This window comes from Amycolatopsis jejuensis, assembly GCF_000717335.1.
GTDB lineage: Bacteria > Actinomycetota > Actinomycetes > Mycobacteriales > Pseudonocardiaceae > Amycolatopsis > Amycolatopsis jejuensis.
Genome location: NZ_JNYZ01000007.1, coordinates 227,900 through 284,623 on the forward strand (window position 1 = coordinate 227,900; position 56,724 = coordinate 284,623).

The 56,724-nt window shown below is 69.5% G+C and carries 56 protein-coding genes and 1 pseudogene (2 of these 57 only partly in view); 25 read left to right on the top strand and 32 right to left on the bottom strand.

Features of this window, described 5'->3' with window-relative positions; all coding sequences use genetic code 11:
- On the bottom strand, positions 1-732 hold the 5' portion of the coding sequence (locus OO71_RS11110) for a thioesterase family protein (protein WP_033289600.1). The gene continues 57 nt to the left of window position 1, outside the view; 732 of the gene's 789 nt are visible here — the first part of the coding sequence; the start codon lies at positions 730-732; the stop codon falls past the left edge of the window.
- 194 nt (positions 733-926) lie between these two features.
- Here OO71_RS11110 and OO71_RS11115 point away from each other — a divergent pair, with 194 nt between their 5' ends.
- From OO71_RS11115 to OO71_RS11125, 3 genes are read left to right on the top strand one after another with little or no spacing between them, the layout of a single operon-like run.
- Positions 927-1,325, top strand: a complete 399-nt coding sequence (locus tag OO71_RS11115) for a YciI family protein (protein WP_033289601.1) — start codon at positions 927-929, stop codon at positions 1,323-1,325.
- Positions 1,325-2,566 (top strand): RNA polymerase sigma factor, encoded by a 1,242-nt coding sequence (locus tag OO71_RS11120; protein WP_033289602.1) that lies wholly within the window; start codon positions 1,325-1,327, stop codon positions 2,564-2,566. The genes OO71_RS11115 and OO71_RS11120 overlap by 1 nt, the downstream gene beginning before the upstream one ends.
- Positions 2,567-2,601: 35 nt before the next feature.
- The gene (locus tag OO71_RS11125) at positions 2,602-2,994 is read left to right on the top strand and encodes an Imm1 family immunity protein (RefSeq protein ID WP_033289603.1); all 393 of its coding nucleotides are present in this window, start codon (positions 2,602-2,604) and stop codon (positions 2,992-2,994) included.
- Positions 2,995-3,221: 227 nt separating this feature from the next.
- On the opposite strand, the gene OO71_RS11130 is transcribed toward OO71_RS11125, so the two are convergent.
- Positions 3,222-4,058 carry an NAD(P)H-binding protein gene (locus tag OO71_RS11130; RefSeq protein WP_033289604.1) on the bottom strand — a complete coding sequence of 279 codons (837 nt, stop codon included), beginning with the start codon at positions 4,056-4,058 and terminating at the stop codon, positions 3,222-3,224.
- Between the two features lie 162 nt (positions 4,059-4,220).
- On the opposite strand from OO71_RS11130, the gene OO71_RS11135 reads away from it, so the two are divergent.
- The 3 genes from OO71_RS11135 (at position 4,221) to OO71_RS11145 (ending at position 8,273) form a co-directional block, all read left to right on the top strand.
- Positions 4,221-5,411, top strand: coding sequence for a hypothetical protein (locus OO71_RS11135; protein WP_033289605.1), 1,191 nt, complete (start codon positions 4,221-4,223; stop codon positions 5,409-5,411).
- A gap of 83 nt (positions 5,412-5,494) precedes the next feature.
- Positions 5,495-6,253: a S1 family peptidase gene (locus OO71_RS11140; RefSeq protein ID WP_033289606.1), complete on the top strand. Its 759-nt coding sequence runs from the start codon at positions 5,495-5,497 to the stop codon at positions 6,251-6,253.
- 907 nt (positions 6,254-7,160) lie between these two features.
- Positions 7,161-8,273: an MFS transporter gene (locus OO71_RS11145; protein ID WP_033289607.1), complete on the top strand. Its 1,113-nt coding sequence runs from the start codon at positions 7,161-7,163 to the stop codon at positions 8,271-8,273.
- Here the strand turns inward: OO71_RS11145 and eno are convergent.
- On the bottom strand, positions 8,257-9,546 hold the full coding sequence (eno, locus tag OO71_RS11150) for a phosphopyruvate hydratase (RefSeq protein WP_033289608.1): 1,290 nt from the start codon (positions 9,544-9,546) through the stop codon (positions 8,257-8,259). The two genes, OO71_RS11145 and eno, sit on opposite strands and share 17 nt — an antisense overlap.
- Before the next feature lie 438 nt (positions 9,547-9,984).
- Complete coding sequence (locus OO71_RS11155; RefSeq protein ID WP_033289609.1) at positions 9,985-11,079, bottom strand: CaiB/BaiF CoA transferase family protein; 1,095 nt, start codon at positions 11,077-11,079, stop codon at positions 9,985-9,987.
- Between the two features lie 201 nt (positions 11,080-11,280).
- On the opposite strand from OO71_RS11155, the gene OO71_RS11160 reads away from it, so the two are divergent.
- Positions 11,281-11,484 carry an antitoxin gene (locus OO71_RS11160; protein WP_033289610.1) on the top strand — a complete coding sequence of 68 codons (204 nt, stop codon included), beginning with the start codon at positions 11,281-11,283 and terminating at the stop codon, positions 11,482-11,484.
- A gap of 78 nt (positions 11,485-11,562) precedes the next feature.
- Here the strand turns inward: OO71_RS11160 and OO71_RS11165 are convergent, their stop codons facing one another.
- The gene (locus tag OO71_RS11165; protein WP_033289611.1) at positions 11,563-12,198 is read right to left on the bottom strand and encodes a class I SAM-dependent DNA methyltransferase; all 636 of its coding nucleotides are present in this window, start codon (positions 12,196-12,198) and stop codon (positions 11,563-11,565) included.
- Between the two features lie 273 nt (positions 12,199-12,471).
- Here OO71_RS11165 and OO71_RS11170 point away from each other — a divergent pair, with 273 nt between their 5' ends.
- Positions 12,472-15,846 carry a S8 family peptidase gene (locus OO71_RS11170; RefSeq protein WP_033289612.1) on the top strand — a complete coding sequence of 1,125 codons (3,375 nt, stop codon included), beginning with the start codon at positions 12,472-12,474 and terminating at the stop codon, positions 15,844-15,846.
- Positions 15,847-15,898: 52 nt separating this feature from the next.
- On the opposite strand, the gene OO71_RS11175 is transcribed toward OO71_RS11170, so the two are convergent.
- A complete protein-coding gene (locus OO71_RS11175; RefSeq protein WP_033289613.1) occupies positions 15,899-16,948 on the bottom strand; it encodes a TetR/AcrR family transcriptional regulator in 1,050 nt (349 codons plus the stop codon).
- An 85-nt stretch (positions 16,949-17,033) separates the two neighbouring features.
- Between OO71_RS11175 and OO71_RS11180 the strand changes: the two genes are divergently transcribed.
- From OO71_RS11180 to OO71_RS11195, 4 genes are all read left to right on the top strand, one after another.
- Positions 17,034-18,161 (top strand): cytochrome P450, encoded by a 1,128-nt coding sequence (locus tag OO71_RS11180; RefSeq protein WP_033289614.1) that lies wholly within the window; start codon positions 17,034-17,036, stop codon positions 18,159-18,161.
- 85 nt (positions 18,162-18,246) lie between these two features.
- Entirely contained in the window at positions 18,247-18,837 is a 591-nt protein-coding gene (locus OO71_RS11185) for an HdeD family acid-resistance protein (RefSeq protein WP_033289615.1), read from the top strand.
- A gap of 42 nt (positions 18,838-18,879) precedes the next feature.
- Entirely contained in the window at positions 18,880-19,425 is a 546-nt protein-coding gene (locus OO71_RS11190) for a DUF6069 family protein (protein ID WP_033289616.1), read from the top strand.
- A 62-nt stretch (positions 19,426-19,487) separates the two neighbouring features.
- A complete protein-coding gene (locus OO71_RS11195; protein WP_051791428.1) occupies positions 19,488-20,723 on the top strand; it encodes a pentapeptide repeat-containing protein in 1,236 nt (411 codons plus the stop codon).
- A 3-nt stretch (positions 20,724-20,726) separates the two neighbouring features.
- On the opposite strand, the gene OO71_RS11200 is transcribed toward OO71_RS11195, so the two are convergent.
- The 11 genes from OO71_RS11200 to OO71_RS11250 form a co-directional block, all read right to left on the bottom strand.
- Complete coding sequence (locus OO71_RS11200) at positions 20,727-21,509, bottom strand: hypothetical protein (protein ID WP_033289617.1); 783 nt, start codon at positions 21,507-21,509, stop codon at positions 20,727-20,729.
- Entirely contained in the window at positions 21,506-21,685 is a 180-nt protein-coding gene (locus OO71_RS11205) for a hypothetical protein (RefSeq protein WP_033289618.1), read from the bottom strand. The genes OO71_RS11200 and OO71_RS11205 overlap by 4 nt, the downstream gene beginning before the upstream one ends.
- A gap of 16 nt (positions 21,686-21,701) precedes the next feature.
- Entirely contained in the window at positions 21,702-23,150 is a 1,449-nt protein-coding gene (locus tag OO71_RS11210; protein WP_033289619.1) for a hydrogenase large subunit, read from the bottom strand.
- Entirely contained in the window at positions 23,147-24,616 is a 1,470-nt protein-coding gene (locus tag OO71_RS11215) for a proton-conducting transporter transmembrane domain-containing protein (RefSeq protein WP_033289620.1), read from the bottom strand. The genes OO71_RS11210 and OO71_RS11215 overlap by 4 nt, the downstream gene beginning before the upstream one ends.
- Positions 24,616-25,242, bottom strand: coding sequence for a hypothetical protein (locus OO71_RS11220; RefSeq protein WP_033289621.1), 627 nt, complete (start codon positions 25,240-25,242; stop codon positions 24,616-24,618). Before OO71_RS11220 ends, OO71_RS11215 begins: the two co-directional genes overlap by 1 nt.
- Positions 25,239-26,183, bottom strand: coding sequence for a respiratory chain complex I subunit 1 family protein (locus tag OO71_RS11225; protein WP_033289622.1), 945 nt, complete (start codon positions 26,181-26,183; stop codon positions 25,239-25,241). The genes OO71_RS11220 and OO71_RS11225 overlap by 4 nt, the downstream gene beginning before the upstream one ends.
- Positions 26,180-28,168 carry a proton-conducting transporter transmembrane domain-containing protein gene (locus tag OO71_RS11230; RefSeq protein WP_245633633.1) on the bottom strand — a complete coding sequence of 663 codons (1,989 nt, stop codon included), beginning with the start codon at positions 28,166-28,168 and terminating at the stop codon, positions 26,180-26,182. The genes OO71_RS11225 and OO71_RS11230 overlap by 4 nt, the downstream gene beginning before the upstream one ends.
- Positions 28,165-28,644 carry an NADH-quinone oxidoreductase subunit B family protein gene (locus OO71_RS11235; RefSeq protein WP_211260488.1) on the bottom strand — a complete coding sequence of 160 codons (480 nt, stop codon included), beginning with the start codon at positions 28,642-28,644 and terminating at the stop codon, positions 28,165-28,167. Before OO71_RS11235 ends, OO71_RS11230 begins: the two co-directional genes overlap by 4 nt.
- Before the next feature lie 21 nt (positions 28,645-28,665).
- A complete protein-coding gene (locus tag OO71_RS11240) occupies positions 28,666-29,022 on the bottom strand; it encodes an ArsR/SmtB family transcription factor (RefSeq protein ID WP_033289623.1) in 357 nt (118 codons plus the stop codon).
- Between the two features lie 845 nt (positions 29,023-29,867).
- Positions 29,868-31,088 carry a helix-turn-helix domain-containing protein gene (locus OO71_RS11245; protein ID WP_033289624.1) on the bottom strand — a complete coding sequence of 407 codons (1,221 nt, stop codon included), beginning with the start codon at positions 31,086-31,088 and terminating at the stop codon, positions 29,868-29,870.
- 28 nt (positions 31,089-31,116) lie between these two features.
- Complete coding sequence (locus OO71_RS11250) at positions 31,117-31,557, bottom strand: NUDIX domain-containing protein (protein WP_425388664.1); 441 nt, start codon at positions 31,555-31,557, stop codon at positions 31,117-31,119.
- A 518-nt stretch (positions 31,558-32,075) separates the two neighbouring features.
- Between OO71_RS11250 and OO71_RS11255 the strand changes: the two genes are divergently transcribed.
- The 5 genes from OO71_RS11255 (at position 32,076) to OO71_RS11265 (ending at position 36,660) form a co-directional block, all read left to right on the top strand.
- Positions 32,076-32,267: a hypothetical protein gene (locus OO71_RS11255; protein WP_033289626.1), complete on the top strand. Its 192-nt coding sequence runs from the start codon at positions 32,076-32,078 to the stop codon at positions 32,265-32,267.
- A 488-nt stretch (positions 32,268-32,755) separates the two neighbouring features.
- The gene (locus OO71_RS11260; protein WP_033289627.1) at positions 32,756-33,019 is read left to right on the top strand and encodes a helix-turn-helix transcriptional regulator; all 264 of its coding nucleotides are present in this window, start codon (positions 32,756-32,758) and stop codon (positions 33,017-33,019) included.
- A 1,195-nt stretch (positions 33,020-34,214) separates the two neighbouring features.
- Entirely contained in the window at positions 34,215-35,726 is a 1,512-nt protein-coding gene (locus OO71_RS48700) for an RNA-directed DNA polymerase (protein WP_084144858.1), read from the top strand.
- Positions 35,717-36,217 (top strand): SLATT domain-containing protein, encoded by a 501-nt coding sequence (locus OO71_RS50030; protein WP_156096252.1) that lies wholly within the window; start codon positions 35,717-35,719, stop codon positions 36,215-36,217. The genes OO71_RS48700 and OO71_RS50030 overlap by 10 nt, the downstream gene beginning before the upstream one ends.
- A gap of 215 nt (positions 36,218-36,432) precedes the next feature.
- Complete coding sequence (locus tag OO71_RS11265; protein ID WP_051791429.1) at positions 36,433-36,660, top strand: tyrosine-type recombinase/integrase; 228 nt, start codon at positions 36,433-36,435, stop codon at positions 36,658-36,660.
- A 44-nt stretch (positions 36,661-36,704) separates the two neighbouring features.
- Here the strand turns inward: OO71_RS11265 and OO71_RS11270 are convergent, their stop codons facing one another.
- Together OO71_RS11270 and OO71_RS11275 are read right to left on the bottom strand one after the other, a co-directional pair.
- Complete coding sequence (locus tag OO71_RS11270; RefSeq protein ID WP_033289628.1) at positions 36,705-37,859, bottom strand: acyl-CoA dehydrogenase family protein; 1,155 nt, start codon at positions 37,857-37,859, stop codon at positions 36,705-36,707.
- A gap of 30 nt (positions 37,860-37,889) precedes the next feature.
- The gene (locus OO71_RS11275; RefSeq protein WP_084144859.1) at positions 37,890-38,744 is read right to left on the bottom strand and encodes a 3-hydroxybutyryl-CoA dehydrogenase; all 855 of its coding nucleotides are present in this window, start codon (positions 38,742-38,744) and stop codon (positions 37,890-37,892) included.
- Positions 38,745-38,859: 115 nt separating this feature from the next.
- On the opposite strand from OO71_RS11275, the gene OO71_RS11280 reads away from it, so the two are divergent.
- Entirely contained in the window at positions 38,860-39,528 is a 669-nt protein-coding gene (locus OO71_RS11280) for a TetR/AcrR family transcriptional regulator (RefSeq protein ID WP_033289630.1), read from the top strand.
- Positions 39,529-39,530: 2 nt separating this feature from the next.
- On the opposite strand, the gene OO71_RS11285 is transcribed toward OO71_RS11280, so the two are convergent.
- On the bottom strand, positions 39,531-40,337 hold the full coding sequence (locus tag OO71_RS11285; protein WP_033289631.1) for a DUF1295 domain-containing protein: 807 nt from the start codon (positions 40,335-40,337) through the stop codon (positions 39,531-39,533).
- A 220-nt stretch (positions 40,338-40,557) separates the two neighbouring features.
- Here OO71_RS11285 and OO71_RS11290 point away from each other — a divergent pair, with 220 nt between their 5' ends.
- A complete protein-coding gene (locus OO71_RS11290) occupies positions 40,558-41,064 on the top strand; it encodes an EXPERA domain-containing protein (RefSeq protein ID WP_033289632.1) in 507 nt (168 codons plus the stop codon).
- On the opposite strand, the gene OO71_RS11295 is transcribed toward OO71_RS11290, so the two are convergent.
- Positions 41,048-41,599 (bottom strand): D-alanyl-D-alanine carboxypeptidase family protein, encoded by a 552-nt coding sequence (locus tag OO71_RS11295; protein ID WP_033289633.1) that lies wholly within the window; start codon positions 41,597-41,599, stop codon positions 41,048-41,050. The two genes, OO71_RS11290 and OO71_RS11295, sit on opposite strands and share 17 nt — an antisense overlap.
- Positions 41,600-41,778: 179 nt before the next feature.
- Between OO71_RS11295 and OO71_RS11300 the strand changes: the two genes are divergently transcribed.
- Genes OO71_RS11300 through OO71_RS11310 form a run of 3 tightly spaced genes read left to right on the top strand, consistent with a single transcriptional unit; the run spans position 41,779 to position 44,362 of the window.
- Positions 41,779-42,471, top strand: a complete 693-nt coding sequence (locus tag OO71_RS11300; protein WP_051791447.1) for a response regulator transcription factor — start codon at positions 41,779-41,781, stop codon at positions 42,469-42,471.
- An 11-nt stretch (positions 42,472-42,482) separates the two neighbouring features.
- A complete protein-coding gene (locus OO71_RS11305; protein WP_425388665.1) occupies positions 42,483-43,877 on the top strand; it encodes an ATP-binding protein in 1,395 nt (464 codons plus the stop codon).
- Positions 43,874-44,362, top strand: a complete 489-nt coding sequence (locus OO71_RS11310) for a hypothetical protein (RefSeq protein WP_033289707.1) — start codon at positions 43,874-43,876, stop codon at positions 44,360-44,362. Before OO71_RS11305 ends, OO71_RS11310 begins: the two co-directional genes overlap by 4 nt.
- 7 nt (positions 44,363-44,369) lie before the next feature.
- On the opposite strand, the gene OO71_RS11315 is transcribed toward OO71_RS11310, so the two are convergent.
- Positions 44,370-45,542, bottom strand: a complete 1,173-nt coding sequence (locus OO71_RS11315) for an MFS transporter (RefSeq protein WP_051791431.1) — start codon at positions 45,540-45,542, stop codon at positions 44,370-44,372.
- A gap of 47 nt (positions 45,543-45,589) precedes the next feature.
- Here OO71_RS11315 and OO71_RS11320 point away from each other — a divergent pair, with 47 nt between their 5' ends.
- Positions 45,590-46,207: a TetR/AcrR family transcriptional regulator gene (locus tag OO71_RS11320; protein WP_245633634.1), complete on the top strand. Its 618-nt coding sequence runs from the start codon at positions 45,590-45,592 to the stop codon at positions 46,205-46,207.
- On the opposite strand, the gene OO71_RS46360 is transcribed toward OO71_RS11320, so the two are convergent.
- The 6 genes and pseudogenes from OO71_RS46360 to OO71_RS11345 all read right to left on the bottom strand — a co-directional run bounded on the left by OO71_RS46360 (position 46,208) and on the right by OO71_RS11345 (position 50,414).
- Complete coding sequence (locus OO71_RS46360) at positions 46,208-46,933, bottom strand: Gfo/Idh/MocA family protein (RefSeq protein WP_245633635.1); 726 nt, start codon at positions 46,931-46,933, stop codon at positions 46,208-46,210.
- 115 nt (positions 46,934-47,048) lie between these two features.
- Positions 47,049-47,309 (bottom strand): annotated as a pseudogene (locus OO71_RS52135) (Gfo/Idh/MocA family oxidoreductase); the annotation flags it as partial.
- Positions 47,306-48,037 carry a sugar phosphate isomerase/epimerase family protein gene (locus OO71_RS11330; RefSeq protein WP_033289636.1) on the bottom strand — a complete coding sequence of 244 codons (732 nt, stop codon included), beginning with the start codon at positions 48,035-48,037 and terminating at the stop codon, positions 47,306-47,308. The pseudogene OO71_RS52135 and the gene OO71_RS11330, both read right to left, overlap by 4 nt.
- A gap of 106 nt (positions 48,038-48,143) precedes the next feature.
- Positions 48,144-48,686 (bottom strand): GNAT family N-acetyltransferase, encoded by a 543-nt coding sequence (locus tag OO71_RS11335; RefSeq protein WP_245633636.1) that lies wholly within the window; start codon positions 48,684-48,686, stop codon positions 48,144-48,146.
- A gap of 22 nt (positions 48,687-48,708) precedes the next feature.
- Positions 48,709-49,428, bottom strand: a complete 720-nt coding sequence (locus OO71_RS11340) for a sulfite exporter TauE/SafE family protein (protein WP_033289638.1) — start codon at positions 49,426-49,428, stop codon at positions 48,709-48,711.
- A complete protein-coding gene (locus tag OO71_RS11345; protein ID WP_245633637.1) occupies positions 49,425-50,414 on the bottom strand; it encodes a GntR family transcriptional regulator in 990 nt (329 codons plus the stop codon). Before OO71_RS11345 ends, OO71_RS11340 begins: the two co-directional genes overlap by 4 nt.
- A gap of 226 nt (positions 50,415-50,640) precedes the next feature.
- On the opposite strand from OO71_RS11345, the gene OO71_RS11350 reads away from it, so the two are divergent.
- Positions 50,641-51,570 (top strand): LLM class flavin-dependent oxidoreductase, encoded by a 930-nt coding sequence (locus OO71_RS11350; RefSeq protein WP_033289639.1) that lies wholly within the window; start codon positions 50,641-50,643, stop codon positions 51,568-51,570.
- 3 nt (positions 51,571-51,573) lie between these two features.
- On the opposite strand, the gene OO71_RS11355 is transcribed toward OO71_RS11350, so the two are convergent.
- Positions 51,574-52,338, bottom strand: coding sequence for an SGNH/GDSL hydrolase family protein (locus OO71_RS11355; RefSeq protein WP_033289640.1), 765 nt, complete (start codon positions 52,336-52,338; stop codon positions 51,574-51,576).
- Between the two features lie 114 nt (positions 52,339-52,452).
- Between OO71_RS11355 and OO71_RS11360 the strand changes: the two genes are divergently transcribed.
- Complete coding sequence (locus tag OO71_RS11360; protein ID WP_169776522.1) at positions 52,453-53,727, top strand: glycosyltransferase; 1,275 nt, start codon at positions 52,453-52,455, stop codon at positions 53,725-53,727.
- Here the strand turns inward: OO71_RS11360 and glgC are convergent.
- The 3 genes in view from glgC to OO71_RS11375 are tightly spaced (at most 49 nt apart) and all read right to left on the bottom strand, a layout consistent with a single transcriptional unit that may run on beyond the window.
- Positions 53,724-54,941, bottom strand: a complete 1,218-nt coding sequence (gene glgC, locus OO71_RS11365; protein WP_033289641.1) for a glucose-1-phosphate adenylyltransferase — start codon at positions 54,939-54,941, stop codon at positions 53,724-53,726. The genes OO71_RS11360 and glgC overlap by 4 nt on opposite strands.
- Positions 54,938-56,095 (bottom strand): glycogen synthase, encoded by a 1,158-nt coding sequence (gene glgA / locus OO71_RS11370; protein ID WP_033289642.1) that lies wholly within the window; start codon positions 56,093-56,095, stop codon positions 54,938-54,940. The genes glgC and glgA overlap by 4 nt, the downstream gene beginning before the upstream one ends.
- A gap of 49 nt (positions 56,096-56,144) precedes the next feature.
- Positions 56,145-56,724: the 3' portion of a putative protein N(5)-glutamine methyltransferase gene (locus tag OO71_RS11375; RefSeq protein ID WP_033289643.1), read on the bottom strand. 170 nt of this gene lie beyond the right edge of the window; only the last 580 of its 750 coding nucleotides appear in the window; the start codon falls outside the window, past its right edge; its stop codon occupies positions 56,145-56,147.

Genomic DNA, 56,724 nt, shown 5'->3' on the forward strand with positions numbered 1-56,724 from the left:
GTCCCAGACGTGGCACGACTCGTCGACGCGCCCGTCGCCGATCAGGTGCGCACGGTGCAGCACGCGGACCGGGCCGGGGGCCGGGCGGGCGCGGACGTAGCCGGTGAGCTCGAAGGTCGGCACCCAGCCGGTCGGGACGACGTCGAGGGTCGCCGGCGGTACCGCGTCGAGGGCGAACAGCAGGCTCACCGGGTCGAACGGCTCGTCGCCGGGGAGGGCGAGCCGGGCCCGCAGCTCGCCGCGGCCGGTGGGGCCTTCGGCGAGCGGGCGGTCGAAGCGGAGGTCGATCTCGTCCTGGATCGCGATCGGGACGTCCGCCGCCAGCGCACGGGGACTCGGCTCGTCCGGGAACGGGCCGAACTCCGGCTTGGGCAAGCCGTCCTGCCAGTACGGTTCGGCGTTGCCGAGGGTGCCCAGCGTCAGCAGGGTCTCGACTTGCGGCACCCCGTCCTGGAGCAAACGACCACGCAGCTGGCTCGCGCTGCGGCCGGTGCGCAGCAGGTCGATCTCGATTTCGGCGGGTCCCGGCTCCGGCGAGCGGAGGTAATGCGCGCTCGCGGCGAGGACGTCCGGATGCTCGGCGACCACGATTGCCGCGCGCGCGATCGTCGCCAGCAGGTAACCGCCGTTCGGGCGGCCGCCGATGGTCCACGCCGCGCTGAGGTCGGCGTCGAAACCGGTCGCCGACCGCTGTTTGACCGCGGACACTGCGGCAAAGGTCGTCGTGCTCACGGGCCCTCCCAGGTAAGTCTCTTCCCGCAACTTAACCGGTAGCGGGTCCGTCCGTCGCGGGCACTGAGAGCAATGCCACCGCCGCGGAAGTTTTCCGGGCAGGATGGGCGCCGGGATGTCGAGGACGGCGCGCGGGCTCCGTTCCCTTGATGAGCCCCCGGAGAGCGGCGGGCCGGAAGCGAAGGAGACCGATCATGCCGAAGTTCATGCTGCTGCAGACGTACGCCCCCGGCGAAGGCTGCGACGTGCCGCTGCCCGAGTGGGCACCCGAGGACATCCGCGCGCACATCGAGTTCCAGCGCGTCCTCAACGCCGAGCTGACCGAGGCCGGGGAGCTCGTGGAGGCGGAGGGGCTGGCCGGGCCGGAGGTGGCGAAGACCGTCGTCGCGGACGGGACCGGGGGCGCGGTCGTCACCGACGGGCCGTTCCCCGAGGGCAAGGAACTGCTGGCCGGGTACCGGGTGGTGGACGTCGAGTCCGAGGCGCGGGCGCTGGAGATCGCGACCCGGATCTCGGCCGCACCGGGCCTCGGCGGCGTGCCGCTGCGGGTGCCGATCGAGGTGCGCCAGGTGATGAGCGCACCGTCGGTGTGATGCCGGGCAACCGGGTCGAGGACCTGGTGCGCACGCTCGCGCCCCAGGTCCTCGCGGTGCTCGCGCGCCGGTCCGGCGATTTCGGCGCAGCCGAGGATGCGGTGCAGGAAGCGCTGATCGCCGCGGTGCAGCATTGGCCTTCCTCTGGTGTGCCGGAAAATCCGCGCGGCTGGCTCCTGCAGACGGCGAGCCGGCGGCTGATCGACCTCTTCCGCAGTGACCAGGCACGTCGCCGCCGGGAGGACACGGTCGCCGCCGAACCGCCTGCCGCCGAGGTCCCCGACCGCGACGACACCCTCACGCTGTTGTTCCTGTGCGGTCACCCGTCGCTGACCCCGGCGTCGGCGATCGCGTTGACCCTGCGGGCGGTCGGCGGGTTGACGACCGCGGAGATCGCAAGCGCGTTCCTGGTGCCGGAAACCACGATGGCGCAACGGATCAGCCGCGCGAAGGCGAAGATCAAGAAGTCCGGTGAGCCGTTCCGGATGCCCGCCGCGGAGGAACGCGCGGCGCGGCTGGGGTCCGTGCTGCACGTGCTGTACCTGGTGTTCAACGAGGGGTACACCAGCAGCGCGGGCGGCAGCCTCCACCGGACGGAGCTGTCCACCGAGGCGATCCGGCTGGCGCGGCTGCTGTACACCACGCTGCCGGACGACGGCGAGGTCGCCGGGCTGCTCGCGCTGATGCTGCTCACCGATGCCCGCCGCCCGGCCCGCACCGGCCCGGACGGTGACCTGGTACCGCTCGCCGACCAGGACCGCGCGCGATGGGACCGTTCGCTCATCCGGGAAGGCGTCGCACTGGTCACCGAGGCGCTGTCCCACGGTGGCGCCGGGGAGTACCGCCTGCAGGCCGCAATCGCCGCGACGCACGACATCGCGCTCCGTGCTGACGACACCGACTGGCCGCGCGTGCTTGCGCTGTACGGGCGGCTCGAAGCGCTGACCGGTAACCCCATGGTCACGCTCAACCGCGCAATCGCGACCGCGATGGTGCACGGACCGTCCGCGGGGTTGGAGGTCCTGGCCCCGCTCGACGACCGCCTTCCCGGCCACCACCGCCTCGCCGCCGCGCGCGCTCACCTGCTGGAACTGTCCGGGTCGCGGGCCGAGGCCATCAGGCATTACGACACCGCCGCCGCCCGCACGGCGAACACGGCGGAACAGCGCTACCTGACCCTGCGCGCAGCCCGCCTCCGGATGGGGGATTCCACGCTTCGCTCGCCAAACGGCACCGAGTAGTATCAAGAAACTTTCACGCACGAGCGGAGCGCAGCATGGCGAGCAACGAGGACGCCCGTCGCCGCACCGGGTACGACGTCACCCAGGTGCCCGCCGACGACGTGCTCGCCGCCCTCCGCGAAGCCACCCCGCTTTCGCCGGATTCGGGGCTGGTGTGGTGGCTTTACGCCGGTCTGGCCCCTGGAACGCCGTACCTGGTGGCCGGCCTGCGGGGCTCGTCCGGCACCTTGGTGTGGCACGAAAACGGCGAAACGCACCTCCCCGCCGACGGGGCAGGCGAGGGCACCGCGAGCTACTTCAGCCTGCAGGGCGCGCACTTCCCGCAACCGGCCGGGAGCGAGGTGCCGGCCGAGGTGGTGCTGCACGCGGTACGGGAACTGTGCGAATCACGGGTACGGCCTGCCGGGGTGGCGTGGAAGCTGGCCTGAGGCCGGGTGTCCACATCGGACAGGTCGCTGCGATCGCCGTTTGCCTGGCGAGTCGTTCACCCGTCTCACGCGGCGATTGCCGTGGGTAACCCGGGCGGGTCAAGTCGCGGCGACGCCCACTGCGAACGCCTTCCGCAACCCGGCCGGGCCACCACCCGTGCTCTCACGTCGCGGCGACGCCCCACTGCGAACGCCGTCGGCTACCGGCCGGGCCATCACCCGAGCTCTCACATCGCGGCGAAGTCGTCCCGATGCGCGCGGGCCCAGGCGTGGAACGGGGTCGCCGGGCGGCCGGTGATGCGTTCCACCGCGTTGGTCACCGGGGCGATCCGGCCGACCGCGGCTTCCTCCACGTCCATCAGATGCTCCAGCACCGCCTCCGGCATCCACTCCGGACGGTGCGCCAACGCCTCGCCCCGCGTCTGCCGCACCAGTTCGATCGGGCGACCCAGCTCGGCCGAAAGGGTCTCCGCGACGGCACGCAGAGTGATCGACCCAGGTCCCGTCACGGCCAGCTCCCGGCCCGGGTAGCTACGTTCCGTGAGCAGCGCCGCAGCGACGGCGGCCACGTCTTCCTCGGCGGTCGGCGTGCACTGGGACTCCGGTGAGAACACTCGCACCGGTTCGCCCGACCGGATCGCCGCACCCCAGTCCCGCCGGGTGTTTCCCGCCAGCCAGCCCGGGTACAGCACAGTGAACGGCAACCCGGACTCCCGTACCGCCGTTTCCGCAGGCAGATGCGCCCGCCGGAGCGGGTTATCTGCGGGTCCCTCGAAGACGTCCGGCGACGACAGCAGCACGACGTAGGACACCCCCGCTTTCGCCGCGGCAGCAAGGAAATCCACCGCGCCGACAGCCCGTGTCGGGTAGAGGAAGACGGCGTCCACCCCGGCCAGGGCATCGTCGAAACCGTCGGCTGCGGTCAGGTCGAGTGAGATCGCGTCCGGCAGATCCAGCGTCGCGGCATCGCGCGCCGACCCGCGGACGGGATACCCGGCCGCCTGCACCGCACGGACGACCTCGCTCCCGATGTTCCCGCGCGCACCCGTGACGAGGATGGTCATCCCGCAGCTCCATTTGCCTGCAAATTAACTTTGTATACAAAGCTATATCGGGTCACTCATGGTGTCAACCGGATACACGACCGGGCGAGATCGTTGTATGGATCGTGTACCGACCCGGCCCAGACTCCGGCCGACAGTCCGACGGGTGAAGGGAGATCGGTCGTGGTCGGGAATGTGACGGTCCGACGCGTCGTCGCCGCACTGCTCGCCGCGGGGGCGCTCACGGCAGGCAGCACCACGGTCGCGGCAGCGAGCACCGGCGGCTGGCAGGCTGATCTGTCCGCAGTGGACGGTGACGATGTCAACGTGATCGCGTCGGGCGGCGCAGTCACTTTGGGAGACGGCCCGCGCAGCACCGGGTACCTCATCTCCGCCGAACGGCAGCTGACCACACCGATCGACCGCGTCACCGCCCGAACGACCGCGGATCTGCCGCAGGGCACCGGCGTCGAGGTGGACGTGCGCGGGCGGACCGGCGCCGACGACTGGTCAGAGTGGACTTCCGCAGGCACCCCCATGGCCCACGCGGTGACCGTCGTGCAAACCAGAATCACATTGTCCGGCAACGCAATCGATGGGAAGCCGACCGTCCGCAGGGTCGAGCTGAACGGCAGCCTCACCAAGCAGCCCCGTGCACTGGCCGCGAAAACCCCGCTCACGTATCCGGTTTACGCCACCCGCGAAGGTCTCACCGGCCACGCTACCGCAAACGGCCACGTCATCACGAGCAACGACCATTTCGTCGCCCTGCCGTCCGGAAAAGCGTTGTCGCCCAAGGGAACCGGAAGCTACAGTGTGCGGGTGTGCCGGACCGACGACAGCCGCTGCGAGTACGCGCCGGTGTGGGACGTCGGCCCGTGGAACACCAAGGACGACTACTGGAACCCGCCGTCGGTGCGCGCCGAGTTCAAGGATCTGCCACAGGGGCAACCGGAAGCGTACGCGGCGTACCACAACGGGTACAACGGCGGCCGCGACGATCTCGGGTACCGGGTCGGCAACCCGGCAGGCATCGATCTCGCCGACGGCGTCTTCACTTCGGGCCTCGGTCTCAGCGACAACAGTACCGTGAAAGTGACCTTCCTGTGGACTGGATCCGCCGCGGCCACCGGCCTCGTGCGCACCGCCGGCGACCCCATGAACGTGCGGGCGAGCGCGAGCACATCGGCCGCGGTGAAGGGGCTTGCGGCGAACTATGCGAGGGTGAACATCGAATGCTACGTCAACGGGGACAGCGTCACCGGGACGTACGGCACCAGCAGGATCTGGGACCGGATCGGCCCGGGGCACTACCTTTCCGACACCTACGTGCAGACCGGCTCCGACAGCCCGGTCGCCCCGCCTTGCGCGTGATCGCCCCGGTTTCCACCCGGTTCAGTGACGCTTCCCCGGACGGCGGACAGTTAGAGTGACAGCCGTAGCAGAGGGGGTCCGCCATGTCACGCCGATTCGCACCGATTGCCGCCACCGTGCTGGCGGCCACTGTGCTGAGCATGCCCGCTGCGGAAGCCGCGCCGTCGATCGTCGGCGGGGAAAAGGGTTCGCTGGCCGACCATCCGTACGCGGTGTACTTAGTGGACAGTCACGGAACCCAGTTCTGCGGCGGCGTGATCGTGAGCCGCACCGCAGTCGCGACGGCCGCGCACTGCACGATCGACGTCCCGCCCGACGAAACCAGCGTCGTCGCCGGACGCGAGGACAAACGCAGCAACGACGGGGTGGTCCTCGCCGTGACCGACGTCTGGCGGCACCCGGATTACCGCAAGCCGCAACAAGGTTCGGACCTCGCGGTACTCACCGTCCGCGGCCAGCTCCCCTACCGCCCGGCCGCCCTCGCCCGCGACGCGAGCCGCTACCCCGCCGGTACGAAGGCGACGGTACTGGGCTGGGGCCGCATCGCCGACGGCGGCGACCGCTCCGACTACCTCCGCCAGGCCACCGTCCCCCTCACGGACGACGCAACCTGCCGCACCGGCTACCCCGAGTACAACCCGGCAAGCATGCTGTGCGCAGGCTACCCGTCCGGCGGCACCGACGCCTGCAAGGGCGACTCGGGCGGCCCGCTGGTGACCGGCGCAACCCTGGTGGGCATCGTGTCCTACGGCGACGGCTGCGGAAGGCCGGGCAAGCCAGGCGTGTACACGAGGGTGACGTCGTTCGCGGACGACATCGCCGCACACTCCGGTCTCGGTTAATCCGGGTGCGCCGGGGAGGGCGGTCCGGGTAGGGTCGCGGACGTGAAGTCCCCGGAGGCCAAGAGAAGGTAGCCGCCCAGCTTTCTTGCTGGGCGGCGGAGTGGTGAGTGCCCGGTCTTTGCTTGCCGGTGCACGGCTTTCGGGTCGACGGCCGCTGGGGGCTCATTTCGCTTCCGGCACGGAGCAGCTCGGGTCGACTGCGGTTCGAAGGGCTGACGCCACTTCCACTCGGAGTGACCTGGTCGGCCGCAAGCCGCTACGGCCAGCACCGTTTTGGCAGCGTGACGGCCCAGGCTGGCCGCGGTTGAAGATGGCTCAGTCCGGGCCCGGCTCGGATACGAACCAGCCGACCACCGCCGGAAGCGGCTGCCCCCTTGCCAGGTAAGGAAATGGCCCGCTCGACAGCCGTCAACGGCGGCCGGTCCCGGTGGTCCTGTCGATCCTGCTGGAACCGAGCGGGGCTGATGGCGTTGCGCAAGCCGGGGCCGAACGCGGCCAGTCGTCATTGCGCAAGCTGATGCCGAACGCGTCCCAGTTGGCGTTGCGCGAGCCGGGGCCGAGCGTGTCCAGTTGGCCTGGCGCGAGCCGGGACCGAGCGTGTCCAGTTGGCCTGGCGCAAGCCGGGACCGAACGCGCCCAGCCGCCATTGCGCAGGCCGGGGCCGAGCGCGGCCGGTCGGCCGTGGGCAAGCCGGGATCCAAACCCTGCCAGCCCGTGGACAGGCCCGACCGACCGTCCACAGGCAGGCCAGGCCAACGCGTCCGAAAACTCCCGGCACGGTCACGCCCCAGAGCCAACGCGAGCCAACGTCAGCCGACGCGCGCCGGGAAGCCACGCACCCACCCCCGCCTCCGATCCCCCACCTTCACCGGCGCTCATGCGCCACTGAAATTCGGAGTGAATTCCCTTGCCTCCTCTCATTTTCGTGCTCGCCGGGGCGGTGTTCGCGCAGGGTACGTCCGAGTTCGTGCTCTCCGGGCTCCTCCCGCAGATTGCCGCCGGGACCGGGGTTTCCCTCGGGAGCGCCGGGTTGCTGACGTCCCTTTTCGCGGCCGGGATGGTCGTCGGGGCGCCGGTGCTGGCGATGGTGGCCGGGGCGTTGCCTCGGCGGGGTGCGCTGCTCGGGTTTCTCGGGCTGTTCTGCGCGGCGCACGTCGCGGGTGCGCTCACCGCCGGGTTTCCCCTCCTGCTCGGCACCCGGACCCTCGCTGCCTTCGCCAACGCCGGGTTTCTCGCCGTCGCGCTCGCCAGTTTGCCGTCGCTGGTGCCTGCGGAGGCCGTCGGCAGGGCGACGTCCGTTCTCCTCTCCGGGGTCACCCTCGCGTGCATCGTCGGCGTTCCCGCCGGGACCCTGCTCGGGCAGCATGCCGGCTGGCGCGCGGCGTTCTGGGCGATCGCGGCGGTCACCGCAGCGGCCATACTCGCCCTCGCCACCCAGCCGGAGTTCACCAAGCCGGACACCATCAACCCGGACGCCGGCCCGGTGTACCGCGAATGGCGCGTCCTGGCCCAGCGGCGCCTGGCGGCCGTCGTCGCGGCCGGAATCCTCGTCAATGGGGGGACGTTCGCCGCGTTCACCTACCTCGGCACCATGGCGTCGGCGCTGACCGGGCCCGGTCCGTGGATTCCGGTGACGCTCGCCGCGTTTGGGGCCGGATCGTTCGCCGGGGTGACCCTCGGCGCACGGATCCCGGACACGGGCATTGCCATTCTCATCATTGTGTGGGTGGCCGCGTTCTTCGCCGTACCAAGCATTCCCGGGCTGCTGGTGTCCGCAATCGTCACCGGGGCAATGGCATTCGGCGTCGGGTCCACGCTCATCGCCGCGATCGTCACGACCGCCACCCGTCACGCACCACGCATCGCGGGCGCCATTGCGACCACTGCGTTCAACCTCGGCGCGGTGCTCGGCCCCGCGGTCGCCGGACTGATGGTGACCGACGCCGCGCACGCCCGGTCCGCGTTCTGGGTGAGCGCGGCGTTCACCGCCATCGCAGCGCTGCTCAGGCCGAAGCGCTGACGCGCAGCGTTTCCCTTCCCGCGTAACGGGCTTCCGTGCCGAGTTCCTCCTCGATGCGGATCAGCTGGTTGTACTTCGCCGTGCGGTCGGACCTGGAGAGCGACCCGGTCTTGATCTGACCGCACCCGGTCGCCACGGCGAGGTCGGCGATGGTGGTGTCCTCGGTCTCCCCCGACCGGTGCGACATCACCGCCGAATACCCGGCCTTGTGCGCGGTGTCGACGGCGGCGAGCGTCTCGGTCAGGGTGCCGATCTGGTTGACCTTGATCAGGATCGAGTTCGCGATCCCGCGCTGGATGCCGTCACGCAGGATTTCGACGTTGGTGCAGAACAAATCGTCGCCGACGAGCTGCACGCGGTCGCCGATGCCGTCGGTGAGCAGTTTCCAGCCGGTGAAATCGTCCTGCGCCAAGCCGTCCTCGATGGACACGATCGGGAATCGCTCGGTGAGCTCGGCCAGGTACGCGACATGCTCCTCGACGCTGCGCTTCCGGCCTTCGCCGGTGTAGCCGTAGACGCCGTCGCGGTAGAACTCCGACGCCGCCGGGTCCAGCAGCAGCGCGATGTCCTCGCCCGGCGTGTACCCGGTCTGCTCGATCGCGCGGACCACGAACTCGAGCGCCTCGTCCGCCGACCCCAGCTGCGGCGCAAACCCGCCTTCGTCGCCGACATTCGTGTTGTGACCCGCCTCGTGCAACGATTTCCGCAGCGTGTGGAACACCTCGGACCCCATCCGCACGGCCTCGGCGAACGTCGAGGCGCCAACCGGGCCGATCATGAACTCCTGGAAGTCGATCGGGTTGTCCGCGTGCGCACCGCCGTTGATGATGTTCATCATCGGCATCGGCAGCAGATGCGCGTACACCCCGCCGACATACCGGTACAGCGGCAGCGTGTTCGCCGCCGCAGCCGCCTTCGCCACGGCCAGCGAGACCCCGAGCGTCGCGTTCGCGCCGAGCCGGGCCTTGTTCGCGGTGCCGTCGAGGGCGATCAGCGCACGGTCGACGTCCGCCTGCGCCTCGGCCGCCATCCCGGTGACGGCTTCGGCGATCTCGCCGTTCACCGCGTCGACCGCCTGGCGAACACCCTTGCCGTGGAACCGTTTCGCGTCCCCGTCGCGCAGTTCGACGGCCTCGCGCGTGCCGGTGGACGCCCCCGACGGCACCGCCGCCCGGCCCAGCGACCCGTCCGCCAGCACCACGTCCACCTCGACCGTCGGGTTCCCCCGGCTGTCGAGCACCTCACGACCCCGGACCCGGACAATGCCTGTCATAACGCTCCTCGGAGTTGAACCGCCCGTCCCCGACGGAGGCTAGCAGAAATCTTCTGAATCGATCAGGGATGGCCAGGAGAATCCATAAAGGACAGTCCGGACCCGGTTCCTGGCGAAGGGTACGAACCGCGCCAAGACCACCGGCAGCACGGGCAGGCCGCGTTCACCGGCAGGACGGGAGAACAGCGGGTTCACCAGCAAGGCACGCCGGGTTCACTGGCAAGACGGGCGAACAGCGGGCTCACCGGCAGGACAGGTAGACAAGCCGCGTTCACCGGCACACCGGATGAGGAGCGGGCTCACCGGCAAGGCGGGTAGACAAGCCGCGTTCACCGGCACACCGGATGAACAGCAGGTTCACCAGCAAGGCACGCCGTGTTCACCGGCAAGACGAGCGAACAGCAGGTTCACCGCCGCTGTTCCGGCCAGCAGCGGAAATCAGGCTTCCCAGTCAGCCAGCACCGCGTCGGTGTCGGCGCCGGGTGCAGGCGGCGGCGACGGCAGATCCGTGGTGCTGCGGGAAAACCTCGGTGCCGGAGCGGGCTGGGTGATCCCGTCCAGTGAGAGCAGGCCCGAGCGCGCGGCGATGTGCGGGTGCGCGGCGGCCTCGTCGGGCGCGAGCACCGGCGTGACGCACGCGTCGACGTCGGCGAACTGCGCGGCCCATTCGTCGCGGGTGCGGGTGAGGAACACGCGGGTGAACGTCGCTCGCAAAGCAGGCCAGCCGTCGCGGTCGTGCTGGGGCGGGAGGTCGTCCGCGGACAGGCCGAGGCCCTCGATCATGGCCGCGTAGAACTGCGGTTCGAGCGCGCCGACGGCGACGTAACGGCCGTCCGCGCAGACGTACGTGTCGTAGAACGGCGCGCCGCCGTCGAGCAGGTTCGTGCCACGCTCGTCGGACCACGAACCCGTGCCGCGCAATGCCCACATCATCTGCGCCAGTACGCCCGCGCCGTCGACCATTGCCGCGTCGACGACCTGGCCGCGGCCGGTGCGTTCCCGTTCCCACAGCGCCGAAAGCACGCCGGTGAGCAGGAACATCGACCCGCCGCCGAAGTCGCCGACCAGGTTGAGCGGCGGCACCGGGCGTTCGCCCGCGCGGCCGATCGCGTGCAGCACGCCGGCGAGGCCGATGTAGTTGATGTCGTGCCCGGCGCGCTGGGCGAGCGGACCGGACTGGCCCCAGCCGGTCATCCGGCCGTAGACCAGCCGGGGGTTGCGTGCGTGACAGTCGTCCGGGCCGACGCCCAGCCGCTCGGTGACACCCGGGCGCAGGCCCTCGACCAGCACGTCCGCCTTCGCCGCCAGCCGCAGCACGAGCTCGCGGCCGTCGGGGGTCTTGAGGTCCGCCGCGACCGACCGGCGGCCGCGCAGCATCGGGTCCGGACGCCCTCCGCTGAGGTTGAGCGAGCCGGACGGCCGTTCCACCCGGACGACGTCCGCGCCCAGGTCGGCGAGCACCAGGCAGGCGTGCGGCCCGGGGCCGATTCCCGCCAGTTCGACGACTTTCAGCCCGCTCAACGGTCCCGCCACGTGCCCTCCTCCGGCTCCGGTGCCGCGCCGACATTACCTTCCGGCCCAGTCCGGACCCGGCGGTGTGGGGTAACCCACCCGTGGCCCGATCCGCGGACAATCCTCACCCGAACCGGGGATCGGTGTCTCACCGGCGCGCCTCCCGGGTACCCGGCTGGTATCCATGGCGCGAAGGTCACGAAAAGATCAAGGAGGATACCGATGAGCTTTTTCGACCAGGCCAAGGACAAGATCCAGGAATTCGCGGGCAAGAACCCGGACAAGGTCGGCGAGGGCATCGACAAGGCCGCCGATTTCGCCGACGAGAAAACCGGCGGCAAGCACAGCGACCAGATCCAGTCGGGCGCGGACAAGCTGAAGGAGCGCTTCGGCGGCGACCAGCCCGGCGAGCAGCCGCCGCAGTAAGGCTCCCCCGTCCGGACGGGCGGCATTTCCGCGCATTTCCCGGCGTATTTCCCGGGACCGCGGAGGTGCCGCCCGTCGTCATTTCCCGGGTTTACGCGCCATGATCAGCAAATGCTCCTCCGGCTGCGCGCCGGGCTGGTCCGGCGCGAACGTCTCCGCCCGCGTGTCCGTCACCTCCAGGCCGGACGCGCGCACGAGGCCGGCCAGCGCATCCGCCGGGAAACTCGTCACGCGCACCTGATGGCCGAGGAAGTCGACCGGGACATCCTCGAGGTCGGCCGGGACGGTGACCAGCGCAAATCGCCCGCCGGACACCAGCCAGCGCGCGGCCGACGCCAGCACCTGCCCGGTCTCCGCCCGCGTCATCTGCAGGAACGGGAAGAACGCGCACACCGCGTTCCACGTCGCCGGTGCCGACTCCCATTCCCGCACGTCGGCGTGTACGAACTCGGCTCCGGGCACCTGCTCCCGCGCGATCCGCACCATTTCCGCGGACACGTCGATCCCGGTGACGCGGTGCCCGGCCGCGGCGAGATCGGCCGCGACGGGACGGCCGGTCCCGCTGCCGACGTCGAGTACCCGCGCCTGCGGCGGCAGCACCGCCAGCAGGTCCCGCACCGCCGCCGCGACCATCGGCGGGCGGCCGAACGCCTCCTCGTACCCGGCGCCGATCGCGTCGAACAGCTCCGCCGCGGTGGTCACGTGCTCGGACATCCCGGTCTCCCCTCGCCGTCGAAGGGACCACGGTAGCCCGGCCCCGCATTCTGCGCATTCAGTCCACTTCGGACAGACAGGATTCCGGCAAAGAGGACCGAATACCCTCGCGTCGGACAATGCAGTCCCGTTTGCCGGGATTCTTCCCCACCATTGTCGCTTGTGGAACGCATCGCCGTTCGCCAGAGTTCTTTCGCCGGGAAAATCGGGCGCGCCCGATTTCGTCGGGGCCGGTGCCTTTCGAACCCTTCGAGCAGGAAGCAGGAGCTGCACATGCGGCGTTCCTCCAGATCCGTTCGTACCCTCGTGATGGCGGCGACCGGCGGTCTGGTGCTGGCCGGGGTCACCGCGCCCGCGCAGGCCGCCACCACCGCCGCCGACACCACCCCGCAGTCGGTGATCGTGGTCCTCGCCGACCAGTTGCCCGGCGCGCCGCCCACGAAAACGGACACCCGCCGCGCCAAAGCAACGCAGGAACAGGAATCAGTGCTGGCCAAGCTCACCGGCGCGGCCCCGGCGAAGGTCAAGCATTTCGCGCTGGGCAACGCTTTCTCCGCCACCGTCACGTCCGCGCAAGCCGCCCAGCTCGCGCAGGATCCGGCCGTGGCGCAGGTGCTGCCGGACAGCAAGGTCACCCTGCCCGACCCGAAACCGGCCGCTCCGGCCGCCGCGCCGAAAGCGGGTGGACAAGCCCAGTCGAGCGCGCCCAACGCGACCTGCCCGGCCGACCCGGCCAAGCCGCTGCTGGAACCCGAAGCACTCACGTCGATCCACGCGTACGGCGAGAAGAGCGCGCACGACCTCGCCGACGGATCCGGCGTCAAGGTCGCCTTCCTGGCCGACAACATGGACCCGAACTACGCCGACTTCATCCGGCCCGACGGAAGCCACGTTTTCTCCGACTACCAGGACTTTTCCGGCGACGGCCCGAACACGACGGACGCCGGGGCCGAGGCATTCGGCGACGCTTCGTCGATCGCCGCGCAGGGCGTCGTGGTCCATGACCTGTCGAAGTTCGTGAACGAGAAACATCCGCTTCCACCCGGCTGCAACATCGTCGTGAAGGGCGTTTCGCCGGGCGCGAGCCTGGTTGGGCTGAACGTTTTCGGTTCCACCGCCACGAATTCCGCCGTACTGCAGGCCATCGACTACGCGGTGACGGTGGACCACGTCGACGTGCTCAACGAGTCGCTCGGCCTCAACCAGTACCCGGATGCCAGCTCCCGCAACCTGTTCCAGGTCTTCAACGACCAGGCCGTGGCCGCCGGGGTCACGGTGACGACGTCCAGCGGCGACGCGGGTACCACGTCCACCATCGGCAGCCCGGCCACCGACCCGCTGGTGATCTCCACCGGCGCGACCACGGACAACCGGCTGTATGCGCAAACCACGTACGCCGCTTTCCCGTTTTCGAACGGCAAATGGGTGAGCGACAACATTTCGGCACTGTCCTCTTCGGGCATCACGCAGAATGGCCGCACGATCGATCTCGTCGCGCCCGGAGAGGGAAACTGGGCCGATTGTTCCCCGGCTTACTCCGAATGCCGCAATTTCCGGACCGTGCCGCAACCGACGGACCTGGAATCGTTCGGCGGTACCAGTGAATCGGCTCCGCTCACCGCGGGGGTCGCCGCATTGGTGATCCAGAGCTACCGCACCACGCACCACGGCGCGTCGCCGACGCCCGCGCAGGTCAAGCAGTTCATCACCGGCACCACGCGCGACCTGGGCCTTCCGGCCGACGAGCAGGGTTCCGGCCTCCTCGACGCGCGAGCCGCGGTGGAAGCGGCGCTGACCGCACCCGGGTCCACCGGTGCTCCGTCGGGAGTGTCATCGAACATCGCGCTGTCAGCGGACCAGCTGACCCTGGAAGGCGCACCGGGCAGCACGCAGCACGCGTCGGTGAACGTGACGAACGTGGGCACGAAACCGCTCACCGTCAGCACCGGCACGCGCACGTTCACCCCGATCGGCACGCAGACGCAGACCACCCCGTTCGACTCCAAGACGCTGCCGAATTTCGTTTACTACAACGGCACGAACTGGGCGTACAAGAAGGTCACGTTCTCCGTTCCGGCCGGTGCGCAGCGGCTGCTGACGCGGATGGCGTGGCAGGGCAGCCCGAAGACGGTCAACGGCCAATCGGTGACCCCGGTGGTCCGGCTGACTTTGCTGGCCCCGGACGGCACTTTCGTCGCCAACAGCCGCCCGCAGGGTGGACCCGCGACGGCGAATTACGCGAACGTGGACGTCACCCGCCCGGCCGCGGGGACGTGGACCGCGGTGCTGTACTCGGCGTCCGGGCCCACTGGGTACACCGGGGACATCCAGCTGGCGACCACCGCGCAGCGGGCGGTCCCGTACGGCCAGGTGTCGCCGCAGATCCTGCAGCTCAAGCCGGGTCAGACGAAACCGGTGCACCTCGCGCTGCAGACGCCGTCCGTCGGCGGAGACGCGGACTACTCGGTCACCTTCGGCAGCTCCGACGGCCACCAGACCGCCGTGTCCGCGGTGCTGCGTGCACTGATCCCGTCGAACAACGGCACTTTCGCCGGCACGATCACCGGCGGCAACGCCCGTGCGGTGTCACCGGCGCAGACGTTCGCGTACGAGTTCGACGTGCCCCGCGGCAAGCACGACCTGGACGTCGCGGTGAAACTCCAGGACCCCGGCACTCTGCTGGACGGCGTGCTGGTCGACCCGAACGGCGAGCTCGCCGACCTGAACAGCAACGCCTTCCTCACCTCGCCCACGACGCTCGGGCAGGGCACTGGACTGCAGCTCACCGACGCGAATCCGTTACCCGGCCGCTGGCATCTCGTGCTCGTGGTGCAGAACCCGGTCACCGGCAAGCAGATCGAGCAGCCGTTCACCGGAACCGTTGGCTTTGACCAGGTTTCGGTGTCCGCACCTCCGCTGCCCGGGCAGCTTGCCGCCGGGAAGCCGGTGACGGTACCGGTGACCGTGCGCAACACGGGCGTCGAGCCCATCGCCATCGGCATCGACGCGCGGACCAACACGCAGCAAACGCTGCAGCCGCAACCGATCCAGGGGTCGACGGAGGTCGATCTGCCGGAGCTGAACGTGAACGCGCCGGTGTACTCGATCCCGCCGGACACCAGCCGGTTCACGGTCGCGACGTCGTCGACGGTGCCCGCGCAGGTGGAGATCCAGGGCTCGGCCGCGGGGATCGACGTGCTCGGCGACCTGAAAGCGGCGCAGGGCGGTAGCACGGTTTCGGTGGCGAGTATCGGCGAGAAATCCGGGTACGTCACGAAGGGCGTGTGGTTCGCGGACGTGCAGGAGATCGGGCCGTTCGGTCCGGCTGGCGCGCCGGCCGGACACGCGAGCTACACGGCGTCGATCCGGACCGCGGGCTTCGACGGCGCGGTGACGTCGTCGACCGGTGACCCGTACGGCCAGTCGGTGGACCCGAACGGCACCGGCGGCACGCCGCAGCTGCTGAAACCGGGCGAGACGGCGACGATCACGGTCACGATCACGCCGTCGGGCAAGCCCGGCGACCCGGTGAGCGGGCACCTGAACGTGGTGACCGTGCCGACGCTGCCGACCGGCGTGACCGGCCTGCCGCAGGTCGGGACCGGCGAAGTGCTGGCGGCCCTGCCGTACCACTACCGGATCGGCTGACCCCGTTCCGTGAAGGGAACCATCACGGAACCAGATTCCCGGATGGTTCCCTTCACGGACTTGGCACCATCGCGGCGGCGTGGCAGGCGCCGAAGCCTTCCGCGCGGGAAACGATCCGTCCATTGTGGACCCGGACCGCGGTCTCCGTGGCATCGCTCACCGCGGAAACCCCTGCTGCGGCGGCCAGTGCGCCGGGCTCGTCCACGATCACCCGCAGCCGCGGCCAGGCCTGTTCCGGGCACGACCGCAGCAGCAACCCCCGCAGGTCCGCGAAAACCAGATTCGTGAGCGGTACCAGCTCACCCGGCTGCCCAGTCACCACAACGAGTGTGACCTCCTCGGCCGCCCGCAGCGCTTCTTCCACCGCGGACAGGCGGTGCAAGCCGATCACCGCGACCACGCCGTCGCCGTCGATGCGCGCCGGACGCGCCCGTAACACGTCGAAAACCTCCGGCGGCGCCCACGTTTCCGCGACCGCGCGCGCCTGCGGCACGATCGGCGGCTCGGGCCAGATGTCCGCGAGCCCCAGGCCAGGCAGCGCCTCGCAGGCGCGCACGACGTTGAACGGCTCCCCGAATCCCGGCGCCGCCGCGGCCAACTGGCTCGCGCCGTGCAGCATGGTCAGCGCCGCCTCCGCCACTCGCACCAGCCGGCCCGACGACGGCGAAAGCCGTTCCAGTACGAGGCCGAGCACAATCGCGTCGAACCGCAGCAGCTGCGCGTACGGGCGGTGGGTGAGCTCATCGGCGAGGATTTCGGGTAGGAGGTCGACGCCGAGACGCGCGTCCGGGTCGGTGGCGAGCGGCAGCCGGGCGACCCAGGCGCGGGCGAAAGCGCCGAGGACTTCGGACGGCGTGAGGCCCGGGTCGGGGTCCGGCGGCTGGGCGGCGAAGCGTTCCGCCTCGGCCGCGAGCACCGCGAAGTACAGCGCCCGCTTGCCGGGGAAGTTGGAGTAGACGGCGCCGCGGGTGAGCTCGGCCCGTTCGGCGATCACGTCGATCTTGGCCCCGCGGAACCCCCGCTCGGTGAACTCCGCGCGGGCGGCCGTGAGCACCTTCGCACGGTTGCGCTCCTGCGTTTGTGCCCTGGTCAGCCGCGCCATCGCCGTTCCTCCCGGTGTGCTCCTCGCCAAGATACCGTCATCATGCATATGATGAGATCATCTGAACTGAACATCTGGAGGTTTCGTGCCTGTTCCCGAGCTCGATCTGACCGACCCGGCCGTCACGAGCGACCCGTTCACCGCCTACGGCGCGGCCCGCGAGCAGGGTCCGCTGGCGAAGCTGGTGGGTCCCGGCTTCCCGCCGATGTGGGTGGTGACGCGGCACGCCGAGGCCCGCGCGATGCTCACCGACCCGCGGTTCGCCCTCGGCGAGGGCACCTACCAGCGGCCGGACGTCCCCGAGCACTGCCTCCCGTACTTGCGGACCATGCAGGAGATGGAGGGTCCCGACCACGCCCGGCTGCGCCGTCTGACCACCCCGGCCTTCGCGGCCCGGCGGGCGCTGGACTTCCGGCCGCAGATGGAGCGGATCGTCGCGCAGTACCTGGATCGGCTCGACGGTCCCTTCGACCTGCTCGCCGAGTTCGCCCAGCCGCTGCCGATGGAGGTGATCTGCGAGCTGGTAGGCGTGCCGGAGGCCGAGCGGCCACGGTGGCACGAGTTCGGCGCCGCGGTCGTCCGCGTGTCCGGCGAGGGGTTCGCGACCGCGGTCCCGGGCATCATCGACGGTGCACGATCCCTGGTGGGACAACCGGATAGTGCGATGCTGGCGCATCTGACGAGCGCGGGGCTGAGCGAGACCGAGACCGTCGCGCTCGTGTGGCAGCTCGTGCTGGCCGGGCAGACGCCGGCGAACACCATCGCCAACGCGGTCGAGGCGCTGCTGGCGCATCCGGACCAGCTCGCGGTGCTGCGCGAGGAACCGCAGTGGTGGCCGGGGGCGGTCGAGGAACTGATGCGGTGGTGTGGTTCGCAGCTGCTGACGATTCCGCGGCGGGCGATCGAAGACCTGGAGCTGCACGGCGTGCAGATCGGCCGAGGCGAGCCGGTGACCGCGTCGATTGCCGCCGCGAACCGGGACCCCCGCGTGTTCGCCGATCCGGACCGGTTCGACGTCCGCCGTGCTTCCGGTGCGCACCTCGGATTCGCGCACGGACCGCATTTCTGCCTCGGCGCGTCGTTCGCGCGGGTGCAGGTGGAGGTCGCGCTGACCGCGTTGCTGGACCGGTTCCCGGGCCTGCGGGTGGTGGAGGCGCAGCGGGTCCCGGACCCCGGCACGTGGCGGTTCGCGGCGCTCCCGGTGACGTGGTAACGCCCCCGATCGGGTGAGGTCCCGGCGGGACGGCCGCGGTCCCGCTACCGTTTCCCCAGGTCAGCACCAGACTTGGGAGGCAGCCATGGCCACGACCCCCACCCCGCCCGTCTTCGGCCTCGCCGTGCTCGATCCGCGGCGGGCGTGGCCGCTGGTCCTCACCCGCGGCGTGCTCGCGGTGCTCTTCGGCGTGCTGGCGCTGGTCTGGCCGGGGATCACCGTGCTGGCACTGGCTTTCCTGTTCGGGATTTACGTGCTGGTGGACGCAATCGGCGGCCTCGTGCAGGCGTTCCGGCCGGGCGATGCCACGCACCGGATCGCGTACGCGCTGCTGGGGCTGCTCGGTCTCGCCGCGGGAGTGCTGACGCTCGTGTGGCCGGCCTTGACCGTGCTGGTGCTGGCGACGTTCGTCGGGGCGTGGGCGGTGGTCACGGGGATCATGGAAATCGTCGCCGCGATCCGGCTGCGCAAGCAAATCACCGGCGAAGGGTTCCTGATCGCGGCCGGTGCGGTGTCGGTGATCGCCGGGGTGCTGGTGCTGATCCACCCGATCGCGGGCGCGTACGGGGTCGCGCTGCTGATCGGCATCTACGCGGTGCTGTACGGCATCATGCTGGCGGTGCTGGCGTTCCGGCTTCGCAGGGTGACAATCGATCCGGCGGATGCCCCGCAGTAGCGGGACAATCGGGGAAGACCACCCGGCGACGGAGGGATCGTGATGGCGCAGCAGTACCCCGGCGGCTACGGCGGATTCGAGGAGGACACCCGGCCCGGCATCGACGCAGCCCGGCTGTGGGCAGGCGGAGTGGCGACAGCGGTGATCGCGGCACTGGTGGCAGTGGTGGGCCTGCTGATCGCGCGCGGCATCTTCGAAGTACCGGTACTGGCCCCGAAAGGCGACGGCATCTGGGGCAAGGCGAGCACGCCGACGTATGCCATCGCAGCCGCCGTGGTCGCACTGCTGGCCACGGGGCTGATGCACCTGCTGAGCGTCGCGACCCCGGCGCCGGGCCAGTTCTTCGGCTGGATCATGGTGCTGGTGACGGCCATCGCGGTGGTCCTGCCGCTCACGCTGACGGTGGATTTGAGCGCGAAAATCGCGACGGCCGCGATCAACCTGGTGATCGGCCTGGTGATCGCGATCGTGGTCAGCAGCATGGCGGCGAACGCCCGGACGGTCCACCGGAAGAAGCGCAGCCGCCGGGAACCCCCTCCGCCGACCCGGCAGTGGCCGGAACCACCGACCACGTATTACGACCGCTGAACCGGATCGGTATTCCCCCGATCGGCCCTTCCCTCCGCGCAGGAACGGATGATCATGGAGGCATGGGCGGCCCCTCCGCGACACCCGACGACGAGACTGGCCGGATCCTCTCCGGCCGCACGATCCTGATCTGCACCGTGACGATGGCCGCCGTCGCGGCGGCCGCGTGCTGGTTCCTCTTCACCCGGTACGGCAACGGAACCGAAGCCGACCGGGTCCGGCTGGACGGGATCCGGACGGTGGGCACGATCGTGGTCGGCACCGGCGGGGCGCTGGCCCTCCTGCTGGCCGCCCGCCGGCAGCAAACGGCGGAACGAGATCTCGCCACGAAGCGGGCGGACCTGCGCCTGCGCGAGCAGGCGAACACCGACGCCCGCCACGACGCGACCGAACGGCGGATCAACGAGCTCTACCTGAAGGCCGTCGAGCAGCTCGGTGCGGATCCGGCCCCGGTGCGGCTGGCCGGGCTGTACGCGCTCGACCGCCTCGCCCAGGACAACTCCCGCCTGCGCCCGACGATCACCAATGTGCTCAGCGCCTACCTGCGGATGCCGTATGACCTGGCCACCTCTGGCGTCGGCCCGGAACCCCGGCAGGAACGGGAAGTCCGGCTCACCGCGCAACGCCTGCTGGTCCAGCACCTCACGCCCGGCGCGAGACCGGAACAATTCTGGGAGGACGTGGAGCTCGACCTGTCCGGCGCGGTCCTCTTCGATTTCTCGCTCAATGGCAGCACCCTCCACAACGCCAGTTTCACCGGAGCGCACTTCGTCGGTGAAGCATGGTTTCACGAAGCCACCTTCACCGGCGCAACCCGCTTCGACGAAACGACGTTCGACAGTGCCGCCTGGTTCGTCGGAGCCACTTTCACCGGCAGCACTCAGTTCGAAAACGCCGTCTTCTGCGACGACGCGCGGTTCGAAGACGCGGAATTCGTCGGAACCACGCTTTTTCGCCAAGCCAAGTTCTGTCAGAACGCGTACTTCATCCGAACGCTCCTGCAAGGCCTCGTCCGCTTCAGCGCGGCAGAGTTCGACCGGGACGCGAGGTTCGTCGACGCAAGGCTCATGACCGACGCAACGTCCGAGGACGAATCAGCCGCGCACCGCGATTACACCGACCGGGTTCGTTTCGACGGCGAAGCATGGTTCGACCGGGTGCACCTCTCCAGCTACACGACCTTTGCCGGAGCCGAATTCGACAGCGCCGTCACTTTCACCGGTACCACCCTCGACGGCGCCCCTTACCGGCCGCCCCAGCTCCAGTCCGATCACCTGGGTCTTGACGACGCCTCGTGAACCTCACCGTTTCCGGGGCGGCCGTAACGCTTCCACGATCGCGTCCAGCACCCGCGTCCCCACGTCCGGGTCCGACAGTTCCGGCAGCAGCCGGTCCACCGGGGTCAGGGTGGTCAGCGCGTGGGCGCACGCTCGGTGCACGTCCAGCTGGTACAGCGGGTCGTTCACCGGCCGTGCCACCAAACCCCGGCGCAGCGCCGCGAACAAACCCGGCAGTGGGAGCAGCGGCGCATGCCGATCGGACGGCATCGTCAATGCAGCACCCTCGAAAGCGCCGACCAGGTCGACCACCACCGTCGCGCTTTCCGCCACCGTCCCGAGCGGGTACCCGGGCGCGTCGCCGCTTCGCCAGGCCACTACGTCGCCCACGCCGGACGCCACCAGCAGCGGCACCAGGAGCGGCATCGTGTCCGAGCCGGCCACCACGATTTTCGCGTCGAACGGCGCGACCTCCAGCCGCCGCGACCGGACCAGCGCGGCGGCCGTCAGGATGATTCCGGTGGTTTCCTCCTCGGTGATCACCGGAATTCCGCCGCCCAGCGCCAGATCACGTTGTGCAGCACGGGCTTTCCCCGGTTCCGCGCCGGTCAGGTACACCGCGGCGACCTCCCCCGGCAACGACCGCAGCGCCACCGACAGCTCGCCCGCATTCCGCGACCGCACCGCGAAGGCCGACGTGGGTACCCCGGTGTGCTCGCGGAGCGCGGCAGCGTCAGCCCGCAGCTGTGTGAGCAACGACGGGTCGTCCCCGACCACGGCCAACTCCGGCCGCATCGCGGCGGTCATCGGCCGGACTCGCCGGGGTCTTCCGGGCCGGTGACGTCGATTCCGTGGTGCCGGGCGATTTCCAGCAGTTCGGCGAGTCGCGCCCGGTGCCCGTCCGCCTCGTCGCCGATGGCCGACTCGATCGCCTTGCGCTCCGCCGCGATCCCCCGCGTCAGCTCCCGCACGAATTCGCTCATGTCGCCTCCGGTGTGATCACAGGTCGTTGCCCGCGTAGGAGAGGTTGAAACTCTTGTTGGTGAGCGGGAAATCGGGGACGATCGTGTCCACGAGCGCGACCGGCAGCGCAGGCCAGTTGAAAAAGCTCGGGTCCACCACCTTCACCCGGCTCAGCACGCCGCCGGACAGCTCGACGCGATGCACGATCGTCCCGCGCCAGCCCTCCACCACGCCGATCCCAGACCGCGGCCCCTCGGCGACCGGCGGCGGCGTCACGTCCGGCTTCGCGACCAGTTGTTCCACCAGCGCCGCCGAATGCCCGATTTCCTCCACCCGCACCACGAACCGGGACAGCACATCGCCGTCGGTCCGGCTGTGCTGCACCGGTTTGCCCAGGTCGAGGAAGGGATGGTCGTACCTGGCGTCCCGGCCGAGCCCGCTGGCGCGCGCGACGTACCCGAGCGTGCCGAGGTCCGCCGCCTGCTGCGCGGACAAGACCGCCGTACCCGCAAACCGGTCGCGCACCACGGAATGCTCCAGCGCCAGCGAGGCGATTTCCTCGGCCTCGGCCGCCAGCGACCGCACGCGCGCGACGTCCGGCATCCGCCTCAGCCGCGCACCACCGAGCTGTACCGCGCCGCGGAGCAACCGGTGACCAGTGACTTCTTCGTTGTGCCGCAACAACTTCTCGCGTACCGTCTGGGCGTGCGCATTCAGCACGGAGTGGCCGACGTCGTTGCACAGCGCGCCGAGGTCGGCCACATGGTTGTGAATCCGTTCCAGCTCAAGCAGAATCACCCGTACCCGCGCTGCACCCGCGGACATTTCCCAGCCGAGCGCGTCCTCCACGGCCAGACAGTAGGCCAGCGCGTGCCCGACCGCGGTGTCACCGCTGATCCGCTCGGCCAGCTCGATCCCGTCGCCGGGCGCCCGGCCGGGGAACAGCGTCTCCAGTCCTTTGTGGACGAACCAGAGCCGCGCCTTGAGATTGAGGATCGTCTCGCCCACCACGGAAAACCGGAAGTGCCCCGGCTCGATCATCCCGGCGTGCACCGGGCCCACCGGGATCTCGTACACGCCGTCGCCCTCGACCGCGCGGAACGGGTACGGGCCGTCGACGGCACCGAACTCCGGCGGCGCACCGGCTCCGGCACGCATCGGGTACCAGCCGCGGGGCCAGTGGAAATGCCGGACCAGCCGGCGCGGTTGCGGATGGTTTTCCGGCACGATGCCGAACAGGTCCCGCATCTCGCGTTCGAACCGGCCGGCCGGGAACGACAGCCGGGCGAGGCTCGGCACCCGCGGAGCGGACTTCGGCAGCTGCACGTGCAGTTCGGTCCGACGGTCCGGCGCAGGGGCGAGGAAGACGTACACCGCGCGCAGGTGGTCGCCATCGTCGTGCCCGGAAACGAGGGCGACGCGGAATCCCTGGTCCAGCAAGGCTTTCGCGGCCGCAGGAAGCTCTTCGGGGGCAAGCAGGTTCACGAGCCGCCTCCGATCGACGCCGCCGCGTGCAGCAGCGCGGTCAGCGGGCCCGTCCCGAACCCGAGCGCGGCCGCCGCAACCAGCGGAACGACCAGCGCGACCCGGGTCGTCCGGGGTACCGCGACCGGCGCGAGTGCCGCGCCCGGACCGCCGGGTGGCTCGCCGAGCAGCATCCGCGTGGTGTGCCCGGCCAGCGCCGCCGCCACGACCAGCACGAGCACCAGCACGATCGCCGTGACCCAGCCCAGTCCCCCGGCGAATCCGGCCCGCGCGAGACCCAGTTCGCTCGCGAAGAGGCTGAACGGCGGCAGCCCGGCCAGCGCCAGCACCCCGGCGCCGAGACAGCCGGCCAGCACCGGACCGCGGGCGGCCAGGCCGCGGACGCGGTCGATCCGGCTCGTGCCGGTGCCCTGCAGAACCCGGCCCGCGCAGAGGAACAGCACCGCTTTGACGAGCCCGTGCCCGAGCACGTGCACCAGCAGCGCGGCGGTCGCGACGGGTCCGCCCACCGCCGCGCCGAACGACACCAGCCCGAGGTGCTCGATGCTGGAATACGCCAGCATCCGCTTGTAATCGCGCTGGGCGAGCAGGAGCGTCGCGGCTACCAGCAGGGACGCGAGTGCCATCACCACCAGCAGCCCGCGCGCGAACCCGGCACCGAGGGCGGCGTCGGAGATCACCTTCACCCGCAGCACAGCGTAGAACGCAACGGCGAGCAGCACGCCGGACATCAGCGCCGACACGGGCGCGGGGGCTTGCGAGTGGGCGTCCGGGAGCCAGGCGTGCAGCGGCGCGAGCCCCGCTTTCGCCCCGAAACCGAGTACCAGCAAGGTAACCGCGATCCGGGTGACGCCGTCGTCGAGACCGGTGGCGTGCGCGGCCAGTTCGGTGAACCCGAGCCCGCCGCCGGCATGTCCGGACGCATAGCCGAGCAGCAGCGTCCCGAGCAGCGCCAGCGCAAGCCCGGCGGAACAGATCACGACGTACTTCCAGGCCGCCTCGACCGCCGTCCGGGTGCGGCTCTGGCCGACGAGGAACGCCGTCACGACGGTGGTCGCCTCGATCGAGACCCACAGCAGGCCCAGGTCGGCGGCGAGCACGGCGAGGGTCATCGCGGTGAGGAAGAGGTGTACGAGCAGGCCGTGCCGCGCCGCCGTCCGCGGGGTCGCGCGACCGGCCGCGCGCTCCGCCGCGAAATGCCCCGGACTCGCCAGCGTCGCCGGTACCGCGACCGCACCGATCACCACCAGCAGGAACGCGGACAGCGCATCCGCCCGCAGCAGCCCGCCCAGCGCGGTCACCGGGCCCGACTGCACCACCGCGGCGGCCAGCGCGATGGCCGCGGCGAGCCCGGCCACGGCACTTCCCGCGCCCGCCCACAGGATGCCGCGCCGCCACGCGGGGATGAGGAACCCCAGCGCCGTCACCGCCGGCACCGCGAGGACCACCAAGACCAGAACCGCCATCAGTCGCGCAACTCCCGCAGCTCGCCGAGGTCCGTACTGCCGAACAGCTGCCGCATCCGGCCGGACAGGATCTGCAGCACCAGTACGGCCAGCAGCACGTCCAGCGACACCCCGATCTCCACGAGCAGCCCTGGATCCGCGCCGAGCAGCAGGCCGGTCGCGGTGATCCCGTTGTCCAGCACCAGGAATCCGACCAGCTGGGACACCGCCCGGCGGCGCGTCACCAGCACGAAGAACCCGATCAGCACCACCGTGAGGCCCACCGCGACGGCCGCCGACGCAGGCGACGGATCGAGCGCCGCCAGCGGCCGCGACACCGCGTACGCCACCAAGGCCAGCAACGCGGCGGAAAGCAGGGAAGCCGTCACGTTCACGACGGGACGCGTCTCGCGCCGATCAGGACCTTGCTGCGCGGTCATCCGCCGGACCAGCCACGGCAGTACTCCGGCACGGAGGATCAGCAGCCCGACCGCGGTCACCGCCAGCCCGAGCACCGCCGCCATCGCGGCGAGCGCGACTCCCTGCGCCACCAGCACCCGTACGAGCACCGGAAGCTCGCGCCGCCACAGCACGAGTACCGCGGTGAACAGGAACAGCCCGCAGATCAGGTACAGCAGCTGGGTCACGACGCACCTCCGGGCAGGACGTAGGACGCCGCGACGGCCAGCAGCGCCAGCAGGAACGATCCGGCCAGCAGCTCCGGTACCCGGAACAGCCGCAGCTTCGCGAGGAACACCTCGGCCCCGGCCAGCAGCACGCCCAGCAGGCCGATCTTGACCACCAGCGCCGCCACCCCGACGAGCACTGCGGGCAGGGTGGTGGTCGTCGCGATTCCCCAAGGTACGAAGAGATTTGCCAGCAGTCCGAGGAAGACGGTGAGCCGCATCGAGGACGCCAGCTCGACCAGCGCGAGGTCGGGACCGGCGTACTCCAGCACCATCGCCTCGTGCACCATGGTGAGCTCGAGATGCGTGGCCGGATTGTCCACCGGCAGCCGTCCGGTTTCGGCGACCACCACGATGATCAGCGCCACCGCGGCCAGCAGGCTCACCGGTGACCCGACGCGCGCCGGATCGTCCACTGTGGACGAGACGATCGCGGACAGGTCGGTGGTCCCGGCACGGGCGGAGAGGGCGAGGATCGCGACGAGCAAGGTCGGCTCGACCAGGGCGATCACCGTGATCTCCCGGCTGGCGCCCATCCCGCCGAACGCCGTGCCGGTGTCGAGCCCGGCCAGCACGAGTGCCGCGGTGCCGAGCGCCAGGAGCGCGACGACAGCAAAGGTGTCGGACACCGCGGGCAGCACCGGGATGGTGGTGACGAACGGGGCCGCGAAGGCGACCAGGAGCGTGGTGGCCATGAGCACGACCGGCGCCGTGCGGAACACGCTGCCGGTGCCGCGCGGAGTCACGGATTCCTTGCGCCGCAGCAACTTCCGCAGGTCCCGCCACGGTTGCAGTACCCCGGCTCCGGCGCGGCCTTCGAACCGGGCCCGGATCTGGCGCATCAAGCCGGTCAGCAGCGGTGCTCCGGCAGTCATGAGGACTACCTGGAGCAGCGCGATCATCGGGTCACCGCCAGCACGACGAAGGCGAAAACCACCGCGGAGAAGCCGTATCCGAGGTAGCGGTGCACACTCCCGGTCGCCAGCTTGCGCCCGGCGCGGCCCCACGCAGCCGCTGCGGTGAGCACCGGCTGGTACAGCAGGCGTTCGATCCGATCCGGCACCTCGCGGCGGTACGCGACCTGGCGCACGAGGTATCGCGCCTCGTCGTAATGTCCGACGTCCACATCGGTCTCCGGTCGCACGACGTTGTCGAAAACCCGTTGCAGCGGCTCGGCGAAGGACGTGGCGGTGTACTCCATCCGTGCCGTCGACGGTCCGCCGCCGCAGTCCCAGAGCCGGGCTTCACGACGCTCCCGGCGCGTCGCCAGCAGTCGTACGCCCGCGACCACCAGCACTGCCGCGCCGAGCAGCCCGGCGGTGATCAGCAGCGGCGAAACCATGCCGGTGACCCCGTTGAGCCGCACCGCGATCAGGTCCCGCGCGACCGGATCGCCCGTGGTGATCGCGGGAAGCACCAGCGCCGGAACCAATGCCGGGACGAGACACGCCAGCGCCGCAATCCCCATGCCGACCCGCATGGTCAGCGGGCTCTCGATCGCCCGCTCCGCGCCCGGACCACGGGGTTTCGCAAGGAATCCGATACCGAACGCCTTGACGAACGTCGCCACCGCCAACCCCGCGGTAAGCGCGATCGCCGCGACGGTGAGCGGCATGGTCACCGCTGCCGACGGGAGACCGTGCACCAACGCCTGCAGCAGCAGCCATTCCGACACGAACGCGGTCCCCGGCGGCAGCGCGGACGCGGCCAGCGCGCCGAGCCCGAACATGCCCGTCGTCCACGGCATCCGGGTGCGGAGGCCGCCGAGCGCGTCGAGGTCTCCGGTGCCGGTTGCGCGCACGACGGATCCGGCGGCGAGGAACAGCAACGTCTTGAACGCGGCGTGACCCACGACGTGCAGCAACGCAGCGGCCAGCGCGAGCCCGGCGGGTACCCGCGCACCTGCGGCTTCGAGGAGCCCCGCCGCGCCGATCCCGGCGAAGACCAGGCCGAGGTTTTCCGTGGTCGAATACCCGAGCAGCCGTTTGAGATCGGACGTCATAGCGGCCTGGAGGATGCCGTACACCGCCGAGAGTGCCCCCAGCACAAGCACGACGGTCCACCACCAGCCCGGCCCGCCGCCGAGCAGGTCGACGCCGACGCGGAGCACGCCGTATGCGCCGAGGTTGACCATCGCCGCCGACATCAGCGCCGACACGTGGCTCGGCGCCTCCGGATGCGCCCGCGGCAGCCAGGCGTGCAGCGGCACGATGCCTGCCTTCGACGCGAACCCGGCCAACGTCAGGAGGAAGATCCCGCTCGCGGCGCCGCTGGGCAGGGATGCGTTGCGCAGCGCGGCAAAACTGTCGCCACCGGCTTGGTCGGCGAACCAGAGGAGTCCGATGAGGACAGTCACGAACCCGAGGTGCGTCATGACCGCGTACCACCGCCCGGCCGACGCGACCGCGGGGCGTTCCCGGTGCTCGGCCAGCAGCAGGATCAGCGAGGTGACCGCCATCAGCTCCCAGCACGCGAGAAACGTGCCGACCGACGACGCCGCAGGTACGAGCAGCATCGCCACGACGAACAACGGCTGTACCGCCTGGACCGTGCGCGCCCGGAGCCCGTGCCGCAGGTAGCCGGCGCCGTACACCCCGGCAGCCACGGCCACTCCCCCGGTGACCGCGATGAAGAGCCCGCCCATCCGGTCGAGGCCGAGGTGTATCCCGGACAACGGAAGCAGCCACGGCAGGCTGACCTGCGCCGTCTGCCCCGCGAGGGCGGCCCCTCCGGCCACCGCACCCGCCGCACCGGCGAGGACCGTGCCGATGCCCGCTGCGATGGTCCGTTGCCGGGCAGGCAGGAGGATCGCGAGGAGGGCGGTGAGGAGTCCGAGGGCTACCGCTGCGCCAAGCCCGACGGCGGCGAGGTTGATCGGCTCGCTCACCGGCCGGTCAGCTTCCGCACCGCCTCGACGATCGCCTCCGGCCGCGGCGGGCACCCAGGCACCTCGAGGTCGACCGGCACGACGTCACGGACCGCCCCGGTCACGCCGTACGCGCCGGAAAACACGCCACAGTCCCGCGCACAGTCACCGATCGCGACCACCAGCCGAGGCCGCGCCACCGCTTCGTGCGTACGCCGCAACGGTTCCGCCATGTTCCGCGTGACCGGCCCCGTCACGAGCAGCCCGTCCGCATGCCGCGGCGACGCAACCAGCCGAGCCCCGTACCGCTCGGCGTCATAAACCGCACCGAACGCCGACCCGATCTCGATCTCACACCCGTTGCACGACCCCGCGTCGACGTGCCGCAACTGCACCGATCCGCCCAGCTCACGCGCTTTCGCCAGCGCCTCCGGACGCTCCGGAGGCCCCTCCGCCGCCCGCCCGGTCCGGCGAATCCTGCGCCACAGCTTCAGCACCGCACACCTCCCGCACGCACGTCAGCTCTCCCGCGCCCGCTCGATCCCGGCCTGCACAGTGCGAAGGTCGTCAAGCAACTCGACCTGCCCGGAAAGCACCCCGGTCAAAATCTCGCGCGCGACCGCCATCAGCTCGGCCACCTGCGGGCTGATCAGCGAGTAATAGACGCTGGACCCCTCTTTGCGCGTGGTGACCAGCCCCATCCGCCGCAAGACCGCCAGCTGCTGCGACAGGTTCGCCGCCTCGATCCCGACCTCAGGCAGCATCTCCGCAACGGCATGCTCACGCTGCGACAGCAACTCCAGCACGCGAATCCGCGCGGGGTGCCCGAGCGTCTTGAAGAACTCGGCTTTCAGCTGGTAAAGCGGCCTGCTCACGGGACCTCCTCCGCTGGACCCGGGAGTGGAAGGGTTCAGCAATTGCGAATATTAGCAATTGCTGAAGCCCTTCGATCGAAGGGGCCACCCTCTCGCCTCAGCCGGACTCCGTACCCCCACTCCACGGGCACATCGATGCCGCGAATGGCAGATTTCGCCCGCGACACGCGGAATTCGACTCCACCCGGCGAGGTCCGCCCCTCAGACGGGTGGCCGAGGACGCCCGATTCGAGCGACCCATACTCGAACGCATGTTCGATATGATGGTGAGGTGCCCGAGACAGCGATCCTCCCGGCCCGGCAGCCGCCAGACCTGGAGCTGAGACAAAGAACCCCGACCACCCGACGAGTCCAGAACCTCGCCTACGCCCGGCGACCGGACGCCATCCGGGAACTGGATGACGGCACTCCCTGCCACGCCGCTGCCCCGGCATTCCTGGCCGCCCTGCGCCTACTCGTGCACAAGACCCGCACCCGGGCCACGCAAGCTGCGGCCAGCTTGCCCTTGCCGCACAAAGCTGTGTCCGCAGGCGATCTCTCCGCGCACCAGGCCGGGGCGATCGCCGACGGTCTTGCCTCCGCCCCGGACCGCCAATCTCCGGAGAATTACCCACCAAGGGCACCCGGTCACGTTGGCGGTCCAGACCGCTCCCGGGACGGTCCGCCGCGCCGTCACCGGTTACGCGCCTGTTGGAACCGCGAAGGCGCCCACTTGCAACGCTGCCGATAGCGCTCGGCCCAGCCCAGCGCCGCACCGGCACGGTGGTGGCCGTTCTCGCCGTCTATGTGCTCGTCGCGGGGTGGTTCTCGGCCTACACCTCACGGTGTGGGAGCACGCGATCTGGCTAGTCCTCAGTGATGACGCCGTAGTGCGCGGCCAGGGTAGCGAACTCGGGTCCGCGTCTGCGGGTCGCGCGGCCGACGAGCTGGCGCATCACGCGCTTGCCCAGCGGCTGGTAACGAACCCAGTCGGGCGCGAGGTCGCGCGCTTCGGCGAGCCACCCGAGCGCCTGCCGGTCCTTCCGGAGATCAGTGGCAGCAGCGGCGAGGTATAGCCGGTGTCCGGCTTCCCAGAACGCGGGCACGTCACCGCCGGTGGTCGTGGGCACGGTGGTGGCCAGGCGGAGCGCATGCTCGGGGTCTCCTGATCGGACGGCGAGGTCGACGCGTTGCAGGGCGGCCACGCGCGGGCCGAAGATCGCGGCCTCGGTCGCGATGTCACCGCTCGATCGGATGGCCGCGGCGTGGGCGGCGGCGAGGAGGTCGTCGGCGCGGGCGGTGCTGCCGTTGTTGAGGGCGGCGGTGGCGGCGTTGAACAGGAGGTTGCCGAACACGCCGGCGCGGGCGGAGTCGCGGTCGAGCATGCGGGGTTCGATCGCGGCCGCGGCTTCGGTCGCGACGCGTTCGGCGTCCTCGGAGAGTCCTTGCCGGACCAGGGTCCAGGCGAGGTAGCGCAGCGAGACGGCGCGCTCGATCTCCGGTGTGTCGGCTTCGGCGGCAGCCTCGACGGCGCGCCGGGCCGCAGTGTAGGCGAGATCGTCGAGCCCCATCCGGCCCGCGATGCCAGCGGACAGGCGGTAGGCCGTCGAGAGCACGCGATAGCCGCCAGCGCGGTCGTCGTCGCGGGTGTCGCGGACGACGCGGCGGGCGTCGACCAGGACGAGCGGCAACGCGTGGAGCAGCTCGGCATGCCTGCCGTCGACGTAGGCACGCCACGCCTGGTGTGCGCTGTCGGCCAGCTCCGGAAGGGGCAGTACCTCGCGAGTGTCGGCGAGGTCGTCGAGGCCGGGAATGAGCGCGTCGGCGTTGATCGCGCGCCGCAGCGGCACCACGTCGACATCGAGAGAGTGCGGCGCAGGCAGCTGCCCGAGTAACGCGTCGACAGTGACGCCGAGCGCGTCGGCCAGCTTCCGCACGGTCGCTGGCCTGCTCTGCTTGCGTTTGCCCTGCTCGATCCGCGCAACCGTGTCGACGCCGACCCCGGCCGCCTCGGCGAGCTGCTCCTGCGACAGGTCGCGCGCGACCCGCAGCCGCGCGAGGTTGTCCCCGATTTGTGTTTCCGCCATGGCGCCCTCCCCCGGTCGCCGATCGACGCTACTGCGAGACCGGGTGTCCGTCCTCGCAGATCATCGGGGCGCGACCAGTCTGGGCGGCGGTAAGCGCGGCACGGAGCCGCCGACCGAGTGACGGCTTCACCCGCTCCGCTACGGCATCGACCGGCACCAGCTCCACCGACAGAATCTCCGGGTCGGTGAGGGTCAGCCGTGCGGCCTCGTCTTCGGTGATCCGGCCGCCGTCGAAAATGAACGCCATCCCCTCAGGCATACGCCCGTCGTCCGGGATGTAGTCGATCACCAGCAGAGCGCCGAGCGGGCGGTCGATCCCGACCTCCTCGGCGCATTCCCGGCGCGCTGTGCGCCATGGCGGCTCGTCGACCTCGCACACCCCGCCAGGGATGTCCCAGTGCTCCTTGTACGACGGCTCGACCAGCAGCACCCGGTCCGCGCCGTCCCGAATCAGAGTGCCGGCAGACATCCGTTTCCGCGGGAGCGAGCGCACGTACTCGTCGAACGGCAGCAGGTCCACAAGTCCGGAGAGTACAGACGACGCGGCACCAGAATTGATCTAGGCCAATCACGCCCAGTTCACCAAATGCCCGGACTGCAAATGCTGGTTACCGGCTGTGTTATGAGTGATCACGCTCGGAAAGAATTTCCGCATGTGCAAGCACGGACCGGTCGCTGACCACCCGGCCCCCGGCGGGGATACACGATGACCGCGCTGATCTACCTCGACCCCGAGGCAATTCACCCGGTAATCGACAGGGTGTGGCACCGGACCCGGCTCTCGCGTATCCCTGCGCCAGGCGAGACGATCAGCACACGCTGCGGCGAAACCGCCGCAGCCGAGTTCGAACCGATGCACAGGCGCCCCGAGCAAGGAGTGCCGACCCAGTGCCCGTACTGCGATGTCGAGTACCGCCGCGAGCGCGGAGTACCCATCCCCGACGGGCACCCGGGGCTTCAGCCGCGGCCGAAGCGTCGGAGGCCGCGATGAGCATCGGATTCGGTCCCCTCCGGCCCTCGGCAGAGGAATACCGCCTGGCTGCGATCCCGCACGCGTTCGGCGAGGACATCCCCGAAGCGGAGCTGCAGGCGGCCGGCCGGATCACGAAGTACCACTGGCCGCGAGGCCGTTCTGCCGTCCGGCCCCCGCGTCCGGATGAGATTCCCCCTGTCGAATGACCAGCTGACCACTGCGACGTGGTCACCCAGCCTCCCGGCCGCCGCGTTCCTCCCTGGCATGGCGCTGCGGCCGGGTTCCGACCTGCCCGCTTTCCAGCCCCGGCGAAAAGGACGGCTCATGCCGAAACCCGCACGCAACCCAGCCGGACCAGGCCCCACCCGGCCGGGACCAGGGAAGCAAGGGTCCCCGCGGCCCACCCACACCAACCCCGCCCCGCAGCCCCGGCCGGTCCAACCGCGACGGCCCGAGCGATAGGAGAAACCCGTGCCGGACAAGCCGAACCGGCCACGCCGCCGCGATCACCGCAGCTGTCTCACCGGCGGGCAAGGGAATGCAGCCATCGGCTCAGCAGGCAGCCGCCCGCCGCAGCAGCCGACTGGGCCAACCCGTCCCGGCGGCGGGTTCCGGTCATACCTCTTCCGGTGGCGTCCGAGCGAGCCACCGCAAGAGGATGCCTGACGGTGCGCCGGCTGGTTACGATGAGGCCATGCCGATGACGAGGGACACGCGCAGGCTGGCGTCGACGCTACTCACTGAGGCCGAAGACCACCGCTTCTCCGCCTCGGAACTGCGGCAAGCCACCCGAATGCACAATGCACGCCTGTACCCCCTCCTCGAACAGTGGCTCGACCGCGGCTGGATCACCGACGACTACGACCCGTCGCCGCACGACGCGCCGGAGCAGCCCCAGCCACTTCACTACTACTTGGTGACGGAACTCGGCCGCCGCGAACTCGCCAGGATGTCGTAACACCTGCTCAGAAACGACGAAGAGCCCCACCGCCTGCGTAATGTAGGCGGCAGGGTTCTTTCGTGGTGCTCAGTTCCTGCGACCGGGCGGCGCCGGGTTGACAGTCCCGGAGCGCAGACCGGCCGGGTGAGCGGGTCATCAGCTGCTGCAAGCGACTCACCGTGAATACAGGCGGGACGGCCGCCCGAAGTGGGTCGCGGCCGTCGAGCCGGAGTGGAAATTCGTCCGCTTATTCACCGGCCCACCACAATGAAGACCGCACTGAACTGCATGAATTCAGCCCTTCAGGAGCTGCCGAGCCATCACCACGCGCTGAATCTGGTTCGTTCCCTCATAAATCTGCGTGATCTCTCAGCCGGTTCCAACCCATCTGGCGATCATGCCTGAAAACTGCCTCTGAGCTGCTGAAACGTCTCTCGACAGTTCTCGGTGAATCTTGGCCTTACCCGACGTCTGACGGCCTGTAGAAGGCCTGGCTCACGTCGGGTCTTTGGCATGACTGCCGCCGATCACGGATCAGACAGGGACTCACAGGTGCCGATCGCGCACCACGCATGCGAGATCCCCCATATCGCTGCTTACCCTCGCCGGTTCGGCTTTCACCTCGGGCGCCCCGTGCGCCTGTTGAAGGGGACTGCCTGAAGTATGGCGCGCTGCCCGCTGATCCTCGACAGGTTCCAGCGGTCCCCGACCTGCCCGTGCCTCTTCTCTCCGCTTCCGTCGCCCCGCCATCCCTAGCGCCGGGTCGATCGCGTCAAGGCACGCTTTCCCGCCTTAATGAGGGCGGGCCGGTGTTAGACGCTGAGAAGCGAGGGACCCCCCTGGTGACCACTGCGCGTCGGCTGGGTGAGCCGGGAGATTGGGCCGAAGTGCTCCTCTGGATCTCCGTCGGCGGCGGCGCGCTGCGCGGTGCTGCTCGTCGGCGGGCTCGCCGCGACCGGCGGCCGGAGCGGAGCGGCAGGCCATCCGTGTCGCACGGGCGGAGCCCGCCGTACGGGTGGTGACGTGCGCGCCGCCGACGGCGGCACCTCGATCCCATACAGCCAAGTTCGGCAAGAGCACAATACTTGGCTCGCCAGCAACGATTAGGTCTCAAAACAAACTTCGACCACTTAAGACGTCAGTCCGCCGTAACAGACCAGGCCCGCTTCGCGATGGATGCTAAGCGAAAGCACGAGAAGGGGCGAGTGGCTAGATGAAGCGCTCAAGCAGCAACTCGCTAGAAGCGTTCCTGGATATCGCCTGGCGAAATATTGGACGCGCCAGCGTCGATCTAGATCTTCCCGATATTGTCAACTACGCAGATATCGGATCGCAGTGGGAAACGTTCAAGGCTACGCTTATTCGCGACTTTAAGAGTGGGGATCTGCTTCCCTTGAGCGTAGAGATCGTCGATCTCCCCAAGGATCGGATTGCAGTTAGACCACTCGCACGCCTCGATATAGCGCGAAGACTGGCTTATGAAGCTTTTGTCATAGCGATAGCACCTGAGATTGGTCGCATCACCTCAAAATCAGTATACAGCAGCAGATGGTGGAAGAAAGAGCAGAGAATGCTAAGCCCCATCGGCTGGTGGATCAGAATGCAGAAAGATGCCCGTAAGTTTCATCGAAAGAACCCTGACTATTTCTTGGCACGCACGGATATCTCATCATTTTTTGAACACGTGGATGTGAGCATTCTATCCGACGACTTAAGACAGCTCGGCGTTGAACCGTGGGCACGAGAGGCGCTAGAGCAATTTCTGAGAGCTTTCAACAACATGAGTAGCGCCTGGGGAATTCCGCAAGGTCCTGATATGTCTGGATCTCTGGCGAATCTGTATCTTGCGCCACTTGACAGCGAACTGCGTCGCAGCGGCTTTAGGCACTTCCGATACTCGGACGACATGTACATATTTGGCAAGGACTGGTCAGCACTTCGACAAATTCTAGTTAATACCAACAGAACTCTACGGCACAGGCATCTAAACCTGGCGTCCTCAAAGACTGAGATAATCGCGAGCGACAAGGTTTTGGAGCATCTGGAAGACAGAGAAAAGGATGCCATCAACTATGGCATAAACGTCGGCATGGACAACGTAAACGACGATCTTCACGCCTTATTCGACAGGGCAATCGAGACGGAAAGTGCGCGCGACCTGAAATTTTGCCTCACAAACCTGCGCGAGATCAAGGATGACTACGCCATCCACTGGTTACTCGCAAACTTCCTATCCGTGCCCCATATTGCGCGGCAAGTATTGATCTATTTGAGTCTTTTTACTGAGGAGCAACCTCACATTGGACGCATTGTTGCCAGACATTTAGCCAGTGACGAGCTTGCACTTTATCCATATGCTCAATGCCATATCTTTGTCTTCCTAATTAGAAATTCTATCAAAAGCAGAGTCGCTGTTGATAGCGCGTGGGCAGTCCTTCTGGACAGGAACGCTGAAACCTTCCTGCGAGAGACAGCCGCACGCTACCTCGGACTCTTCAGTCAAGCCGGAGAAAGCGCACGCTTAAAGCAGGAGTATCAAGTCGAACCCAATAGCAGGGTTCGTCGTGCACTCCTCGTCGCTTGCTATGAATCAAATCAGTGCAGTGATGAATGGCTCTTGTCCGTCACAAGTGCTGACCCTGTTCTAGCTTTGACGGCAGACTATCTACGATCCAACCCTACGTTTGTCCCATTTCCCGAGGTTGAGAGCCCAGCATGGCAATAGAAAGCGAAGTTGTAGAGGTCTACACATCGCAGATGCGGAAGATTTATGAAGACGCTAGCTACTCCTCTCAAGCGTACTTTGAAGCTGTCAAATATGCTGAAATGTGGGGTCGCGCAATCGTCTTCGTCCCTGCAATCCTAGGCGCTATCGCAGGAATACTAGTCGCACTCAATTATCCTAAGGAGTGGGGATCCGTAGGTGCAGTAGCCGGCACTGTCGCCGCAACCGCTTCATTCTTGGGCACTAACAGGAATTCGGCTAGCTTCAAAGTTTCGGCACGAGAATTCACGAAGATTAGACATAAGGCAGCCCTAGAGATTTCACTGGCCTCACGTCAGTCAACCGAAATAGATCTGGACAATACACTTAGATCTCTTAGGTCTTCTTATGACACGATCGTCGAGACGTGCGAGCCGGTACCGAGCCGCCCTTTTGCCAAGGCCCAGAAAAGGATCCAGAAGGGAGTTCTTGAATATGAAGGAACCAAATAGCTTTACAACCTTCAAGTTGCACATTAGATACCTGACCGTTTTGTGGCAGTAAAGCCATGTACACGTATCTTTTGGGGCGACGCACCTACTGGCACAGGAGGCTCAGCTTGCTCCCCTGACGATCGTTTCAGTCGAGTATTCTTCGAATCTGGTTGGCTCAGCCGAGGTGGGCGTCGTGTGGCAGGGCGCGTTCAGGACGGCTGAGATCGCCTACCGTGGCCGGGCGGGACGGCATGCACGCGTTGCGGCACTTCTTCGTCTCGGCGCTGTTGTCCCGCGCCGTGTCGATCAAGGAACTCGCCGAGTACCTCGGGCACTCCGACGCCGGGTTCACCCTGCGGACGTACACGCACCTCGTCCCGTCGAGCCACGAGAGGGCTCGGCAGGCGATCGACGCGGTGTTCGGGCGGCCTGGCTCCCATGACGGCCTGGAGGCGGCTTGATCATGAGCAGCCAGCGCCGCCCGGACTACCGGATCAAGATCAAATCAGCCCTTCAGCAGCTGCCGAGCCATCACGACACGCTGAATCTGGTTCGTCCCCTCATAAATCTGCGTGATCTTCGCATCCCGCATCATGCGTTCCAGTGGGAAATCGCGCGTGTACCCGTACCCGCCCAGCAATTGGACCGCGTCGGTGGTCACCTGCATCGCCACATCCGACGCGTAACACTTCGCCGCGGCGCCGAAGAACGAAAGATCCGCGTCACCGCGTTCGGACTTTGCCGCTGCGGTGTACACCATCTGACGCGCGGTTTCGACTGCCATTGCCATGTCCGCCAGCATGAACTGGATGCCCTGGAAGTCGGCGATGTGCTTGCCGAACTGCTTGCGCTCCTTTACATACGCCAGTGCGTGGTCCAGTGCGCCCTGTGCGATGCCGACGGCCTGTGCCGCGATCGTCACCCGGGTGTGGTCCAGTGTGCGCAGGGCGATCTTCAGGCCTTCGCCGGGTTCGCCCACCATGCGGTCGCCCGGGAGGTGGACCTGGTCGAAGAGCAGTTCACGCGTCGGCGAGCCCTTGACGCCCAGCTTCTTTTCCTTGGCGCCGAAGGAAAAGCCTTGGTCGGACTTCTCGACCACGAAGGCGCTCACGTTGGCGCCGCGGCGGCCGTCCGGGTCAGTGACAGCCAGAACCGTGTAGTACTCTGAGAAACCCGCGTTCGTGATCCACGACTTCTGTCCATTGAGGATCCAGTCGTCGCCGGACGGGGTGGCGCGGCAGCGCATCGACGCGGTGTCCGACCCGGCGTCGCGTTCGGACAGTCCGTAGGAGAATCCCGCTGCGCCGGATGCCAGTGGCAGCAGGTACTTCGCCTTGACGTCCTCGTTCGCGGCGAGAATAAGCGGCAGGCTGCCCAGCTTGTTCACCGCCGGAATCAACGAGGACGACGCGCACACCCGCGCGACTTCCTCGATCACGATGCAGGTCGCGAGCGCGTCGGCACCCGCGCCGCCGTACTGCTCCGGTACGTGCGGGGCGTGGAAGTCCGAGGCGACCAGTGCGTCGTAGGACGCCTTGGGGAACTCCTCGCGCTCGTCGGCCTCGGCGGCGTGCGGCGCGATCTGCTCGTCGGCGACCGCGCGCACGGCCTCGCGGATTGCTTCGTGGTCTTCGTTGATTTTGAACAGATCGAAACTCATCGGGAACTCCTCGGCGACCAGGATGGAATGTCAGGCGTAGGTGTAGAAACCGCGGCCGGTCTTGCGGCCGAGCAAACCGGCGTCGACCATGCGGGCCAGCAGCGGCGGCGGCGCGTACAGCGGCTCCTTGAACTCCTCGTACAACGATTCCGCGACCGCCTTGGTGGTGTCGAGCCCGATCAAGTCGGCCAGTGCCAGCGGACCCTGTGGGTGGGCGGCCCCTCGGACCAGGCCTTCGTCGATCGCCTCCTTCGTGGCGAAACCCGACTCGAGCATGCGCACGGCGGCGAGGATGAACGGGATCAGCAGCGCGTTCACCACGAACCCGGCCCGGTCCTGGCACAGGATGGCGTGCTTGCCGAGCGTGTCCTCCGCAAAGTGCCGCGCGCGGTCGGTGGTCTCCTCCGCGGTGAGCAGGCTCGGCACCAGCTCCACCAGCGGCAGCACCGGGACCGGGTTGAAGAAGTGGATGCCGAGCACCTGCGCCGGGCGGGTGGTCGCGGTGCCGAGCTTCATGATCGGGATCGACGACGTGTTGGACGCCAGCACCGCATCCGGCGCCGTCACGATCTTGTCCAAGCGGCCGAACAGCTCCGCCTTCACCGCTTCGTTCTCCACCACCGCCTCGACGACAAGAGTGCGGTCGGCCAGGTCGTCGAGATCCACGCTGACCCGGATCCGCTCGAGCACGTCGGCCGCGGACGCGATCTTGCCCTTGCGCTCGGCCCGGCCCAACGACGCTTCGAGCCGCGCGCGGCCCGCGTCGGCGGCAGCCCGGCTGGACTCGACCGCGACGACGTCCAGCCCGGCCCGGGCGCACACCTCGGCGATTCCCGCCCCCATCTGGCCACAGCCGACCACGCCGACGAGCTCCACGTGCCTCACCCATCCTTCGGTACTTGGTTCCACTTGTACGGTACTCAGTACCGGCGCGCGGTGGCAGCTCAGGTGGCCGACCTCACCCTCCGCGAACCCCCCGGCCGCCGATTAGGCTGGCCCGATGTCCGAGAAACCGGCCAAGCAACGGCTGACCGAGGCCGCGTTCGCCCTGTTCGAGGAGCGCGGCTACGACCAGACGACGGTCGACGACATCACCGAGCGGGCCGGGGTCGGGCGCAGCACGTTCTTCCGCGCGTTCCGGTCCAAAGAGGACGTGATCTTCCCCGACCACGACGTGCTGCTCAGCGCGATCGAAGCCCGGCTGGCCGGCTCGGACCTGCGGACCGCGGCCGTCGCGGTCACCGAGGCGGCCCGGCTGGTGCTGCGGCACTACGTCGCCGAGGGCGACCTCGCGCTCGCCCGCTACCGGCTCACCCGGAGTGTGCCCGCGTTGCGCGCCCGCGAAATCGCCGGGACCCGGCAGTACCAGCGACTGTTCCAGGGCTTCATCCACCGGTGGCTGGGCGGCGGCGAGGACACCACACTGCGCGCCGAACTGATGGCCGCGGCCGTGGTGACCGCGCACAACCACGTGCTCCGGCGGTGGTTACGCGGACAGGCGCCAGACCCGGAAGCCGAGTTCGACACCGCAATGGCCGACACCTTCGCGCTGCTCGGCCGAGGCGGGGACACCGGCACGACGGTCGTCGCTTTCCGTACTGGCAAAGACCTTTCCGCCGTGCTGCCCGGGCTGCGCAAACTGCTCGGCGACGAGGGCACGCTCGGCTGAACTCACGAGGCGGCGGTGCGCGGGAACCAGGGCACGATCGGCGAGGTGCGCTGCTGGTAGCCCGCGTACTCCGGGTACCGGCTGCGGGTGATGCTCTCGGTGAAGATCGTGGACCCGACGAACAGCAAGGTCAGCAGCACCGCACCGGCGATCGTCCAGGTGACCGCACCCGCCGCGGCGACCCCCATGCCGAACACCAGCCACCACTGGGCCTGTTCGAAAAAGAAGTTGGGGTGCCGGGAAAACCGAAAGAGTCCGGTCTGCGCGAACTGCGGATCTGGGGTACGGCCGGCGCTCGTTTCGCGTTTCTTCCACTGATGGAACGTCCACTGCTGCTGGTCGGCGACCGTTTCCCCGGCCAGGCAGGCAAGAAACGCCACGGCAAGCACGACGTCCGCCGGGCCCAGCGGGGTGCGGTGGTCCAGCGCCGTCCCCGCGGGCAGCGTGATGAGCAGCAGGATCGCGTTCTGGTAGAGCGTGATGAAGAAAAGGTTGAACAACTGGAACTGCCACGGCGCCATCCGGCCCCGGAGGATCGCCCAGCGGTAGTCCTCGCCGCCGCGGGCGTAGCCGCCTTTGCGCGCGTAGTTGAAGGTGAGCCGCGCACCCCAGAGGAACACGAGGACGAACAGGAGGTCGAGCCGCGGATCGGTGAACCCGGCGTACCCGGCGAAGATCCCGGTGTAGACCACCGGGACGACCGACCAGATCCGGTCCGCCCACGAGTACTCGCGCGTGATCACCGACAGCAGCCAGCACCCGGCGCAGACCCCCGCGAAGACCCAGAGACACACCTGGAACGCGTTCATACCCCCGACTGTCCCACGATCGCGCCCCGGACCGCGACTGCGGCGCAGGTGAGAGCGGCGCGGGTCATGGCGGCAGGGGTGCCGCTGATCGGGACCGCCGCAGCAGCATGCGGCGCAACCGACCGTGCAGCTCCCCGGCTGCGGCCGAAACCACGCGGGCACTCAACCGCGGCAACGGCAACACCCGAAATTGTCGGACCCCCGTCCTACCATCTCCGTCATGGGCATTCCGGCGCCGAACCTGCCGCTGCGCAAGCGGCGGGTCGACATCTTCTTCGCGGTGATCTTCGCGGTCTTCGCGGTCACGTCGCTGATCAGCGACCTGCTTCCCACCGTCGGCGTGGATTTTTCGCGGCCGACGGGCAATTTCTTCGTCGATGCCAACTACTGGTACGCGCACGACACCGATCCGCTGTTCATGCATCCACCCGATTGGATGCGGATCGTCACCGGGCTCTCGGCGTTCGTCTATCTGCCGTTCTACCTGGTGCTCGTGTGGTGCCTCGCGGCCGGGCGGAACGGGGTCCAGCTGTTCGCGGTGATCTACGCGACGATGATCGTCACGCTCACCGGGATCGTGGTGTTCGGCGTCGAGTTCTTCGGGGATCCGGCCTTGCGCACCGGCAATCCGGGCAAGTTCCTCGCCTTCAACCTGCCGTACGTGCTGGTCCCGCTGCTCCTGCTCGTACGGATGCGAAAACCGCTGCCGTTCACCCGGCCATTCTGACCATTGTGGACGGCCGACATGCATCGGGATAGGGCAGCCGCAGCGGCACGGTGTCGGCGTGGTACTCGAAGTGCCACCATTCGTTGTCGTAGCGGCGGTACAAGCGGTAGGCCGAGCCGTGGCGTTCGAGCCAGGCCGCGCCTTCGGTGGGGCGCACGTCGAGCGCCGTGCCGCGTACGTGGGCCGACTCGTGCGGTGGCAGTACCCAGCGGCGGGCCTCGGTCACCGAGCCCGTGCGGCGGACGGCGTCGGTGAACAGGCGGTGCTGGTGGGCTGCGTCGCGGTGGCCGGAGGTGAGGCCGATGAGCTGCCGGTCGCGCCAGAAAGCTTCGGTGCGGGCGGCGGTGAAGGCGGCGTGCGCCGGGGCGCTCAGGCCTGCGAGGTCCTCGGCCGGGTACCGCATCGCCAGCGCCCACTGGCACGCCAGGTACCGGCAGCGCGCCGGGGAACGCAGGAACGCCACCGGAAGCAGCAGCACTGCCAGAATGCGGGTGGCGGCCGCAAGAACGCGGGGACGGCGAAGGATCTCGGTCATGGCGTCCACTGTCGGTCGCCAGTGTGCGCGCATTGCGCACGGAATCCGACAGCTCTGTAACAGTTCCGCATGGCGGCGTCGTTACCGGACGATGACACTCCCCGCATCGGGCGGTGAAACCGTACCGGCACGCTGAGGCGGACAGGCGGGGGCCGCCGTGCGCTGCGATAGTGGGGGTCATGCCGAGGGTACTGCTGATCGAAGACGACCAGGCCGTGCGCGACGGCCTGCGGCTGGCCCTGACCTACCAGGGCCACACGGTCGACGCCGTCGAAACCGGCGAGGAAGGTCTCGCGCGGCTGGCCGGCGGCCCGGCCGACGTCGTGGTCCTCGACCTCATGCTGCCCGGCATGGACGGCTTCGAGGTGTGCCGCCGCATCCGCGCGGCCGGTGACCTGCCGATCATCATGCTCACCGCGCGCAACGACGACATCGACGTGGTCGCCGGGCTCGAAGCGGGCGCCGACGACTACGTGGTGAAACCCGCGCAGGCCCGCGTCCTCGAAGCCCGTATCCGCGCGGTCCTGCGGCGGACCGGTGGCGAACCGCGCGGCCCCGGTCCGAAGCCGGGTCCGGAACGGCATGGCGAACTCACCATCGACCGCGAAGGGCTCGTGGTGAGCAAGCACGGCACCGCGGTCGGGCTCGCGCCCACCGAACTGCGGCTGCTGCTCGAGCTGTCCGCCGCGCCAGGGCGCGTGCTCAGCCGTCAGCAGCTGCTGGAATCCGTGTGGGACCAGGGATATCTCGGCGACTCCCGGCTCGTCGACGCGTGCGTGCAGCGGCTGCGGTCGAAGATCGAAGACGATCCGGCGAGCCCGGTGTACGTCCAGACCCTGCGCGGGTTCGGCTACCGGTTCGGGCCGCTGTGAGGGAGTGGCGGTTGTGGGGCCTGCGGGGCAGGCTGCTGATCTCGTTCGCGATGCTGACCGTGTTCACCGCCGTCGCGGTCGCCGGGATCGGCTACGTGCGCGCCCGCGACGGTATCGTGCAACGGGCGCAGGACTCCGCGGCCATCGAAATGACCGCCCAGCTCAAACTCCTGTACCCGCTGCCGGGCGGGCCGCGGTCCGAGGCCGATCTCGCCACGATCCTCGACAAGCTGAACGGGCGGCACGTCACGGTGCTCGTCACGGACGGCAGCCGCACCGCGGGAACCTTGCCGCAGAGCCTGATCTCCCCCGAGCTCCGGGCGAAAGTGCAGTCCGGCCGGGTCGCGTGGCAGCGCGTGAGCTGCGGCAAGACGACGTGCCTGGTCCTCGGGTCGCAGCTGCGGGTCGCGACCGGATCGCAGTCGCAACCGACGCAGCCGTCCGGGATCGAGGTGTACGAGGTGCGTGGCCTCGGCAGCGAGGTCGAGGCGGTCGACCAGCTCGCCCGCGAGGCGTGGCTGGCCGGTGGGGTCGCGCTCGTGGTGGCAACGGTGCTCGCGGTGCTCGCCGCCCGCAGCGTGCTCCAGCCGGTGCAGCAGCTGCAGCGGGCCGCCCGCCGGCTCGGCGACGGCGACCTCGGCACGCGGATCACCGTGCACGGCAGCGACGAACTGGCCGCCGTCGCGAAGACGTTCAACTCCACGGCCGAATCCCTGCAGCAACACGTCGGCGAGCTGCGCCGGATGGAAGCCGACGCACGGCGGTTCGTCGCGGACGTGTCCCACGAACTGCGCACCCCGCTGGCCGCGATGACCGCCGTCACCGACATGCTCGACGCCGAGGCCGCTCGGCTCCCGGACGCCGCCGAGCAAGCGGTGCGGCTGGTCAGCCGGGAGACACACAACCTGACCCGGCTGGTCAACGACCTGATCGAGGTCACCCGTTTCGACTCCGGCACCGCGTCGCTCGAACTCGACGACGTCGACGTGGCCGAAGCCGTCCGCGCCACGCTGCGCGCGCGAGGCTTCAGCGTGACCACCGAGCTGCCCGACGGCGTCCGCGCGCGGATCGACCCGCGGCGGCTCGACGTGATCGTCGCCAACCTGGTCGGCAACGCGCTGCGGCACGGCACGCCGCCGGTCACCGTCACGCTGAGCGGGGACGCGGCCGGGGTCACGCTCGCGGTCGCCGACACCGGCCCGGGTCTCGACAAGGAGGTGCTCCCGCACGTGTTCGACCGATTCTACAAGGCCGACACCGCCCGCACCCGTTCCGAAGGCAGCGGCCTCGGCCTCGCCATCGCGTGGGAAAACGCCCGGCTGCACAACGGAAAGCTGACCGCCGCCAACCGTCCCGAAGGCGGCGCGCTGTTCACTCTGTGGCTGCCGCGGGGAGCACGGCCGTGAGGCGGCACCTCGCGGGTCTTGCCGTGGTCGCCGTGCTCGTGACGGGCTGCGGGGTGCGGCCGAGCGGCGTGATCTCGGGAGAGGAAGCGCCCAGCGGACCACCGGTGGCAAGCAGCCCGGGTACCCCGAGTGGCACTCCGGGCACGTCGCGGTCGCTGTACTTCGTGCATGGCGGCGCGGTGGTCCCGGTGTCCCGCTTCGAGGACACGGAGTCGGTCGGCGAACTGGTCCGGCTGCTGGCGCAGGGTCCCACCGCGGACGAGCGGCTGAACGGCTACACCTCCGAGGTCCCGTCCGCACTCGCGCCGATCGTGGTCAGCACTGACGACGCAGCGACGCTCGGCGTCGACGTCCGGACCCTGACCCCGAACGCGGTCGCCCAGATCGTCTGCACGATGCTGGCCGCAGGCAGCCGGGTCAACACCGGCACGGTCACCCTCACCGGCGGCGGGCAGTCCCTCGGCCCGCGCGGCTGCACGACCTGAAACAGGGTCAGCGGCGCGGCGTGATCACCGGCGCGAACACCACCGCCAGCACGCACAGCACGAGCGGCAGCAGGAACGCGACGTTCAGCGGCATCCAGTGCGCCAGCCCGCCGATGATCGCCGGCCCGGCCAGCAGGCCGACGTACCCGACGCCGACCACGCGGGCCATCAACGCACCCGACGCTCGCCGGTCGAGATTGCCCGCAGCGGTGAACAACTGCGGGACGCCACCGGAAAGACCGAGCCCGAACAGCGCCCAGCCGGCCAGCGCAAAGGGCACCCAAGGCGACAGCGACGCGACTGCCAGCCCCAGCGCCGCCAGCCCCGCGCCGTAACGCACCACCGCGACCGGACCCGCGACGGCGGCGACCCGGTCGGTCGCGAACCGGCCGATCGTCATGGCGACCGCGAATGCGCCGTACGCCAGCGCAGCGGTGCTTTCGGACGTCCCGAGCACGTCACGCAGGTGCAGCGCCGCCCAGTCGTTCGCGACCCCCTCGGACAGCATCAGCGCGAACGCCAGCAACCCCAGCAGCCACACGACGCGCTTCGGCGTGCGGCTCGTCGGCTGCGGCTCACGCTCGGCCTCCGGCGGGGCCGGGGAATCGAGCAGATACCGGCGCACCACCAGGGAAACCCCGATGCACACCACCCCGGTGCCGCCGAGCGACACCGCCGCAGGCACCCCGGCCCCCAGCACGGCCGCGCCGATCAGCGCGGCAATCGCACCGCCGATCGACCACATCGCGTGGAAAGCGGCCATGATCGGCCGCGGGTACGCCCGTTCCACCACCACGGCCTGTGCATTCATCGCGACGTCCACCGACCCGTTGAAGAACCCGAACGCCACCAGCGCCAGCCCGAGGGTCCACCAGTTCACCGCGAGGCCGGGAAGCACCACGGAAAGCCCGAGCAGCGCGGTCGCCGCGGGCACGATCCGCCGGTGCCCGAACCGGTCGGCCAGCGGGCCGGACACCTGCATCCCGGCGAACGCGGCGCCGCCGAGCACGAGCAGGAGCGCGCCGAGCGCCGGGTGCGAAATGCCGGTGGCACGTTCGATCACCGGGATGTGCACCACCCAGATCCCGACCGCGAAGCCGTTGAGGGCGAACACGGCCCAGGTCGCGGCGCGGGCGGCGCGGGGCAGGACGGCGGGCGGTGCCGGGGACAGGCCGGTCATCGTGGTCGGTTCCTCCTCGGGATCGGGGACTGCGGCATGATGGGCGGGTGGAAGCCGACGATCGCCGCCCCGTGCCCGGCGGGTACGCGAAGGGCCGGATCCGCCGGGAGGACATCATTTCGGCGGCTGCGGTGGTGTACGGCGAGATGGGGTACCACGGGTCGTCGCTGCGGGAGATCGGCAAGCGCGCCGGGATCAGCCACGCCGGGTTGCTGTACCACTTCCGCACCAAGGAAGCCCTGCTCGCCGCCGTGCTCGAACGCCGGGACGCCGAGGACGCCGTGCGCGAGCGGCTCACCGTGCCGCCCGGGCTGGACGTGCTCCGGCACTTCGTGGCGCTGGCCGAGCACAACGTGCGGCACCCCGGCATCGTCGAGCTGTACTCGCGGCTCGCCGCCGAGGCGATCGCGCCGGACCATCCGGCGCACGCGTACTTCGAACGGCATTACCGTGACGCCCGGGACAGCGTGGTCCAGTCCTTTCGCGTGCTCGCCGAAAGCGGCGAGCTCCGCCCCGGCGTGGATCCGGAAATGGCGGCGCTCACCTTCATCGCGCTGATGGACGGCCTCCAGGTCCAGTGGCTCACCACCCCCACGCACGTCGATCCGGCCGGTTCCCTCCGCTTCTCTCTGCAAACTCTCCTGACCGTCCCGCTGTTCCCGTGATCACAGAGTTCGCCCGGATGGCTCCCACCCGGCGGGCAACGGCGGCGGCACTTCGACGCTGCTGGAGACGTCGACCGACCGGCCGCGCGTGAGCGATTCATCGATCGCCAGCATGGCGTCGAGCACGTGGTACGCCAGTTCCCCCGACGCGCGTTCCGGCACCCCGGCCCGGATCGCCCGCGCCAGGTCGAGGACGCCGGTCCCCCGGGTCGCGGAGTGGCCGTCCGCGGCGAGTTCCGCCGGTTCCGCGGCATCGGCCGGGTGCAAGGTCGTGACGCCGTCGAAGCGGTTGGGGTCGGGCAGCACGGCCGTGCCGAGCGGACCGGACACCTCGACGAACCCGACGCGCTCCACGGCCGAATCGAACGTGAGCACCACCTGCGCGCTGCCGCCGCGGGCGAATTCGACCAGCGCGGTCACCGTGGTCGGCACGGTCACCGCGAACTCCGTGCCTGCCCGCGGCCCGGACCCGATCACCCGGGTTTCGCGGGCGCGTCCGCCGGACCCGGTGACCTTGCGGATCGGGCCGAACACCTGCACCAGCTGGGTGAGGTAGTACGGGCCGATGTCGAGCAACGGCCCGCCGCCCGCCCGGTACAGGAATTCCGGCGCCGGATGCCAGCTTTCCGGACCGGGCGACTGGAACAACGCGAGTGCGGTGGCCGGTACGCCGATCCGGCCGTCCTCGATGGCGCGGCGCGCGGTTTGGTGCCCGGCGCCGAGCACGGTGTCCGGCGCGCTCGCGACCCGCAGGCCGGTTTCCCTTGCGCGGTCGAGGAGTTTGCGCGGTCTCCCGGTCGAGGGCGAGCGGTTTCTCGGTCCAGACGTGCTTGCCCGCCTCCAGCGCGGCCAGCCCGACGTCGACGTGCGCGGCCGGCACGGTGAGGTTGACGACGATCTCGATGTCCGGCGCCGCAAGGAGTTCCGCCACCGTCCCGCTGCGCGGTACCCCGTGTGCGGCCGCCTGCGCACGCGCGCGTTCGACATCCAGGTCGGCGATCATCCGGACGCTGAGGTCCAGGAACGACGTGAGATTCCCGAGGTAAGTGTCGCTGATGAAACCCGCCCCGATCACGCCGACGCCGACCGGCCCGGCGGTCACTTCCCCGCGCCGGTGAGGTAGGCGAAGCTGGCGGCGAGCGCGTCGAAGACGTTCTCGTGCTGGTCGAATTCCACCACGCGCAGGACGTCCGGGACCGCGCCGAGCACCTCGGGCAGCGGGACCCGGCCCTGCCCGGCCGGTACCTGGCCGGTGAAGTCCGTCGACAGCCCACCGTCCTTCACGTGGATCGCGTGCACCCGCTCCCCCAGCCGCCGCAGCAACCCGGCCGCGTTCTCCCCGGCCGCGGTGACCCAGTAGGTGTCGACCTCCAGCACGATCTCCGGGTCGAGCTGGTCGGCGAACACCTCGAGCGCAGTGCGGCCGTCGATCCGGGTTTCCAGCTCCCACCAGTGGTTGTGGTAGCCGACGCGGACGCCGTACCCGGCGGCGATCTTCGCGGCGGCGTTCAGCGCCTCGGCGGTGGCGGCGATGTCGGCCGGGTCCTGCCACCGCTCCGGCTCGATCAGCGGCTCGATCACGACGCCGATGCCCAGCTCGCGAGCCGCGGCGAACACGGCGGACTGGTCCACGCCGATCAGCTGCGCGTGCGCGGTGGGTGCGGTGAGCCCGTGCGCGGCCAGACCGGCACCGAGCGCCTTCGCGTTTTCCACGACGCCGTACGGCTCGACCTGCGTGAACCCGATCTCGGCCAGCCGCCGCAAGGTGGTGTCCGGGTCGGTGGCGAAGACGGTGCGGACCGAGTACAGCTGCACGGAAAGAGTGCCCATCCCAGCTCCTTGGCTCGTCGCGGGCAGCGAGGTCCGCCCACCCAGATTTCTACCACTTGGTCAGAATTGATACCAGGCGGTGATCGGGCGGAATCCGCGGCAGGAGCTATCCGGCGAGGTCCCGGTGGTAGACGAGGAAATCGCACGGCGTCGCGAGCTGCGGGGCGAGGTTCGGGTACGCGCTCTCGATCGTCGCGGTCTCCACCACGCGGTAGCCGAGACGGCCGTACCACCCGGCGAGGAACTCTTTCGACGGATGCGTCCACTCGCGGGGAACCAGCAGCTCGAGCTGCATCCGCGTGCACCCGGCGGCGCGGCTGTGCTCCTCGGCGAACCGGACCAGCTCGCGTCCGACGCCGGTCCCGCGCACCGCGGGCGCGGCGACGAGCATGCCGAACTCCCCGAGGTCGGCGGCAAGGCGCTGGATCCGGACCGAACCGGCCACGGCCCCGTCGAGCCGGGCGACCGCGATCTCCCCGGCGCGGACGAAACCCGCGACCTCCGCGGGGTCGGTGCGGTCGGTGTCGCCGATCCAGAGCCCTTTCTCGGCTTTCGCGTAGACGGCGTTGGTCAGGTCGGTCAGCGTGGTCACGAGCTCGGCATCGTCCGCGGCGGACGGCGGCAGCAGCATGATCTCCGGAGTCGTCACCCGGCCAAGGGTAGCCACGGGTTCAGCCGTGCAGCGCCAGATACGGCGCGATCCCGACGAGCACGGCCACGAGGACAGCCTTGAGTGTCCGGGTGGGCAACGCGTGCGCGATCCGCCAGCCGAGCAGGACCCCGGCGAGCTCGGGAATGCCGACGATCGCGGCGAGCTGCCAGTCGATGTCCCCGAGGTACCCGATCGTCCCGGCCCCGGCGATCACCACCGACTGCACCTGCGCCGCGGCGAGCGCCCCGAGCACCGGCATCCCGGCGACGACCAGCAACGGCACCGCCAGCATCGGCCCGCCGACCCCGACCAGCCCGGCCACCACCGAAACCCCGGCCCCGATCAGCACCGCGATCCCCGCCGGTTGCCGTCCCGCGGCCCGGCGCAAGCCGACGAACGCGGCCACGATCAGGGCGAAACCGGCCAGCAGGATCCCGAAGACCTTGGTGGACACCAAGGAGTTCAGCAGCACCCCGAGCGGGGTCCCCACCACTGCGACTCCCGCGAGCACTGCGGCGACCCGGCGGGTGCCCGGTTCACGCAACTGTCCGGAGTGGACGAACGCGGCACTGCCGAGCACCCCCGTCGCGACGTGCGTGACGATCGCGGTCCCGGCGACCTGCGCGGGGGACAGCGAGGTGAACACGAAGAGCCCGACGGTCGCCAGCACGCCGCCTGGTCCGACGGCGGTGATGCCGATCCCGGCGAGCAACCCGGTGACGATGAGCGCGGCGATCATTCTGCGCCGCAGTCGTTTGCGGCGCCGGGATGCCGCTCGGCCTCACGACTCCGCTCGGGCCCGTGATCCCGCTCAGCGCCGCGATCCCGCCCGGCTCTGCAATCGCTCTCTGCCTCGCAATCCTGCCCGGCTCCGCGATTCCACTCGGGCCCGCGATCCCGCTCGGCCACGCAATCGCCCTCGGCCACGCGATCCCGCTTGGCTCCGCGACTCCACCCAGCACCGCAATCCCCCACGGCACCGCAATCCCCCGCAGCACCGCGATCCCCCACCGCGCCGCGATGCAGGGTCGCTTGCAAGGTCAGCCGGTCCGCCCGGAGGTGGACCCACTCCGCGTCCACCGGGCGGCCGTCCGGGAGCCGGGTCAGGCGGTCGAGGGCGAACACTGCCGTACCGGGCGGGATGTCCAGCAGCGCGGCCGTGTCCGGGCCTGCGGACACCGCGTGCACGACCACCTCCGCGCGGCCGAGGCGCGTGCCGCTCGACTCCTCCAGCAGGGCGAACAGGTCGCGGCCGGAGAGGTCGTGGTCGAGGAGCGGAATTCCCAGGTCTGCCACCAGATACGTCGAGTCGAGCGACAGCGGTACCCCGCCCACCCGGCGGACCCGCTCCACGTGCACGACGTCCTCGCCTGCCGCCAGGTCCAACCGTTCCGCGACGGACGGGGGTGCCGCGACCACCCCGGCCGCGCGGACCTCGTTCACGACCTCGCCGTATCCCTCCAGCACCTCGGCCAGCCCGGCCAGCCGATGCAGCCCGTGGCCGAATTTCGGGCGTACCACCAGGGTTCCGACGCCCGGCCGCCGTTCGACGAGGCCCTCGTCGCGCAGCAGGCCGAGCGCCTCGCGCACCACGTTCCGCGACGCGCCGAACCACTCGCCCAGGTCGCGCTCGCTCGGCAGCAGCTCGCGGAACTCCCCCGCCGCGATGCGCTGCCGCAGTCCGTCGGCCATCTGCCGGGCCTTCCCGGCCCTCCGCTGCGTCACCACAGCCGCGACGCTACCTCGGATCCCGGTTACGCCGAGGTTACGCCACCCTTGCTGACCTGCAAAAACGCGAAGACCAGCACGAGCGGGACCGGGGCCGGGCCGTTCCGCCACCCGCGGCGGTTGCCTCGACGGTCACGGCACCCCGCCGAAGAGGGCAAGGACCGTGGCGGCGGCCGCGCAACTCCGGAAAGGTCGGGCGAAGAACACTCAGGGGAGGACAACAATGACGATCTTCGGCATCGCCCTCGATTCCGGGTTCAGCGGGGCCGTGGAGAGCGACGGCGACCCCGCCCGGCTCATCGCCGACGCGCAGGAAGCCGACCGTGCCGGGCTGGACATCGTGACCGTGTCCGATCATCCGTACCACGCCGGTCAGCTCGACGCGTACGCCACGCTCGGGTTCGTGCTCGGCGCGACCACCGGCGTGAGCGGCGCGGTGACCGTGACGAACCTGCCGGTCCGCCCGGCTCCGGCGCTGGCCAGGACGGTCAGCGCACTGTCGACGCTGTCCGGCGGGCGGATCAAGCTCGGCGTCGGCGCCGGCGTGTTCTGGGACCGGATCGAGGCATTCGGGGCCGAACGCCGCACCCCGGCCGAGGCCGTCCGGCTCCTCGCCGAAAGCATCACGCTGATCCGCGCGCTCACCGGCGGCGGCGAGCCGATGACGTTCGACGGCGAGTTCCACCACGTCACCGACCTGGCGCCGGCCGCAGCCCCGACGCCGCCGATCTGGACCGGGTCGATCGGGCCCGCGTCGCTCGCGGTCACCGGGCGGCTCGCCGACGGCTGGGTGCCCGCCGCCGCGCAGGACTGGCGCAGCGACCTGATCGCGCGGTCCCGTCCGGTGATCGACCGGGCCGCTGCCGAAGCGGGCCGCGACCCGTCCGCGATCGCCACGATCTACAACGTCTTCGGCGCGATCAGCGCCGATTCCGCGCCGATCACCCGCAGCACCGGCGAATTCGGCATCGCCCAGCTCGCCGGGTCGGTGCAGTCGTGGATCGACGAACTGGTCGTCGCGGTCCAGGAGCACGACGCGGCCGGGTTCGTGTTCTTCCCGGTCGTCGGCACCGCTGCCGAGAAGGAGGCTTCCCGGCAGCGGTGGCTCCACGAGGTCGTCCCCGCCGTGCGGGCGGCGACGAAACGGGACTGAGGGTCAGCAGATACTGCCGAGGCTGGACGTCCAGCCCCACCACATGCCGTACTCGGCGAGGTTGCCCGCGTCGTTGAGGTGGATGTTGTCCGACGTCCACGGGCTCGGGTTGGGCAGGTTGGCCGCACCGGCGGGCGGGATGTACTGGCGGAGGTCCACGAGCGCGGTGCCCTTCGTGACCGCCATCTGGTGGATCACCGAGGCGTACTGCGACCAGGTGTACTTCTGCGTCGAACCGCCGTACGGGTTGGGCGTCCACTTGAGCTCGGCGTAGATCGACATCAGGATGTCGACCCCCGGGCGCGCCGCGCGGATGCTGTCGATGACCTTGCCGAGGTTGACCTGGAACGTCGCCGGGTCGACCTGCGCGATCAGCTCGTTGCCGCCGAGGTCGACGAGCACGAGGTCGGGCTGGCGCTGGGTGAGGTCGGGAAGCGCGGCGGTGGTGTCGGCCCAGCGCCCGCCGGGGAGGTAGTCGGCGGCCAGCGCGCCGTTGTGCGCGTAGTTCTTGGTCGCGGTGCCCCATTCCGCATGCAGGTCGTTCGCGAGCTTCGTGGTCCACCCGTACGTGGTGGGCGCGTAAGTGTCCGTAGTGGACTGATAGCCCGTGGTGCCGTAGCCGGTGTCGGCGGAGGTGCCGAGGATGGCCACGTTGGCCTTGCGGGTGCACCAGGTGCTGGTCTGCGCCGCATCCGCGGTGACGGACGTGGACACGGCGATACCGAAGCCGACCAAGGTCAGCAATGCCGCAATTCGGGCTCTGCGCATGGGAATCGGTGCCTTTCCGGGAAGTCGATCTGCGCCGGATGTCGCCGGAAGGCGCCCGCTCGTTACCGATTATCCGGATGCGCCCGCGGTACCGTTTCTGGCAGGGTCGGCGGCGTGAAGATCTTGTTCGCCACGGCGCCCGGGTACGGGCTCACCCTCCCCCTGATTCCGCTGGTCTGGGCCGCCCGCGCCGCCGGGCACGACGTCCTGCTCGCCACCACGTCCGAAATGACCGACGTGGGGGCGCGGGCCGGTCTGCCGGTCTGCGACGTGTTTCCCAGTCGTGATGTGTGGACGGATCTGCTCGCGACGGTGACGGACGAAACGGCCGACGACGCCGGTCAGCCGGAGGAGTACCGGCTGGCCCGGCGCACCCCTGGTCCGTTCGGTCTGTTCACGGCGACGATGACCGAGGGGACGATCGAGGCGGGCCGGGCGTTCGGTGCCGACCTGATCGGGTACACCTCCGATCACGGGGCCGGGATGCTCGCCGCGGCCGGGCTCGGGGTTCCCGGGCTGGAGGTGGGGAACCGGATCTCGTGGTCGACCCGGGATGTCGATTGGCGGGCGGAGCATTACGACTTCGGTGACAACGAGATTGCCACGGTGATGCGGAAGAAGCTCGGGCTGGGGGACGCGCGGCCGGAGGTGGTCGCGCGGATTGATCCGCGGGCGCCGAGCATGGGTGGGATGTCCGCGGGGCAGGACCATGCCGACGAGCGCGATGGGATGCCTTGGTGGCCGATGCAGTTCGTGCCGTTCAACGGGGGTGCTGTTGTTCCGGAGTGGGCGTTGCGGCGATCGGAACGGCCGCGGGTCGCGGTGACGTTGGGGACCGTGGTGCCGGCGATGTCCGGGGTCAGCAGTCTGAAGGTGGTGCTGGAGGCGCTTGGCGGGATGGACGTCGAGGTGGTGCTGGCGGCTGGTACCGCGGACCTGAGTGAGCTCGGGGAACTGCCGGGGAATGTGCGGTCGGTGGGGTATTTGCCGTTGTCGGTGTTTCTGCCTGGCTGCGCGGCGATTGTTCATCATGGCGGGTCCGGGTCTACGGCGGCGCCGTTGTTTTACGGGGTGCCGCAGTTGGTGCTGCCTTCGTTTGCGGACAATCCGATGTCGGCGGAGAGGGTTGTTCAGCGAGGGGTGGGGCTGAGTCACGATCCGGCCACTTTGGATGTCACCACTGTGCGGACTTCGGTTCGGCGGTTGATCGAGGAGCCGGGTTTTCGTGCTGCTGCGGCCGAGGTTCGGGAGGAGATGGCGGCGCAACCTTCGCCTGCCGAGGTTCTTGCCCGTGCCGTTGGTGCTCTTGGCGGGGTGGCGGAGAAGTCCGTGAAGGGAACCATGAGGGAATCAGATTCCGTGATGGTTCCCTTCACGGACATCGGCTAGATGGCGGTTTCGCCCTTTCCCAGTACGACAATCCCGAAATCGCTCACGTGGTAGTGGCCGCGGTCGCGGGCCAGGTCGACGCCGATGTGTGCACCTGGGGGGACAACTACGTTCTTGTCCAGGATTGCTCGGCGTACGACTGCGCCGCGGCCGACTCGGGCGCCGTCCAGCAGAACCGAGCCTTGTACCACTGCGCCGTTGTCCACCAATACATCCGGGGACAATACCGAATCCACTACCTGCGCACCGGAAATGATGCAGCCGTTGCTGACGATCGACTGGGTTGCCGTTCCGCCTTCAACGAACTTTGCGGCGGCGCGCTGGCCGGGATGGGCCAGGATCGGCCACTTTCGGTTGTACAGGTTGAAGATCGGGGACGTCGAAATCAAGTCCGTGTGCGCGTCGTAGTAACTGTCGATCGTCCCTACATCGCGCCAGTAGCCGTGGTCTCGTTCCGTTTCGCCGGGGACGACGTTGCCCGTGAAGTCGTAAACCGCCGCCTCCGACTTCTCCACCAGCGCCGGGATGATGTCACGGCCCATGTCGTGTTTGGACCCGGCATTCTTCGAGTCCGCGCGCAGAGCGTCGATCATGACCTGCGTCGTGAAGACGTAGTTGCCCATCGACACGTACGATTCGTCCGGCGAGTCCGGCAGACCCGGCGGGTCGTCGGGCTTTTCCAGGAATGCGTCGATCTTCGACCCGTCGGCGGTGCGGATCACGCCGAACGAGCCGGCCTCCGACCTGGGTACCCGGATTCCGGCGACCGTCACGCCTGCGCCGGAGGCGATGTGCGCGTCGATCATCTGCCTCGGGTCCATCCGGTAGATGTTGTCCGCGCCGAACACCGCGATGTAGGCGGGCGATTCGTCGTGCACGAGGTTGAGGCTCTGGTGGATCGCGTCCGCGCTGCCCTGGAACCAGCGCGGGCCGAGGCGCTGCTGTGCGGGTACCGGCGTGACGTACTCGCCGGTCAGCGACGACAGCCGCCACGTCGTGGAGATGTGCCGATCCAGGGAATGCGATTTGTACTGCGTCAGCACGCAGATCCGGCGGATTCCGCCGTGCACGAGATTCGACAGCACGAAATCGATCAGCCGGTGCACGCCACCGAACGGGACCGCGGGTTTCGCGCGGTCGGTGGTGAGCGGCATGAGCCGTTTGCCCTCGCCGCCGGCGAGGACGATGCCCAGTACGTCGGAGCCGTCGATCACGGTGTCCTCCCGCAAGCCTCGTAGACCCCGACCGTCGCGGCGGCGATCGCGGCCCAGCCGAACTCTCCCACTGCCCGGTCCCGTCCGGCCAGACCCAGCCGGGTGGCGCGGGCCCGATCGGCGGCCAGGTCGTTGATCCCGCGCGCGAGCCCGGCTTCGAACGCGCCGGGCTCGGTTTCGTCGTAGTGCACCAGCACCCCCGTTTCGCCGTCGGCCACCACCTCCGGGATGCCGCCGACGTCGCTGGCCACCACCGCGGTCCCGCACGCCATCGCCTCGAGGTTCACGATCCCGAGCGGTTCGTAGACCGACGGGCACACGAACACCAGCGCATGCGTCAGCAGCTGCACGACCTCCGGCCGCGGCAGCATCTCTGGGATCCAGTGGACGCCGGACCGCTTCTCCTGCAGCTGCGCGACCAGCCCGCGGAACTCCGCGTCCAGCTCCGGTGTGTCGGCGCCGCCGGCACAGAGCACGAGCTGCACGTCCTCGTCGAGCGCGGCCCCGGCCCGCACGAGATGCGGCACGCCTTTCTGCCGCGTGATCCGCCCGACGAACAGCGCATACGGCCGGTCCGGGTCGATGCCGTGCTTCGCGAGGACGTCCGTGCCCGGGTCGGGACGGTAGAGCTCGGTGTCGATGCCGTTGCGCACCACGTGCACGCGCGCCGGGTCGACCTCCGGGTACGCGGCGAGGACGTCGCGGCGCATTCCGGAGCTGACCGCGATGATCGCGTCGGCGGCCAGGTACGCGTCACGCTCGATCCAGGACGAGACACGGTAGCCGCCGCCGAGCTGTTCGGCCTTCCACGGCCGCAGCGGTTCGAGCGAATGCGCGGTGATCACGTGCGGGATGCCGTGCGCGAGTTTCGCGAGGTGCCCGCCGAGGTTGGCGTACCACGTGTGGCTGTGCGCGAGGTCGTGCCCGGCGAGGGCGTCGGCCATCGAGACCGCGATGTCCATGGTGGCGAACGCAGGCTGGGCGTACCCGTGTGCGTCGCGGTGCCCGTGCGCGCCGTCCGGACGGTCGGGGCCCCAGCAGTGCACGTCGAGGTCGACCAGCGACCGCAGCTCCCGCGCGAGGAATTCGACGTGCACCCCCGCTCCCCCGTAGACGTCCGGCGGGTACTCCCGGGTGAGCAGGCCGACCTTCATGCCTCGACCCTAGACGTCCCGGCCGTCCGGACGCAGTACGGAAAGCGGGCTAAAACCGATCGCCGACCACGACTGTCGCACCCAGGTCGTCGTCGTGCTCGATCGACGCGGCCAGACCGGCCCGGCGGACCTCGGCTGCGGCGGCCGGAGCCTGCCGTCCACCCGCCTCGAACAGGACGTGTCCCCCGGGCGCGAGCCAGGCCGGTGCCTCGGCGACGACGCGGCGCAGCACGTCCAGACCATCGGACCCGCCGTCGAGTGCCACGCGGGGTTCGTGGTCGCGTGCCTCGGGCGGCATGAGGGCGACTTCGCCGGTGGGCACATACGGGACATTCGCGATCAGCACGTCGACGTGGCCGCGCAGCCGCGGCGGGAGCGGAGCGTAGAGATCGCCTTCGTACACCGCACCGGGCACGTTCTGCCGTGCGCAGCGCACCGCAGCGGGCTCGATATCGGTTGCGTGCAGCTCGATCCCGGGTACCTCCGCGGCGACGGTGGCACCGAGCGCGCCCGAGCCGCAACACAGGTCGAGCACCACGGATTCACCGTGGGCGAACCCGGCGGCGAGCCGCACGAGCAGCTCGGTGCGATGCCGCGGAACGAACACCCCGGGCGCGACGACGTACCGC

Coding starts and splice junctions, on each gene's coding strand:
- OO71_RS11115 (WP_033289601.1), top strand. CDS start 927: ATGCCGAAGTTCATGCTGCTGCAGACGTACGCCCCCGGCGAAGGCTGC.
- OO71_RS11120 (WP_033289602.1), top strand. CDS start 1,325: ATGCCGGGCAACCGGGTCGAGGACCTGGTGCGCACGCTCGCGCCCCAG.
- OO71_RS11125 (WP_033289603.1), top strand. CDS start 2,602: ATGGCGAGCAACGAGGACGCCCGTCGCCGCACCGGGTACGACGTCACC.
- OO71_RS11130 (WP_033289604.1), bottom strand. CDS start 4,058: ATGACCATCCTCGTCACGGGTGCGCGCGGGAACATCGGGAGCGAGGTC.
- OO71_RS11140 (WP_033289606.1), top strand. CDS start 5,495: ATGTCACGCCGATTCGCACCGATTGCCGCCACCGTGCTGGCGGCCACT.
- eno (WP_033289608.1), bottom strand. CDS start 9,546: ATGACAGGCATTGTCCGGGTCCGGGGTCGTGAGGTGCTCGACAGCCGG.
- OO71_RS11160 (WP_033289610.1), top strand. CDS start 11,281: ATGAGCTTTTTCGACCAGGCCAAGGACAAGATCCAGGAATTCGCGGGC.
- OO71_RS11165 (WP_033289611.1), bottom strand. CDS start 12,198: ATGTCCGAGCACGTGACCACCGCGGCGGAGCTGTTCGACGCGATCGGC.
- OO71_RS11170 (WP_033289612.1), top strand. CDS start 12,472: ATGCGGCGTTCCTCCAGATCCGTTCGTACCCTCGTGATGGCGGCGACC.
- OO71_RS11175 (WP_033289613.1), bottom strand. CDS start 16,948: ATGGCGCGGCTGACCAGGGCACAAACGCAGGAGCGCAACCGTGCGAAG.
- OO71_RS11185 (WP_033289615.1), top strand. CDS start 18,247: ATGGCCACGACCCCCACCCCGCCCGTCTTCGGCCTCGCCGTGCTCGAT.
- OO71_RS11190 (WP_033289616.1), top strand. CDS start 18,880: ATGGCGCAGCAGTACCCCGGCGGCTACGGCGGATTCGAGGAGGACACC.
- OO71_RS11195 (WP_051791428.1), top strand. CDS start 19,488: ATGGGCGGCCCCTCCGCGACACCCGACGACGAGACTGGCCGGATCCTC.
- OO71_RS11200 (WP_033289617.1), bottom strand. CDS start 21,509: ATGACCGCCGCGATGCGGCCGGAGTTGGCCGTGGTCGGGGACGACCCG.
- OO71_RS11205 (WP_033289618.1), bottom strand. CDS start 21,685: ATGAGCGAATTCGTGCGGGAGCTGACGCGGGGGATCGCGGCGGAGCGC.
- OO71_RS11215 (WP_033289620.1), bottom strand. CDS start 24,616: ATGGCGGTTCTGGTCTTGGTGGTCCTCGCGGTGCCGGCGGTGACGGCG.
- OO71_RS11225 (WP_033289622.1), bottom strand. CDS start 26,183: ATGATCGCGCTGCTCCAGGTAGTCCTCATGACTGCCGGAGCACCGCTG.
- OO71_RS11245 (WP_033289624.1), bottom strand. CDS start 31,088: ATGGCGGAAACACAAATCGGGGACAACCTCGCGCGGCTGCGGGTCGCG.
- OO71_RS11250 (WP_425388664.1), bottom strand. CDS start 31,557: ATGTCTGCCGGCACTCTGATTCGGGACGGCGCGGACCGGGTGCTGCTG.
- OO71_RS11255 (WP_033289626.1), top strand. CDS start 32,076: ATGAGCATCGGATTCGGTCCCCTCCGGCCCTCGGCAGAGGAATACCGC.
- OO71_RS11260 (WP_033289627.1), top strand. CDS start 32,756: ATGCCGATGACGAGGGACACGCGCAGGCTGGCGTCGACGCTACTCACT.
- OO71_RS48700 (WP_084144858.1), top strand. CDS start 34,215: ATGAAGCGCTCAAGCAGCAACTCGCTAGAAGCGTTCCTGGATATCGCC.
- OO71_RS50030 (WP_156096252.1), top strand. CDS start 35,717: ATGGCAATAGAAAGCGAAGTTGTAGAGGTCTACACATCGCAGATGCGG.
- OO71_RS11270 (WP_033289628.1), bottom strand. CDS start 37,859: ATGAGTTTCGATCTGTTCAAAATCAACGAAGACCACGAAGCAATCCGC.
- OO71_RS11280 (WP_033289630.1), top strand. CDS start 38,860: ATGTCCGAGAAACCGGCCAAGCAACGGCTGACCGAGGCCGCGTTCGCC.
- OO71_RS11285 (WP_033289631.1), bottom strand. CDS start 40,337: ATGAACGCGTTCCAGGTGTGTCTCTGGGTCTTCGCGGGGGTCTGCGCC.
- OO71_RS11290 (WP_033289632.1), top strand. CDS start 40,558: ATGGGCATTCCGGCGCCGAACCTGCCGCTGCGCAAGCGGCGGGTCGAC.
- OO71_RS11295 (WP_033289633.1), bottom strand. CDS start 41,599: ATGACCGAGATCCTTCGCCGTCCCCGCGTTCTTGCGGCCGCCACCCGC.
- OO71_RS11300 (WP_051791447.1), top strand. CDS start 41,779: ATGCCGAGGGTACTGCTGATCGAAGACGACCAGGCCGTGCGCGACGGC.
- OO71_RS11315 (WP_051791431.1), bottom strand. CDS start 45,542: ATGACCGGCCTGTCCCCGGCACCGCCCGCCGTCCTGCCCCGCGCCGCC.
- OO71_RS11330 (WP_033289636.1), bottom strand. CDS start 48,037: ATGGGCACTCTTTCCGTGCAGCTGTACTCGGTCCGCACCGTCTTCGCC.
- OO71_RS11340 (WP_033289638.1), bottom strand. CDS start 49,428: ATGATCGCCGCGCTCATCGTCACCGGGTTGCTCGCCGGGATCGGCATC.
- OO71_RS11350 (WP_033289639.1), top strand. CDS start 50,641: ATGACGATCTTCGGCATCGCCCTCGATTCCGGGTTCAGCGGGGCCGTG.
- OO71_RS11355 (WP_033289640.1), bottom strand. CDS start 52,338: ATGCGCAGAGCCCGAATTGCGGCATTGCTGACCTTGGTCGGCTTCGGT.
- glgA (WP_033289642.1), bottom strand. CDS start 56,095: ATGAAGGTCGGCCTGCTCACCCGGGAGTACCCGCCGGACGTCTACGGG.